The sequence below is a fragment of the Lactiplantibacillus sp. ME-2 genome (assembly GCF_022549155.1).
Taxonomy (GTDB): domain Bacteria; phylum Bacillota; class Bacilli; order Lactobacillales; family Lactobacillaceae; genus Lactiplantibacillus; species Lactiplantibacillus plantarum.
The window spans coordinates 1-57,671 of record NZ_JAKZEQ010000020.1 but is presented as its reverse complement, the minus strand read 5'-3'; the positions used below and the strand labels follow the sequence as shown (position 1 = coordinate 57,671).

Sequence of the window (57,671 nt, the reverse complement as noted above, 5' to 3'; positions counted from 1 at the left end):
CGCTACTACGCCGCGGCTGAAGTCCTAGAAAATTCCGATCTCGACTACACAATCATTCGCCCTGCGTGGTTGACTAATAAGGACGAAATCGACTACGAAATAACCCAGCGACACGATCCGTTTAAGGGAACTGAGGTTTCTCGTAAGAGCATTGCGGCACTCGTCGTTAAATTAACCCAAGATCCCACAAGTAACATTCGCACGTCTTTAGGTGTTAACAAACCTAATACCGATGGTGACAAACCTGCTTGGTATTAATTAATTACCAGGCCGTCAAAAAAACAATTTAAAGATCAACCAGAATCACCACAATAGGCAATGCGTGGTGGTTCTTTTATTATCCATCAAATTATGAGAAAAATGATAATATCTAGACAGTTAACTAACGATGACTGATAATCAAGCTATCAATTCACTGGTACAACCAGCAATCCGTTCTCATGTTTTTTTCATCAAAAGCAATACCTGTAACCATTGATAAATCGCGGGTCTTTGCAATTGACGGTCAAAAATACAAGTGTTAAATTATAGACTCAATTTGAAAATAACCGGCGATATTCTTCAGTTTTCAAGGAGGCTTTCACTTGAATTTGAAATGGTACGTTAAGCAATTTAATGGTCTAACCACCACCCAACTGCACGATATTTATCAACTTCGTGCCAAGACCTTTATTAAAGAACAAGATCGGTCTTACCAAGACCCTGATGATACTGACTTGGACGCGCGTCACGTCTTCGCCTACGATCAGGGGCAACTCGTCGCTTATGCACGAATTTACGAACATGCTGGGGTCGTTTCGTTCGGCCGGATAACGACTGACAGTTGCTATCGTGGGACGGGCCTTGGCAAGCAACTCATGAATCACGTCATGGCAATTCTTAAAGTGCATTACAGCGCCGCCACCATTGAAATCGATGCCCAAACGCACGCCCAGAAGTTTTACGAGAAGTTCGGATTGATTGCGGAAGGTCAGCCTTATATTGACCTGGGTGCCGAAGTTATTAAAATGCACGCCCCCGCCCGGAAACTGGTGTTGGCGTAGCACAACTTACCAACCATCGTCCCCAAGATAACTTTAATCTACTCAAATTATGATTAAAGCTGCGCATCAGAATGTTAAAATTCTGACACGCAGCTTTTATTTTTGGTCATTTCACAAATGGTCAAGTCCTGCTGAGCCCTTATTCAAGGGCCCTAACTAAACAAAAATGATAACTATCATTACAACTAATCACTAGCCGGATCACTCCGATACTGCTGCAAGATATAAATCGCGACAATCACCAATAACGAGCCGAGGATTTCGACCCATGTCACTTGTAAGCCCAAGAAAATAATACTTAGTACAAAAGTCACTACTGGTTGGACGGCATCGACAATACTGACCACCGCAGACGGCGCGTACTGTAGACTATGTAGCAACGATAAGAAAGCAAAAATCGTCCCGATTAAAACGATGGCGCCAATTGAAGTCACTAGCGTTGGTGTAATTTTTGGTGCACCGATCCAAATTGGGTGATATAAATTAAATAGGATTCCCGCAATCAATGTCCCCCAACCAAGAATCACGACCGGTGAATTTTCGGCTACAATCTTTCGCGGCAAGACTACGTACAAGGCCGCTGTTACCCCCGAAAGGATTCCCCAGACGAGTGCATCCATCGGAATCGCCAACTCATGAATGTTACCCTTAGTGATTGCTAAAAACACCCCCAACAAGGAGACCGCAAACGCAATTAAATCAGTTCGTAAAGGCAGTTCCCGTTTAAACAGCAACGTTCCTAGTACAATAAACAAAGGACTTAAGTATTGTAAAATAGTGGCGGCAGCGGCTGTTCCGCGCTCAATACTGATGTAAAAAGTATACATATTCGCCATCAATCCCACTGTCGCGTATGCCACTAATTGTCCAACCGACGCCCAAGATCTAAAGACTTTGAAGATTTTGGTACCCTGTTGCACAAATCCAATCGCTAACAGAATGATTCCAGCAGATAACGTCCTTACAGATAAGAACCAATCAGCCGGGATGGCTTGGTTTTGTGATACGAACTGCATCACTGTACCTGAGACTCCCCACAGGGTCGAGGCCAACATCGCCCACATGATGCCCTTCATATAACGGTTAGTTGTCATATTTTTCAATTTCGCTCTACCTCAATTTAATTAATGGCAATATTATACCGAGACTTAATTAAAACTCACTGAAAATCGAGCATTGTTTTTTAGGAAGATTCAGTAATCTTTATCATAATCAAGTTCTATCATCTATAAGCAACGATAAATCCGAACTTTTATTACTAATTGTGCGCAATTACACGGAAACCGACCTCAACTAAATAGCACTGGGGCAGGTAACTACAGTAATTGCCCGCCCCAGTGCTATTTAAGTTCGTACCGATCCTAACAATTTGCGCCCATACTGATGCCGTTTCCAGCACACCGTACTTCAAGTGCCGTTTGGTTAGCTATTGTTTCACTGTTGACAATCCCTAGTCCGAACTGACCAAGGCAGAAGTACTTAAAAGAGCGTCCCAACGTAGTAGTGAATGAACATCGTCACGATCCCAACGAGCACGTTGCGAATCACCGCCGTCTTCACATTGCCCTTACCTAATACGGCCGATAAATATCCTGTTAAGGCCACGGCAACGGACACCGCGATAATTGTTGCCGGCCACTGCCAATGAGCCGGTGCAAACGTCATCGCGAGCAACGGGAAGACGCCTCCTGCTGACGCTGAGAATAGCGATGCAAACGCTGCATCCCAAGGATTCATATAGTGTCCTAGTTGCATATCATATTTGATGCTGACAACGGTTGCCAATGGTTTTTTAGTTAATAAATCGCGTGCAATCGCCATCGCCGTCTCTTCCGTCACGCCAAGAGTCATATAGTGGCGTTGAACAGCATGCAATTCACCCTCAAAATCCGTCTTCAGCAATTGCCGCTCCTTTTCAACCACGGCTTTTTCAGTGTCCTTCTGCGTGCTGACCGAAGCATATTCTCCTGACGCCATCGAAAAAGCACAGGCTAATAAATCAGATAATCCAGCAATAAAAATCGTGAACTGATTAGTCGTGGCGGCCGCCACACTAAACAGCACCCCCACAACGGTTAAAATACCATCATTAGAACCTAAGACACCTGCTCGTAATGAGTTTAACTTCTCATCCATCGTTTGTTTGGTCTTCTCAGACTTTGTCCTTGTCAGTTGCATAAGCTCGCTCCCCTTGACCCTTTAATTAAGCAAATAAGTGACCAATAAAGTACGTTACGATCATCGTCAATAACCCGGCAACGACGTTACGAACCATTCCGCGCCGACGATTAGCATTACCCAGCATCGCCGCAACGTATCCCGTAATCATTAATGCAATTCCGACAGCCAACACCGTTGCTAACACCTTCACCCGTGGTGGGAAAAAGGTGATCGAAACTAATGGCAAAATTGAGCCAGTGGGAAAGGCAATCATCGACGCAATACCAGCCGCATACGGACTGATGAACTGGTTCGGATTGAAACCATAGCGCTCACGCACCGTCGTAGTCAGCGCATCTTCCGCCATCATTTCCCGGGTTGCTTGTTGCGCCAACGGTTTACTGATTCCTTGATCGACATATTTTTGTACGACTAGCGACGCTTCTGCTTCATAATCATCGGCAAGTGCTGCCTTCTGCTTAGTAATCGCCATTTTTTGTGAATCTTTTTGCGTATTCACGGAGACGTATTCACCCATGGCCATTGAAATCGTCCCAGCCAACATCCCGGCTAGTCCAGATATTAAAATCGAAAAACTATTGGTGGTTGCCCCCGCAACGCCAACAACAATGCCGGCAACTGATAGAATTCCATCATTCGCTCCCATGACACTTGCTCGCAAAATATTAACCCGCTGTGCCAAAGACATCCTTTTTTTCATGTTTGCCGCCTCCGTAGATACTTTATAATCATTATTACCTAGTAAATATTATATCTTTCAGAAAGAAAATGCAAGGCTTATTTGTAATCATTATCGAGTATAAGTTATGTATCCCTAAACTATAATATAGTATACCACCATTTAATTATTAAAGTTAATTTGAATAATTATTATAGGTCATTGAAAGTGCTATTCTGCCTAGAATCAAAAAAAGCAGCACCGTTAGCATAAAATGCTAACGGTGCTGCTTTCATATTTTGACCCTAATATATTCCAACTTAGTTTGCTAACCGGAACTGTTGGGTTGTCTTTAATTCAAATTCAGTCGGTTGCGCGGCCGTCATTAAAGCTGGTGTCAATTCGACCCGCGTAATCGTCTGATCCGCGTATGGTTGCATGTAAAATGCTGGTTCATTCATGCTCATATAGGCGCGGTACTGGGTATAATCTGGCGTCCCGTTATCTTGCATCTTAACGCCCTTAGGAATCTCCACTGAGTTCAGCATGTGTGATAATGCGTTGACAGCTTCTGCATCAGTCGTTACTGCATCCGTATGTTCACGCATGAAGACCGTCCGAACGAAGCGTGCAACTGACGTATAGTCACCAGGCATTCCCAACGCCCCAGTTCCAGGACCGAAAGGATTCACCGTCATGTCACCGTATTGACGACTAGGATGAGGGCCGGGTTGTAAGTTGACGTAATTACTCAAATTCTTGAGATGCCATTCAAAATCTGGTGTGTTCGTCATGACGCCCACCGGATTCTTCATGTAGTGAACACCGTCATTTTCCAATTCTAAGACGTAAGTAGAACCACTCTTGTCACTAATGATCCAGTGTAGTGGTACCACAATATTCAATAGTGGTGCGGCGGCTTCCATCACGTTCAAGTCAGCAATCCGTTCGCCTAATTCGGCGGTGCTCTTCACGTTTCCTAAAATCCACATTAAAACTTCGTGGGGTGCCAAGTTAACCTTGCCAGCCTTAGTCTGCTGAGTAAAGTGAGCTTGCCCCGAGAAATAGAGTGCAGCAGCACTGACCCCGTGCTCATTGACACCATCGACAAAGATATAGCCATTTAAGTCACGGCCCGTTCCAACAAAGCTATACGGGCTATCAAAACCGTCCGCATTGGTAACACTGTCAAAATGGTGATTCCGTGGGATTGCCACTGGTCGACCACCAAGTTCAAAAGCAAAGTCCATGGTGCGTGCTAAAAACTGATCACCCGCCGTGGTTTGAATCGTTAAACTAGTACACATGGGTTTCACATCCTTGATTTAAATACTATTATTCTAGCATCTAAACCCATTATAAACACACATTTGCACAAATTAATTTACGCCAATCAGTTTATCTTAGTCTTTTAATCGTAACGTCATCGCATTAATTGCCACGATTACCGTGCTTAATGACATCACTACCGCACCAAACATCGGGTTCAAAATAAAGCCGAGTGGTGCGAGAATACCAGCAGCCAAGGGGATTGTGATGACATTGTATCCAGCACCCCACCATAAATTTTGCGCCATCTTCCGGGTCGTTCGCCGGGCCAGAGCCAAGAAATCGACCACATCATTTGGATTACTCTTAACGAGAACGATATCAGCAGAATCAATAGCAACGTCAGTCCCAGACCCAATGGCAACGCCAATATCTGCCCGGGCCAGACTAGGGGCATCGTTAACACCATCGCCAATCATCATAACGTGGCTACCATCAGCCTGATACTGTTGAACGAGCTTAGCCTTATCTTCGGGCAATAAACCCGCATGCACTTCTGTAATTCCGAGCTGCTTAGCAACGACTTGGGCGCTCTGCGGATTATCACCGGTTAGCATTACTGGGGTAATGTTTTGGGCCTTCAAACTATCGATCAAGTTCTTGGCTTCCGGCTTGATCTGGTCACCCTGAGCGACAAAACCTAAGACTGTCTGCTCTTGAATCAAAAAACTGACTGAGTTACCGGCACTTGCCAGTCGATTGAACGTTTGCTGGTCATAGGCTAAATTTTGTTTATCCAAGTAAGCTGCCGAAACGATTTGATACGTCTGCCCATCAATCGTGCCGCTTAACCCGACACCAGTAATCTGATGAACATCCTGACTAACCTTAGGGGTTAACTGATGTTCCTTAGCGGCAGCAAGAATTCCGACAGCTAAGGGATGACTAGAGCCATTTTCCAAACCGGCCATCATCGCCAAGACTGCGTCCGCAGTTAGCCGGTCGGCGCTACTTTGATAATCAGCGACCTTAAAGTTACCAGCTGTCAATGTCCCGGTCTTATCCATCAACGCGTAGTTCAACTTTTTGACTTGTTCCATCGCATCCCGATTACGAATCAGTAACCCGTGGCTGGCCGCAATCGCCGTACTCCGTGCCACTACCAATGGAATTGCCAATCCTAAAGCGTGAGGACAAGCAATCACGAGCACTGTCACCGCAATTGATAGTGCTAACGCCAGATTGCCCACGAGTAACCAGACGATAAAGGCAACGATTGCAACGGTCAAGGCAGCGTAGAACAAGAGTCCGGCCACTTTATCCGCCATATTTTCTTGCGACGATTTGGCCGCCTGTGCGTCACTGACTAACTTCATGACTTGGGCTAAGTATCCGGATTCACCAGTCCCGGTGACTTTCATCTCAAACGTCCCATCACCATTGACTGAACCACCCACAACTTGATCCTTAGCGCGTTTTTCAACTAACTTAGCTTCACCAGTAACCATCGCTTCATTCACACTAGTCGCACCATTTAACACTGTGCCGTCAGCTGGAATTTGTTCACCAGCCCGGACCTGAACTTGATCACCATTAGCTAGATCAGCAATTGCCACGTCATGGACCTGCCCATCAACTAACTTATGTGCCGTACTTGGTAACAGTTTTGCTAGTTTATCTACCGCCGATCCCGCATTCATGACCGTATTCATCTCGATCCAGTGGCCTAACAACATGATGACGATCAAAGTCGCTAGTTCCCAGAAGAAATCGGTCACCATTGGTTTTGCATTTAACAAGTCATTGGCAACCACAGCATAGATACTGTAAACGTACGCCACACTGATACCCATTGTAATCAACGTCATCATGGCAGGCTTATGATTCTTGACCTCCGCCTTGGCACCACTGAAAAACGGTTGCCCACCGTATAGAAACAGGATCGTGCCCAAAATTGCGACGATATAATCGGACCATGGCCGAAAAACGATTTGAAATGGTAAATTGACCCCCATCATCGGACTCATAATGATAATCGGAATCATCAGAACTAATGCTACCCAAAACTTCAACTTGAGATTGCCCATGTGCATCATCTCACCGTTACCCATATCCATATCGCCCATGTCATTTGAATCATGGTGCGCCATGTGTTGCATATCCATGTCTTTCATAATAGCGACCTCCCCTAGTCGGATTGTCTACATCTGTAATTTATGGCTAAAGTTTACAATTGTAGACGATAAAAGTCAAGAAAAACACTTTCTTGACTTTTTGTCGCCATTCATCTGTTTTCTGAGTATCCTATCTTGAAAGTAAGTCCCTTCCATTAGGCGCACTATAACTGATGGTTCCGATTAAGGCCTGCACGAATGCCCCATGATCAGTTAGCCAAGTATCTTTAAAATCATTCTCCTCAAAAAATGTCATGTTCAGATTAAGAAAATCCAAACATGACACTCAGTGTTACTTCAATATTCGTTTATAATCACATTAACACCGCGTCCCCGGCACACAATCGCAGTCCACCATTTCTGGCGCATCCTTGGCTTTTTCAGCCAATACTGCCTGTAAAGCGGCGATATCCGTTTGACTCAATTCCGTTTGGTTAACAAGGTCCACCAGCGTTTGACCAACGCGCATCTGACATAAATGACCGAAGAGGGTGTCCACGGCTTCATCCATCGATGGCTGTTCCTCAACCATTGGATAATAATTGAACGCTCGACCATTCTTTTCAGCACGTAATGCACCTTTTTTGACGAGCCGTCCAAGCAGTGTCTTGACCGTTGCTGTCTTCCATCCCATCTTATCCGCCATGATTTCAGCGACCTGACTACTCGTGACATTGCCCAACGTCCAAGCAACCCGCATGACTTCCCATTCGGCATCACTGATTTCAATTTTAGTTTGTGCTTCCAATGGTTTGACCACCCTTCGAATTAAATTAACTGTAGTTTACAACCGTAAACGTAAAAAAGCAACTATCACCCTCGCACGGTTCATCATCTAGCATAGCGCAATTTTCTTTCTAATATCAACATTGACTGCCATTAACCACTACCCAAATCATCACTAGTTAGGTTAATAACTTGATTGGCGCAAAAAAGCGGCCCTAATTACTGAGCCGCAACAAAATGATCTAATAATGATGATAACGCCGCGACGCTATCTGGATAATTGCTCGGATGTTGTAATAGGTAGCTCTTAATTTTGCCGTGATACAACACCGTCGTGGCGGATTGTCCGCTCGTCTGCAATAAACTCCGCCGAAATTCATTGAGCAACAGTTGTAACCCGCTTTGCGCTGCGTCTTGGCGCTCCAACATCAGTGCTGCACGACTGATAGCATCGAGCACCTGCGTTTGCGTGATTTGTGATTGTGTTGACATGTTTTTCCCTCTATTTACTATAATATGCTTAAGTATACACCGTTAGTGGCACAAACAGGTATTATTTATCTGTTAAAAAACTATGTTATGCTACTAAATATTAATTATTTTAGTGACGGGGTTCAGCATTTGAAACCAAACTCAAAACTATTACAACGACTACGATCATGGATGCGTGGGCGGTACGGTCAAAACGATACGTTAAACCGCTTTTTAAACAATCTCGCTTTACTATTGATCGTCATCAGTTTTTTCATTCGCACCGGGTGGCTACTTTTAATTGCCGTGATACTCATCGGTATTAGTTACTGGCGTTTGTTCTCTAAAAAGATTTATCAGCAAGTTGCGATCAATCGCGGCTTTCAGCGCTTTTGGCCACCGATTGTTCGCCCATTCAGCCGTTTAAAATACCAGGTCAAGCAGCATTGGCAATACCGCTTTTTCCGCTGTTCACAGTGTCACCAACGGATTCGGATTCCGCGTCATCATGGTCGCGTTCGGATAACTTGCCCCCAATGTGGACACCAATTCGAAGCTAAAGTGTAACCATCGTGCTTGGATGAAAACATAACGATTGTTGAACATAACTGATCCGCCTGCGGACCTGATTTTGCTTAGCAACCACCTATAATAGGCCACCTTAGTTTGACACTGAGGTGGCCTATTTACATACAAAAACACTATTTTAACAACCATTACGTGCTACCTTTCTCGCTCAATGAAACTGCCGACAATTGCAGTCACAGACGTACTAGTTGAGTGATGGTTTTCAAACTACCGTAAATCAATCCTCTTTTTTCAGAAAAAACACTTACGAAAAAAATAATTTTCTGGTATGCTAACCCATTGTATTCAGGAAAGTGAGTGTGAACAATATAATGGATTCAGTACAAAGTAGCCCGCAAGCTAAACAACGGGCCCGCGTTCCCGTTGCCCATCCCATGCTAGCCATGATGGGGATGTTAATTGGTGGTTTTGTTGGGATGTTTAGTGAAACATCACTGAACATTGCCCTCCCCCAATTGATGGCTCAGCTACACGTGTCAACGGCAACTGTGCAATGGTTAGTAACCGGTTACATGCTTATGATTGGGATCGTCCTTCCACTTTCAAGCTTAATTACCAAATGGTTTACGACCCGCCAAGTGATCTTGTTTGCCTTGATTGACTTCGCCGTTGGTGCGATTATTTCGGCTTCAGCACCTGGCTTTGGCGTATTATTATTCGGTCGAATGATTCAAGGTATCGCAACTGGCCTGATCTTACCACTCATGTTTACCGTGGCTATGCAGATTTTTCCACCCTACAAATTAGGGGCAGCTATGGGGATGGTCGGTTTAGTCATCATGTTCGCACCGGCCGTGGGTCCAACGATTGCTGGAGCCATCTTAGGACTAGCTTCATGGCGGTGGATTTTTTGGCTCTTTATCCCATTCTTGATTATTGCCTTTATCTTTGCCGTCACTTCACTTAAAAACATTGCGAAAGTAACCCGGCCGAAAGTGGACTTCTTATCCATTTTACTTTCAATGGTTGGCTTTGGTAGCCTTGTTGTTGGCGTTAGTCTTGCTAGTGATCAAGGTTGGGGGTCGCCCGCTGTACTAGGTGCCTTAATTTTGGGACTGGTTATTCTGGCTTGGTATGCCCATCGACAACTCACCATGGAATCGCCAATTCTGAACCTTAAGACATTTGCTATCCCTGGTTTTCGGGTTGGCGCTTGCCTCGTTATGATTAACTTTGGGATTATCTTATCAGCCATGTATTTACTCCCAATGTACATTCAAAAGGGGCTGTTGATTCCCGTTGCCTTGACTGGGGTCATCATGTTACCCGGTGGCTTGATGAACGCAATTGTATCGGCCGTCTCGGGTCGCTTATATGACTCGATTGGCGCCCGCACTCCAGCAATGCTGGGGTTCTTGATTTCAATGGTTGGTGCCCTCATGTTGGCACTGACAACCACGCAGAGTGCAACGTGGTACGTTATTTTGGCCCACGTTATCTTAATGATTGGGGCGCCATTAGCGATGTCCCCTTCACAGACGCATGGTTTAAATTCCTTAACGGGACCAATTGCCGCCGATGGTAGTACAATCATGAACACACTACAGCAAGTCGTTGGTGCCATTTCAACCGCAATTGCAACGAGCTTATTAGGCATTGGCCAAGCTTCTTACTACGCCAATGGGGGTCATCAAGCTGCTAGCGCGTTCGTCAACGGTGCCCATTACGGGTTCTACTTTACGTTTATTTTAGCGCTCGCCGGTTTGTTGCTTGCAACCCGTTTGTCTAAAAAAACGACTAACTAACTGTCATTAATCAAAACTAGCGCTGTTAATCATAAGCAGCCTAGTTTTTTTATTTTACGATCGATTATCATTGAAGTAGTCTTGGGTGGCTTCTCATCAGCAAGCACCCAAGACTACTCAGTCACCATGCAATGCTTAGCGTTCTTACCATACTAAGAATCCTGATAAATAATTGCACTTTATCGCATTTTAATGCACAATTAAAATGATAATATGAGGAGTCGAAAGTAATTTATGGAATTGACAATTGGTTTAATTATTGGCACCAGCATCATTCTTGCCATACTGTGTGGCATACTCAGTATTTACTACTGTCACCACACCAAAAAGCTGAACGGTACGATCTGGGCACTCATTGGTATTGCGCTATTGTGCCTGGCTGGCTTTTTTGTTTGGGTCGTCTGGTTTGGGTTATAAACTAAACTGCGGCTCACCGTTACTAGTAACCAATCCGAGGAGGAATTGCTCATGAACCCAGAAGACATGTTTCAACGTTATCTCAACAAATATCAGATTACGTATCAACATCCTGAACATGGTCTAGTTATGCTGACCTCCCCTGTCTGGCCCCAACATCCCGAGCTCCAGCAGGCCATTCAAAGCGCTTTTCAAGGCCTAAACGGCGTCACTAGTATTACAATCAATAGTCCCGAACAATTAGTCATGCGCTATCACTCTGATCAGTTACGGCGGCTAAGTCCGCTGACTTTACTTAGCTTAGAACGCCAGTTAAGCAAGCAATATCATCAAGCTGGCTATTAAACTTAATGGAACGCAAAAATGCAGGCTACCCGGTTAAAAGTGGATAGTCTGCATTTTTGCACTTTATTATTGATTTAGAATGTTACAGCTGCCATTATTTTACCTTCATCGCCGCTAAAATCGACAATGTGGCGTTTTAAGTTAGCAGTCCAAGCTTGACACCCAGCCTTGGCAAACTGCTTGACAGCGTCTGTTAGAGCCAGCTGGCCAGCAATATATTGCTTTGCGATTTGTTCAACTGCCGCGGCATCTTCTTCACGAGCGACCCGGACTGCTAAGCCATTCGTCCGCCGTTCCACGAGATAACCGTTCTCACCAAAGTAAGTTGTGGCACCAGTAGCAACATCATATTGAAAATGTTGAACGCCCAAATCGGCTTCTTTTTTGGCAATCGTGGCAAAGTCTGCGTGGTCACCTAAATTATTTAATACGTCATCGATCTCAGTTAATTTAAACATCATGACACCCCTCGTTCTAATTTCGTTTACTTATCTATTGTAATCCAATTAGACACGTTTGGCAGGTAACGGGTAGAAAATTCGCATTAAAGCCACGTAAATGACCCCGATAAGCGCCATGTCAATGAAGGTTGCACCAGTCACCGTCGCAATCCAAGCAATGTGCTTCAATAACAAGAAGATGGCCACACCTAGTACCCAACATAATAGCGCAATCCAATTCACCCCATGATGATACCAATACTGCCCCTTAGAGCTCGCCAGTTCGTTGATATCATAGTGCTGACGATGCCGCCAATAGTAATCGACTAACATCACGCTGATCATCGGTCCAAGCACCATCCCAATATAATCTAGGAACGCCGTGAATGCAGCTAAAAAACTCCCCATGATTAATGGAATCAGTGTGACTAACGTGGCAATGATTGTCACGGCCCACAGTGCTGGTCGTAACCGAATCCGTGGGAAGATATTCGACAGCGCCGAACCAGCCGCCAATAAGTTTACCGCGTTCGCCGTCATACTCGTTAAGACAATCACCAGTAGTGCTAATACCCCCAAGCCTAGTCGACTCGCAATGGTACTCGGGTCAGAGTTATTAGGATCATAAGTTCCAGAAGTAATCGCGATACTGATCGTCGCGGCAAGCCCGATAAAGGCGAACCAGAACAAGCCGGTAAAGGCCCCTAAAAATGGCATGCCAGTCGCGCCACTCTTTTTGCGCGTAAACCGCGTAAAATCAGCACCCGCTGTCACCCAAGACAAATTGAACGCCGCTAGCGTATCCATCCCAGCCCCCGCCGTCATATGTAAATGTGTCGGCGCCTGCCACGTTAACAAATCATGCACTGAGACCGTCTGGAACACGACGACCGTCTCCCATAAAACAAATAAGATGACAAGAATAATACCTAAACGTTCAATCATCTGAACCGACCGTTGACCGACCGAAACACTCAATAAATGCAACACACTCATGACAATAATTCCGAGGATCAGTCCTTTAGCCCCACCGGGTTTACCATAGACTGGCCAGCCAACTAGATCGTGTAATAAATAGCTGACAGAAGTTGCTGCAATGAACGTGTTTACCGCTGTCCAGCCAATATACTGGGTCAAGTTCACAAAGGACGGAACGTAACTGCCCCGCACACCAAAGGAACCACGAATCAAGCTCATCGTCGCCGCCCCGGTCTTATACCCCATGAAGCCGACTAACGATAAACATAAATACGATAGCGTGGACGATGCTACAATCACTTTAAGCGCCGTCAATAAACCACACGCAGCCAATACACCACCAACGTACCACGTGCCATTATTGGCATTGGCGCCAATCCAAGTTGCAAACATGTCCCAATTAGACATGTGTCGGTGCTTAGGCGCCACCACTTCTATTTGATACTTTGACTCTTGCTGCACATCGTTCACCCTTTCTACAATGTTTTCCATTGTAGTTTTTTTAGTGACGCTTGGTCAAGTCTATTTAGTTTGAACAGTGATTTTCAAGAATGCTTTTATATCAAAGATAACAGGCTACTTTTACCATTTAAAATAGCTCGTGGTGCACTTTTTGGTGCATTTTATCTTCAAAACACATAAACTTACCGATTAATCATGCTGGCGGGCAATACATATAATAAGTGCGGATGATGTTTTATAAATTTAAGTATTGGTAAATTTATTGTTAACTAGATCAAACAATTGGCCTACAACTGGCACAATAGAATTGAAAGACAAATTTGTTAGGAGTGATAGCCTTTGACCACTAAAAGTATTCATATTAAATTTCCGTCTTACGAAGACGCTGGCGTTTTACTGTTTAAGTACACACTTAGCACTGGCGAAGTAATAATCGGCAAAGCACAATTTGAATTCGATTTTCTTACCCCGCTTCATCCACAGATTATTATACTAAATTCACCATTTACCCAACTCAACGGCACAACCATTGAACTTGGTAAAATAGGCGGACAGTATACCTTACCGAATGGTGACCTTTTAATTGCTGGGTAGCTATTGCGTTTCTTTAGCTTCTATCAAGTGTTTTTTGATACTATTGCGATAGGGTCATCTATTACTTGGCATAAGACTGACTCGTTAATCATTTTATAACACTAGCTGTCCCAGATTGATTCTGGGATGGCTTTTTTATTAACAACCGTAAAGGCTGTTACGCTTGTTTCTAACATTTTAGGATCGGTACAACAGGCGTACTCTCTGTACGGTTGTTAATAAAATAACAATGCTATGGCTATGATAACAGGGTTCAATGGCATTGCTATAGCATTTTCATGTTGAGCTTGTTTCCAAATCTATTCGTATTGTTTTGTAACGTTCACGTTATTATTGGAGCATGGCCAGACTGAAAGTTATCACTAGCATTGCTATATCAGTGTTTACGATTAATCAAAAACACGCTAAAACTCCAGTTTTCTCTAACTTATTTGTGTTGATTGATTAACTGCAACCATTCACGCATAGCTTGCTTGCGGATGACATAATATTGCGACTTACTTAGTCCCGATAGTTCATAGGCCACCCGTTGGCTACCATCCGCCACAATGAACTCATTACGCAATAGATTGGCTTGACGTTCATCACGGATGCTATCAATTGTCCTAGTGACCTGCTGACAATACTGCTCCATTTGTTGCAGTCTCTTAGGTTTACCGGTGCCCAGCCAGTTATCAAATGGTTGGCTAACAATACTGTGGTAAAAACGATACTGCTTTAAATATTGGCGCGCGTCTTGATACCATTGCTCCATGCTTTCGCCCCCTAAGAGACTAAAAAGCGCCAGCGTTTATAGCTGACGTTTTCTAGCCCTACTCCTTAAACCCATCATACCACTTGCTAATCATCAAAAAAAGGGACGCTAGCCACCCCGCAAACATCCCTTTTAACGTATGCTGCCATTCCTGACTACACTACGACTAATTCCCACAAAGTTAATTATAGCACGTCTGACTGTCCGAACAGCTGTCTGCATTATATGCACACAAGTAACCCAACCAGTAACCCAACGCCATCTAAGCCAGCTGACATACTCATCCGTTTTTACATTCCTACATTTTCCAACATTTTCATTTATTTAAAACAGCTCTAAGGCCAGTCATAACAAGCATTCAAGCTATTAACTAACTAGCGATGTTCAATTTCCAGTATTTTCCAGTAAAAAATCCGACATAATCCGACATTTTACGAGTTCTCATTAGCCGTCAAGCGTTGATATAACAGCACTCCGGCCAAATATACCATCTAACCGTGTCGGGTTACTTTTCACTTACTATATGGTGTCCGTTTTGTACGAATAATATCAACATTTACCAACATAGGGTTGCACCATATCGTTGAAATATCGGTGTTACGGGGTGCACCCTATGAGTTTGCAAAACAATGTCATGTTTTGTCAAGTTGTAGACGTGCTTAATCAATTGTAGCGATCACTTTTTTTCAACTCTGTACAGGGCAAGCCAAAATTTTCAACCTACAATCAATCCAACGAGCAGTCCACACATTAGCAGAAATAAGCAGTTTACATAGCAAAGCAATAACAAATTTTAACAGGTAGTTTCGCATAAGGTTTTATAAGGTTTTCCAGTCTTCACAATACTATCCATTTAGTAAACTTTTGTAACCCCTATGCGGCTTTTAGACTAGCAATTGTTAATATTAACCCGTTTTTAATTTCTAACATTTTCTAACATTTTGATTCCATTATTTTCCAATATTTTATATTGCCATCAAAGCCTTTTAACCATTGATATAACAATCCATTTTCATATAAATAACTAACGGGACAACTTCGCTCAACTAAAAAAAGCATCGTACTTTTTAGCACGATACTCACTTACACTTATTAACTAAACCGTTCAATCTCTTGTAGTGCATGACGGGCGAGTGCGCGCTGTTCTTCGCTACTGTCCGGGTCATTGAGAGCTTTAAGTGATAATGACTTCATTACATAGCTGTCAATCACCCAGCCCTGATCGGTGTGACTGAAATGGCTATCGTCATACTCCTTATAACACGGGTACATTGCTTTAAACTTGGTCAGCGTAGCCGGTTCATAATCTAGCTCGCTATCACCATCAATGAAGCCCCAATCAATAGCTGTCTGTGTTGGTTCGCCATTCTCATCAATTATCCCGTCATTAACCATCTTGCTGTATATCTCTGACTTAACAGCGTTAGGCGCATTCTTAACGGCTGGTTCAGCCTTAGCAATGTAATTATAGGCTTCTTCAACTAACTTAGGGTAAAGCACTCGCATACTAGTTCGCCTCCTTATCGTGGCTTACTTGTGTCTCCAAGCGCTTAATGTCTGGTCTTAGGGCTTTCTCCCAGCCGTTCAAGTCAGCTTGCTCTATGGCTCTAATACGGGCGTTCATCGTAGTAACTTGGTTCTTAAACGAAGTGACCCCGATATTCAACTCGGCTTCATCCGTTGCAATAAACATCCCCGTATTATGACCGCTCCGGTTAGCAACAATTGGCACGCCATGCTGATTAATTAAGATGCTGATGGATTCTCTGACATCGCGTTCTTTAAGCCCAGTTACCTTGCAGATATTCGGTGTTGTCATTGGGTAACCCGCACCACGAGGCAACATGTTCAACACTTTAAATTCAGTCATTGATAACGTCATTTTAATGGCACCTACCTTTTCCTGTTTCATCTTAAATGCAATTCTTTAAAGTTTAATATCGTTTTAACGTGGTTCATTTTTATCCGTTTACTTGCTTTATTCCATTTTTTACCTTTTTGCAAACTCAAATACCCGTGTAACGTGTGTACCTGTGTAAAACGCTGATATAACAACGTTTATTTCAAACCATAGCCGTGTGTAACGTGTCTCAACGTGTGTAGTTTCTACACGGGTTAACACACGTATCACACACGTTCATTGAATCTTAAATCCTAATATATCAATGATTACACACGTTACACAGGTTACACGGGTTATTTACTAAAGTACCAATTAAGTACGTTGATACCCCCGACTACGCTTGCTGTTAATAACTAAATTCTGGCTGTATTCCCAGCCCTCTGTATTATCCATAATCAACTTAATCTTCTTAGCTTCGGCGTTAGTCCGGCCACTAAAATACTTGTTAGTCGCATGGTCAAAAACAACAGCCATGATCTCACGGGTAGTCGTGCGCTGAATTGGCTCTTTAGTCGGTGCTAGTTTTGCATGTAGCCAGCTTTCTGAATCCGAATCAATCGGATTACCATTCTCAATAGCAGTGAAATATGATTGTTTAACACTAATCGTTAATTCTTCCCAATTAGTCGGTACCATCATTGTCAGATAATCATTCACAGCCTCACGCATAGGATCAATAACTTGGGCCTCTTGTTGATAGGCTTTAGCCTCATTAAGCGTCTGCTGGTCAAAATAAAGCTGTTCGCCAGCATCAACCCAAGTCTTAGCTTCAGCAAGGATTTGAAGCATATCAGCTTGTTGCGCCTTTAGTGGGTTCTTGGTAACGGGCTGTACCCCACATTTAATTGGATAAAAGCGCCGTTCACCAGTAGCGTCTTTTAAATAGTCTCGATGGTTGGTTGACCCGATAAAAACATTCCGGCGCGGATGCTGTTCTGGCCGGCGTGCATAAGTATTGCGGTAATAGTCCGATTGCGCACTCGTAAAGTTCTTAATGCTCTCAATATCAGTCTTATTCATGGCCGACAGTTCAGCAAGTTCAATAATCCAACTACCCATTAGCTTTTGATAGTCGTCTTTGTCTTTCATGCTCTTCATGTCATCGCTAAAGTAATCGGGTGCCAACTGACGCACCAAGGTACTCTTGCAAAGCCCTTGAGCGCCCTCTAAGATTGGGATAATATCAAACTTCACTCCGGGAAGATAAACCCGTGCAATCGCCCCAGCTAACCACTTGCGAGTTACCATCCGTGTATAGTGATTATCCTCGGCACCAAGGTAATCAATGAAAAAAGTTTCCGCTCTTGGCTGGCCGTCCCACTTAACTGTTTCAATCCGTTCTTTCATCGGATCAAAGCCATGTTCCTGTGACGCTTTAACAATGCTATCCAGCAAGTTATCCTTTGACAGCAAAATATTATATTGCGCGTCAAAATAGAACCGTAGCAAGGAATCATCCGTATCTCGCCAATCGCCCTTTTTTAGCCCCGTTTTATCATTGGAACGTAGCTTTACCACTCGATCCGAAAACTCGTTATAAGCCAACACCCCTTTTAGGTTCGGGTCATTTTCAATAAATAGCAAAATATTGTAGAGTGAACTCCGCCTAATAGCCCCTTGGGTCGTTAATCGGAGTTGTTCTTGCCAATCCGCCCCCTTTAAAGCTGTGACGTTATTAATTCGTTTGTCATGCTCTTGGATGGCTTGCTTTAAGTTCTTGTCCTCTGACACTTCGACACCTCCTACGTCCGTTTAATAATAGATTTAAAAATGGTATTAACCTCTTTATCCGGTAAGGGCGGCTGCAATCGCTCGTTAGCATATTGCAGTAGCTCATAGGCCGTCATCCCATTACAGCCAGTCCGTAATAACTTGCCTAATAACGAAGTCAAGTAGCTGTTGCGACTACCCTCACCAGTACCAGCTACTAAGTCATCAAGCATCCGTCCCGCCCATGTCTTTTGAATCTGTGAGGCGTGCTGTGGTGTCTTGTTCATCCGTTGACTGGGTAGCAGATCATCAAGTAACCACTGTGGCGCCGTTGCAATCTGATTAGCTGGCTCAATCGTCCGATATGCTCGTTCATTGATTGAACTCGGTGCTACTAATACGAAGTCAGCCAGCACATCAATGCCCGGATATAGACCTGTTCGGCGCTTCAACTCTAGCTTAGCTGGTAACTTGAAGAAGTAATGTAGGCCATCATTTGGGGTCTGCTCAATACAAGTGTCGCTTGGTAAGGTTCTACCATGTTCATTAAGTCGTTTTAAAGTCTGCACGCCATCAATATCACCATGCCGGTCAATATCCACCACTAATAACTTAACTTGATCTAAACGGATGCCGAGGTTCGCCCTTGGAACATGCTCAAACCAGCCTTTAATCGTTTCTGCATCCGTGGTAGCGTCCTTATAGCCCTGTGTGCCTTTTAACGGCACTTTGCTGTTACTTGCTAAGGGGTAAACTGCAACACCATCACGGGCAAGTTGTAGCGCCCTCATTAGCCTTTCATTTACTTTCATTCACTCACCACCCTATTTTGCTATCCCGACTAACGGGACTGCGTAGACGGATGCCAGTTGTTTCAATGCACCTTGGTTGTTCACTTTAATGTTATGGATTTGCTGGCTAATTTTAGCTCGCTGACCATCACGTATTACTGTTTGATTGACTAGCTCTTGTAAGTAGTCCAGTTGCAATAAAGTACCTTGTAAAGTCGTCCTAGCATGGTTTAGTCGGGTTTGCACATTATTCATGATCAGTCGCCCCCTGTGAGTTATCATCAATATAATCCGAGTTACCACCAGCCAAAATGGTATTAATACCATCATTAATCCCGTTTACAGTGCTATTAATGTCATCAATAACCCCACTTATAGCGGCTGTTTTGCTATCAATAAGCGCTGATAATTCGTCCATCTCTGTTAATACACACATCGTGTTATAGATGGTATTGCCTTGCTCATCGATGAAGTCTCGCAACTCGTCGTCATTTAATTCAAAATAATTAACGTTATCGTCACCAGTGATTGCCTGTTTCAAGGTTGGGGTAACTAATTCGCTGATAGCTGAAATACTAGCATTTGCCACATTAACCCGTTCTATCGTGATAGCGGCCTGCTTGCACGCCTTACTAATATCATTTAACTTTGATAATTCATAAATTGATTTGCCCATTGTGTTTACTCCTCATTTTGTAGTAAAATGAGTGTACAAAAAGCCCATAAATATAGTCTTTTCAGGCTGTCCGTGTGATACTTTGGCGAGTAACACGGACTTTTTTTGTGCACTCATTCATGTTCTAACTCCTTAATCGATCTAACCGAAATACTTACCCGGATTAGCAATCAATTTAAATGACACGTTGCCAACCGCTGAAATAATCATAAATTTAACCAAACTCATAAATAGTGTTCCAATCATAGTTATCACTCCAATCAAATTTATTATGTGTTCAACAACCACAACTGCCCGCCAACTGGATTTTATTACTTCATTTTTCCATTGTGATTGATATAGAAATCTATGTCGTGCTTGTTGAATAGCACTGATCCATTAATGACGTGACCTGCTAAGCCGTTCTTCGTCCAGCCTGTAAACGTACCCTCTGATACATCCGCATACGCTGCCGCTTTCTTCTTGCGTAACCACTGCTGACTAGCACCCACATCACGCTTAGCCTGACTGATTGAATCCGTAGTTAGCTGGTATACGAAGTCGCGTAGTGCCTGCGCCTGTTCATCACTTAATAACACCTTAATCGGTTCTGTAATTATCCTCACCGCCTCTCAGCGCTTATCCTAATAGGTTATTGCATTACGGATGCTTTAACCGGCAATTGCAACTCAATACGGTAAATCACGCCTTGAATCTGCAATGCTTGCTTGATTTGCTGATAATCCAACTTCATTTCAAGCAGCATTCTGATCTGCTGCTTAACCCGCTTGACTGCATCCGCCTCACTAGAACTTAAGTAGTGAGTAATAGCCTCTGTCTTAGGAATATTGCGAGCTTTGCGCAACTCATTCACATTAACTCCTAGTGCTTGCTTATACACTAACTTGTTAATATTCACGTACAAGTGCCCATGTTCACCTAGCGCCGGGCTTTCACTAATAGCAGTGTGCAAGCTCTTTGAGAACTCTTTACCCAGCTCAAACTTGGCTTGTTTCAAAACCAATTCACGTTTCATAACTGTAAACTGTCTAACAAGTTCCTCCTTGAAATCAGCTACCCGCGGTGTGTTCTTTAAGAACGTGATCAGCAAGGTAGCCTGTTGCTCGTTGAGTAAATAGACCTTAGCCTTTTGACCACTTAGCATAGGCTTCATTTTAAATGACACCTTGCCATTACCTGCACGCGCCAACCTCTCATACTGCTGATTGATTGTTACATTAACAGCATGGTGGGTAATTCCCGCATACTCCGCAATCACATCGCCAGTCGTATATGCTTCTGCGTCCAACCGCTGTGATGTCAGTGTGACTAAATCATTCATGGCTCGCCCTCCTCTACTTGACCGTCTAACCACTTGTTGACCTGAAAATACGTACGATTATTAACTATAATTGGAGGCTTGGAAACTAATACTTTTCTCAATGTTGGTTCGGATACCCCGATTTCATTGGCCAAACTCATTCTGTTTAACCGATTAAGTGCAGATACCATTATTAATTTTCTCTGCTGTTTGTTGGTAATTATAGATTGCATTCAAACATCTCCTTTACATTTTATGTAAATAACAATATATCAATTTGCAAAAAATGTAAAGATGTTATACCAAACATTTAATTATTTTTTGCATTTTATGTAAATCTATTGTTTAATAAATGAAAACAATAGATTTGGAGATGCAGACATGAGTAAAGATAACGACTTTGTTGCTTCGCTTTTTACAGGGCAATCCGACAAAATTAAACAAGCACGAAAAAACGCAAACTTGACTCAAGCTGAACTTGCAGACTTGTATAATCAGTTTCTCGCAGAACACAACACAAAAGTAAAACCAGTCTCTTACGCTACTATTTCTAGGTGGGAAACTGGAGAAACATCTCCGAAATTAGAAACATTGACGGTTCTATCAGCTGTTCTAAATGTTGATGAGGCCTATCTTGTCGGGGCACAAAAGGAGCCCAAAAGCTCTAGAACCACTTCAATTGAATTAATCGAGGGTTCCACAAATCTGAAAGATCTAAAATTCGCACTCACTGACGTAGTGGCTGATCTATATGACACAATTTCCCTACAATCAGACGAAATAGAATTTCTGCAACATCAGATAGATAGTATCAATCATCCCGAAAAGGACGAAGACTTTGATTGATGATTTTTTTTACATACTTGCCCGCCAGCTGGTATGAAAGGAATTCAAAGCTATTTACAAAAAGTTATCCACAGGCTAACAAATAAACCTGGTCGATTTCGACCAGGTTTAGAAAAGGAGTTTTATTATGACAAGAGAACACACTACAATCGACGTTCAAGGGACGTCAATTGATTTATTTAACGATGGCACTAGCAATAACGATTTTATAAGTTTAACTGGTATTGCTAAATATAAGTCCCCTGACGCTCCAGCGGACCTTATTAAAAACTGGCTTAGAAATAGAAATACACTTGAATTCTTAGGAATTTGGGAACAAATGAATAACTCCAGTTTTAACAACAAGGTCTTTGAACAAATACTTTCAGAAACCGGCGCTAATTCATTTATAATGTCTCCCAAAAAATGGATTACTCTTACACAAGCAATTGGTATAACCTCACAGCCTGGTCGTCTTGGTGGTACCTATGCTCATTCGGATATTGCCTTTGAGTTTGCTTCCTGGATTTCTCCCGAATTTCGACTCTATTTAATCAAAGACTACCAATAATTAAAACAAAGCTCCGAGAGTCATTTTAACCTTGATTGGACTCTAAACCGAGCTCTTTCAAAAGCTAATTACCGAATTCACACAGACGCTATCAAGGAAGCTTTAATCCCTCAAAAATTAACTACACAAGAAGCTAAGTTTGCATACGCTAATGAGGCCGATCGACTTAATGTTGCATTATTTGGTGTGACCGCAGGAGAATGGCGCCAACGTAATCCACACATTAAAGGAAATATTCGTGATAACGCCACTATGGAGCAACTGTTAGTACTTACTAATTTAGAGAACTTAAATGCACAAATGATTATAGACAGAGTATCTAACGAGAAACGAACTCAAAAACTTAACACTGTTGCCCGTAAACAACTTAAAACTTTTCTTCAAAATAAAACTGCTACAGAGAATATTAAACGTATCGAAAATAAAGACTAAGCTTTCCTACATACTTGCCCGCCAGCTGGTATGAAAGGAATAATCAATATGGCTACATTCAAGCAGTATAAAAAGAAATCTGGTGCATTTTGGGAGGCTTTCACATCCGTAGGTAAAGATACCAACGGTAAAGCCAAACGGATGCACAAGCGTGGTTTTAAGACAAAAAAAGAAGCCCAATTATGGACTTCGAATGTTCAGACAGATTTTACTAAGAATGGTTTCATAGCAAGCAATAATATCACCTTTGCCGAACTCTATGATAAATGGTTCAACGAAGATTACAAGGAACAAGTCAAAGAATCAACGTACATGGTAACAGACGACATCTTTAGATTGCATATTCTTCCCGAATTAGGCTTTCAACGGGTAAAACGTATCACAGTAGCCCAATGTCAATCAATCGTGCACAAGTGGCTTAATCAGGGTTTCAAAACGTATCGCCGTTTTAGGACGTATGCTATTAGTGTTTTTGATTTTGGCGTACGAATGGAATTAACCACTCGCAACCCAATGGCTAAAACTAGCATTCCTAAACAGAAAACAAAGCCACAAGCGCCGCACATAGATTTTTATGAGAAGTCCGAGCTAGTGCAATTTCTAAATTGTGCGTCAAAACATGAAAACCCCCAAGCATTTATGTTCTTCCGCCTACTAGCCTTTACAGGTTTACGGCGAGGTGAAGCCTTAGCATTGCAATGGAGCGACATTAACTTTGAGACTAACGAACTAACGGTTAATAAAACCCAAGCTGTAGGTAAACGTTGGCGTACGATCATACAGACACCAAAAACAAACAGCAGTTATCGCACTATTGTACTTGACCCAGATACCGCACAATGGTTGCACAAGTGGAAGATGACCCAAGCCAGACAATGCTTTGAACTTGGATTCAACGCCAATGATCCTAGTCAACTGGTATTTACTAACCAGCAAAACAAGCTAATGTCACCTAGTACAGTTAATTATTTTAATTGCAGTATCTGTAAAAAATATGGTTTGCGCCACATAAAGATTCATGCGTTCAGACATACGTTCTGCACGCTAGCTTTTGAAGCTCATGCGGGAATTAACGAAGTGTCTAAGACGTTAGGCCACGCTGACCTTAAAATCACTGAACAAATTTATTTACACGTCACCAAAAAACAAAAGAACGAGACTGCTTCGAAGCTGGCTCGTTATATGAGTGAATTATGAGAGTCTGATTTTGTGGTGCATTTTTGGTGCAATTGTGGTGCATTTTATTTGTGCCCTATTGTGTCTTATTACACTCAAAAATTAATAAAACGCTGCTATACGGGCTATTTTGAGTCTCATTGTGGTTCATTGTCAGTCGCCATTCAATCCTATTTAACTAAGTTAGTTAATTGCACAAAACTTAAATTCGCATTAAAATAATCTTAATAAGTTAATTAAGGAAGTGACAGATTGTGAAGGGCGCATTGACAGGCTGGCGCCGGAATCTCGCTGTTCTCTGGCTAGGAACATTTATCGCCGGAATGGGATTTTCTGAAGTCATGCCATTCTTATCATTATACGTTGGTCAAATGGGGGATTTCTCCAAAAACGAACTCACGATGTATAGTGGTATTACATACGCAGTGACTTTTTTTGTCGTCGCTGTTGTCTCACCATTATGGGGTAAACTCGCTGACCGGCGTGGTCGCAAAATCATGCTGCTGCGTTCTTCGCTTGGGATGGCCTTTGTTATCGGTGCGATGGGATTTGTCCATAACATTTGGATACTCATTCTACTTCGGTTCTTACAAGGCCTGTGTGCCGGCTACATTCCCAATGCTAGCGCCCTAATCGCCACCGAAACTCCCAAGGAAAGTAGTGGGACCGCAATCGGTATCCTAACAACTGGCTACGTGTCTGGTAACTTGATCGGCCCGATTCTCGGTGGCGTACTCGCCCAAGTTTTCTCTATTCGTTTGACTTTCATTATCACCGGAATTTTGCTACTGATCGTCTTCGTATTGAGTCTGACACTCGTCCACGAAAGCTTTAAACCCAGCGACGCGCCGATTGCTAAACGTGACGGCAGTCTACTCAGCCAATTTAAAAATCCAACGTTGATTATCACACTGCTCGTCTCCACGATGATTATTCAAATGGGGAATAATTCCATCACGCCCATTATTAGTCTATATGTCAAAGAACTGATGCATAACGTCGGCCCAATCACCGTCGTTGCTGGAATCATTGCCGCTCTACCCGGAATTTCGACGCTATTATCGGCGCCGCGACTCGGACGGCTCGGTGATCACCGGGGGGCTGACCGTATCCTTGTCTTTGGTTTCGTCTTTGCCATCCTGATGTACTTTCCACAAGGCTTCGTCTCCAGTGTGTGGACATTAGGGCTATTGCGCTTCATGATTGGGATCTCTGACGGGGCCCTCTTTCCAACGGTGCAAACATTATTATCCAAAAATACACCCCGCGAGTTAACAGGCACTATTTTCAGTTGGAATCAATCTTTCCAAGCGGCTGGCAGCATGCTCGGCTCCTTACTTGGTGGCGCCGTCTCCGGCTGGTTCGATTACAACGGTGTCTTTATCTTCACCGCCTTGTCATTACTGCTTAACTTCATCGGCGTACTGATCTTTATACCAAGTATGCGGCACCCATTTGCAAAACACTCGGTTGATTAACCGCGCTATTTATCAAGTTCAAAAGCTATCAGCTTAGTCCCGGAGATCGGACCAGGACGCGGACCGGCTGACAAACACTAATCCGACTAGCATATTTTAACCATAATAAAGGTCACCAATCAGCAATCGCTGCTTGGTGACCTTTATTAGTTATTCTATTCCGTTAGCTCTTACTTCAAATATTTTGCCATGAACTGGCTTACTTTTTGTTGATATAGTTGCGGATAACGCGTGTATGATTCCGCGTGACCAGCTCCTGGAGCCACCCATAATTGCTTTGACTTGACCGTCGTAGCGTGGTAGTTCTGATATACCATCTTCGTGGGGACAAAAGTATCCTTAGCACCATGAATAAAGAAGATTGGCAACTTATTCTTCTTGAGCTGGTTTACTGAACTAGCCGTCATAAAGTTGAAGTGAGCCTTCGCTTGAGCTACCCAGCTTGCCGTATACAGCAGTGGAAACTTCGGTAAGTGATATAGTTGATTCAACTCATGCCCCAATTCATCACCAACACTGGTATAGCCACAATCTTCAATAATCGCTGTAACTTGTGATGGGAGTTTCTCGCCACTCATCATCATGACAGTCGCACCACCCATTGAAACGCCAAAGAGTCCAATCTGACTATTTTGGCCTACGCGGCGAATCACCTGTCGCGTCCACTTTAGATAGTCCAACCGGTCAGGCCAACCAAAACCATAGTAATCCCCCTGACTCTGACCATTGCCACGATCATCCGGCGCCAACACATTATATCCTTGGCGATGCCACAATCGAATATAGCTCGCCATCTGCTCCTTGTTACCCATGTAACCATGCGCCACAATAATCGTTTTGGTGGTTCGGTGCGCAGCTGGTACATAGTCCGCAACTAACTTCAAATGATCCGTTGCGGACGTCTCATGCCAGGTCTGCTTGTTGACCCGTTTCAGCCACGCTTGGTTCTGCTTCAACTTACTTTTACTCTTACTAGAACTATGGTTCAAAACTTTCGGGGTAGGTTCAAATGCAAAGTGATATAAATAAAAACTACCGCCCGCAACCCCGATGACGATTACGGTCAAGAATGCAATGAGCGCAATCGTCCATTTTTTGCGTGTTGTCATATTCTCTTTCTCTCTTTCATACCTAATCATATCTACTAAACCTAATTCGCTTTAATTCGAATACGCTACAAGCAGCTATAGCGATATTATCAAACGCTATTCTCAATTATGTGTCTATCTCAACTCAATCTTCCAATTCGTTAAGCGCTCGGATCGTTAATAAATGCGCCGCCACCGTTTGAGCTGCTAATTGAATTGCCCGTGCTAGCGGGTCAACCGTCGACAAGACGACCGGTTGTCCAGCAAGCGTAGACTCGAATGCCTGCCGAAATTGCTGGTATCGCGGCTCAATCTGACGCGAATCACGAATTTGCAAAATCGCTTTACTAATTACTGGTAATGAAAAATCAGTCTTCAAAATTGAAACGACTAGTACCGCCACAATCTGATTCCGGGTATACCGATGTCCAACCGGCCGACTGAAAAAATGTTGTTTCACGTAACTATTAATCATCGTCTTCGTTACGGCAGGTAACCCCAGCGGCTGAATTGTTTCATTAACAAGTTGCAACAACTGTTCCATATAAATGGGCACCGCGGGCAACTCTTCCCACGAAAGTAAATAGTTACTAGTTGATCCAAATTCCTCCATCATCCAATCCTCCTCACTACCCTATTTAATTTAGCCCAATTTAGATTTTAATTCAACAATATCTAATCATCACCTTGTTATAAATAGAATTATAATCTATATATCCACTCTGCTAATTATTATTCGCCTCAAAAATTATTAAAAGGTGCTTATTTTTGGATTGCTGTTCGTCAGCAATGATCGTCCTATTCCGACCTCCGGGGCTGGGTGACAATTGCTGGAACGTAAGCCGACGTCGATTTGAGCCCGTGCACAACCCGCCCGGTCTCAAATACGAGTCTTATTCTAAGCCGGAAGCAGACTACTTCCGACTAAGAATAATTTGGCTACTGAGTATTGTCACCCAGCCCCTCCAGTCTCAAGCTTGCGAGGGGCCACGGGTTGAAGCCGAGCATTGCCTGCCAACGGATTAATGCGGTTTTGGCATTAGTCCATTGGCGTAGCAAGCACAGGCTTTAGTGGCACCGAACACCTTTCGGTAAGCCGCTCGAATGGCTGATGAACGGCCACTTAACTTAGCACAATTTATCGTTGACTATTTTGATATTAAACAAAGACAAAGGGTTAGGGTGCACTAGGCACTCTGTCAGGAGTTTGAATCTTACTATGCCGATTCAGGATTAATGAGCTACCTCAATATCATTTTCAGTTTGACAGTTGATTAACAAAATTACTGTTTACAAAAAGCAACGGCAAATTCATCAAAAGTTAAGTACAGCTTCGTCTGCCATTCGAATACTCTCCCGACTGGAAGGCGTTTCTGACAATGCCCAGTGGTGAAATTTCACTTAGCAAGTGTCCTGTGCTTGGTTATTGAAAGGCCAGTATTTGAGACGTGATTTTTCGGCTCAAGTCTGTGCCCACCACGTTCCGGCAATTGGCAGAAATGCCTGGAAGTCGGTGTAGGACCAACCAACTAAACAAGTTTACGCTGATTCGAACTTTTTCCAGCGGGCCTAAGCTGGCTATTTTTGAACTTTCAAAATAAGGATCTTTTAATAATGATTCACGCCAAATCAAGGCTTGAAAGCCACCCCATATTTCCGCTAAAATAGGCTTATCCAAATTTTGTTATCCAGAAAGGAAATCATTATGAATAACGTTTACCTAGCTGCACCGTTTTTTGACGAGGCTCAGAAGGAACGCATCCAACAAGTGAAGTCGGCGCTGTTGGCTAACCCGACGATCAACCCCGATGGTATCTTCATCCCAGAAGAACATCAATTTGAAGAAGAACCTTTTGGTAGCCGTGCTTGGCAACAATACGTCTACGCATCCGATATGCGTCAAGTTCATCGGGCCGATGTCGTTGTTGCCATTCTTGACTTCGACATGACTAGTGCAACCAATGAGCCAGATTCTGGCACAATGTTTGAAATCGGTGCGGCCGTGGCTGAAAAGACACCCGTCATCGTCGTTCAGTTTGATGCGAATAAAGAACTCAACTTAATGATTGCCCAAGGATTAACGGCCTATTTCGATGCTAGTAAAGATGGTCTGAAAGAATTATCTGCCTACAATTGTGATGACTTACGTTCTAAGCCCGCTCACCGGCCAGTATTTTAGGCACACAACTTAATGACACGAAAAAATGCTGCTTGCAAACGAATAACGTTTGTAAGCAGCATTTTAACTAACTTGAATTGATCATCCTTATTCAGCAGTATTCACGACTAATCGTGACTGTCGCCGCGCCTGCCAGCGCTTATTCAATTCCAGCACGAATGTTGGAATCAGCGTAGCTACTAGCACCGTTAACCATCCTAACGCTGGTAGTGTCACTAAGCTAAAGAAACTACGGAACGGTGGTATCACTGCAATTGCCAAGACCACCAGAATTCCTAACAGCAATCCTCGGTTCAGCATTGGATTACGCGTCATGCTTGACCAGCTGAGTGGTCGGCGATCCTTAATTGCATAGATGTCGATCATTGATCCTAATGCCAATACTAGAAAGACCATCGTCATCCCGACTGGGGCTTGACCATTTGTTAAGCCAAAGCGGCCAAACGCGTAAATTCCGAGGGTTAGTACGGTAAAAGTAGCTGCCCGGATAAACAACCGTTGACCAAGGCCCCGAGCTAAAATACTTTCGTCATTGGCTACTGGTGGTTGTTGCATGGCTTGGGGTTCACCTGGCTCTTGGCTAATAAAGAATCCTGGAATCCCATCAGCAAGTACGTTAATAATCAGCAATTGTTCTGCTAACAGTGGCGCCCCCCAACCGAAGAGGACTGCACCAACCATCAAGAAGATTTGTGCAAAGTTGACACCTACCAAGAATTCAACGGCTTTAATGATATTCTGATAAACTGTCCGACCTTCCTTAACTGCTGCCATGATCGTCGCAAAATTATCATCCGTTAACACCATGTCAGCGGCTTCTTTAGATACTTCGGTACCCGTAATTCCCATTGCAATGCCAACATCCGCCGCTTTCAATGCCGGCGCATCGTTGACACCATCACCGGTCATCGCAACCGTCTTACCAAGACTTTGCCAAGCCTGAACGATTCTAATTTTGTCACTCGGCGACACTCGGGCGTACACTGCAATCTGATCGATTTGAGCCGTCAATTCTTCATCGCTCAATTGGCGTAACTCATCACCGCTAATTGCTTGCAGCTCAGGGGTTAAAATGCCAATTTCCTCAGCGATAGCCTTCGCAGTAACCAAATGATCTCCCGTGATCATAACTGGAAAAATACCCGCCTGTTTGGCTGCTCGAATGGCCGGAATCACTTCTGGTCGTGGTGGATCAATCAAACCAATCAATCCTGCCAATTGGAGGTCAGCTGTCAGGTCGTCCCAGTCAGTAGTTTGGACATCCGCGGGAATGATGCGATAGCCAACAGCTAAAACGCGAAGCGCCGCCTGCCCAAATTCATCATGGGCCACTTGTCCAGCAGCTAGGCTAGCTTGGTCAGGCTTCAGTGGTAACCGATCCCAAGCCCCTTTGACGATAACTAACCGTCGACCATGCGCTAATTCATGCACCGTCGTCATCATCTTCTTAGTTGAGTCAAACGGGTCTTCCGCAATTCGTGGGGTCTGCGCCTCCAAGCTGGGCCGATCTAAATCATACTGAGCCAGCCAACGAATAACGGCTAATTCCGTTGCGTCCCCAATAGCTTGTTCTTCACCGTCAACGTGGTTGATCTCGGCATTCGTCGCTAATCCTAAGTAACGCATCAATGTTTGTCCCGCTGATGGCAAGGGCTGTTCGGTCGTCATAATGCCCGTGGTCGGCGTCCAATACTTTGTAATTGTCATTCGATTTTGCGTCAAGGTTCCGGTCTTGTCAGACGCGATTACATCGACACTCCCAATCGTTTCAACGGCACTAACTCGGCGCATGATGGCATTTCTGTCTGCCATCCGTCGAACACCGTGTGAAAGACTAATGGTCACGATGATCGGCAGAGTCTCTGGCACGGCCGCGACCGCTAATGAAACCCCAATCATCAAGCTATCGGCCAAACCTTGGTTTTGCACCCAAACACTCAGCGCAAAAATCGTAATACCACCTAAGACGGCAAATGTCGTTAACCAGCTTGATAGCCGATTAAGCCGCCCCTGTAATGGCGTGGCCCGTTGCTTCGTCTTGTTCAACAAACCTGCAATTTGACCTAACTCTGTGGCCATTCCGGTCGTTAAGACCTGAATCAATGCAGTACCGGCTGTGACGGCCGTTCCCGCATACACTTGACAGTTATCATCCAACTCACCGGTGTCCTGATAAATACTTTTTTCAACAGCTTCACTTTCACCTGTCAAGACTGCCTCATCAACGGCTAAGTTCGTGGCCTCTAACACGACCGCATCGGCTGGAACCTGGTCACCCGCTTTTAGTAGCACTAAATCACCGGGAACGATTTCTGGTGCCGCAATCGTTTGTACCTTCCCATCCCGTCGAACATTAGCTGTGGGTAAACTCATTGACTTCAGTGCCGCCAACGACTTTTCTGCGGAAGCTTCTTGGTACAAACCAATACAGACATTAATAACTAAAATGGCGCCAATCACAATGGTCTTTGTCCAGCCCCCATTCTGGGCAAGAGCCAAGTACGTGGCTAAACCAACTGCAAATAATAATACTAGCGATGAAACGTCGCTCATATGTTGCCAAATTTTACGCCATAACGGTACGGGGCGCGCAGCCACTAATTCATTTTTGCCGAATTTAGTTAGCTGGGTCGTCACCGCTGTGGTCGTTAAACCGGACTCGGGGGTAGGTTTGAATGGTGCATTCTGATAATTCTGCATCGTTTATTCCTCCGTAATTCGATTATCGTTGTCATTCGTCACTATTAATGATAGCGGAAACATTTTGTCGTTTTACGTACAAATTGTGAAAAAGTCGTGAAGATTAGAACGTACAATTAAAGCAGCCATTAAACATTAACCACAGGTCATCATCAAAAAACTGTTCAATTTATGACTAAAATCAAGTTACCAGCCATGAATATTGTTATAATAGAACACAAATATTCCTTGGAGGCACGTTATGAAAATCAAATTAATCTCAACTAGTGATGTGCACGGTTACCTCGCGCCAACTGACTACAGTCGTCGTGATAACATCGCACCATTTAGTCTTAGTCGTGCCGCTACTGTTATTCATCAACTGTCACGTGAAGATACGGCTGATGTCTGGCCAATCGTGATTGATAATGGCGACTACGTACAGGGATCACCGTTGACCTATTTCATTGCTCGCCACCACCAAGAAGCTGCACCGTTATACTCGCGCCTTGCAAATTGCAACCACGTTCAAGCCGGTATTTTTGGTAACCATGAATTCAACTACGGGCTCGACTACCTCGACCTGTGTGAATCAAGCCGCCAATATCCGATGCTGGCCGCCAATATTCATGATGACCTGCACCGCACCTTATTCTCCAAACCATACACAATTCTGGAACGCGCCGGAGTTAAAGTGGCAATTTTGGGACTAACGACACAATTCGTTGCCCACTGGGAACAACCACATCACATTGCCGGCCTGCACTTTGAGGACGTGGTTGCAACTGCTAAACATTGGGTGCCCAAATTGCGCCAACTGGCTGACGTCGTTGCCATCGCCTACCACGGTGGTCTTGAACGCGATCCCCAAACTGATCGTCCAACCGAACGCATGAATGGTGAAAACCGAGGATCCGCACTATTAGCTGAAGTACCCGGCATTGATGCCATGATTACTGGCCACCAGCATCGACAATTAGCCGTTACGGTTCACGGTGTTCCCGTGACACAACCTGGTATGAAAGGTACTAATGTTGCTATGATTACCCTTGAGCTCGACCGCAATCATCAAGTGACGACCAGTCATCCGGAAATCTATCCGGTCGCAGATGCCACCCCCAATACCCAGGTAATGCAACTAGTTGGACCAATCAATGACCAGATGGAAGACTGGTTAGACACACCACTTGGCCAAATTAACGGCAATATGCTCGTACACGATCATCTTCAAGCACGGCTGCATAATCATCCTTACATCGATTTTATTAATCGCGTTGAAATGGCCGCAACCGGTACCGATATTGCCGCAACAGCATTATTTAATGACGACGTACCAGGCCTCAAACAACACGTGACGATGCGGGAAGTCATGAACAGTTACGTCTACCCAAACAAACTTGCCGTTGAAGCCATTACTGGTGCTGATTTACGCGCCGCTCTTGAACGTTGTGCGAGTTACTTTTTCCTCCAAGACGGACACGTTCGGGTCAATCCCGAGTTCATGCACCCTAAGTTGCGCCACTATGTCTATGATATTTACAGTGGCATCGACTATACTTTCGACCTTACCAAACCCTTTGGTCAACGTGTCGTCCAACTCGATTATCATGGGGCCCCAGTCACCGCTGACCAAAAATTAACGGTCACTCTGAATCATTACCGCGCTGGTGGCGGTGGGAATTACCCAATGTATCAAACGGCTAAGATTATCCGGCGCTTACCTACTGATATGACCGTATTAATTGCCGACTACTTTGCGCAACATCCCGTCGTCAACGCAACGCAACCGACTAATTTTCAAGTTCACTATTAAGACTAACGCGACAAACCCGCTCAAATATGCCCTATTTGAGCGGGTTTGTCTATACTGACGTTCACAACGTTTGGTTTAGCATCGTCGTTAAACCGTGCCAATTAACCTTTGTCAATCGGGAATCATAACAGCACTGACCGCAAGTCGTGCCCTCCTTTGTGAGCACCTCACAAACCCAGCATGGTAATCAAAAGGTGCCCGTCATACGAGCTGCAATCCCCACATTAAGAATCCCATGGTCAGCGGCGCAATGACCGTACTTAACATTTGCGTCGCCACATACTCATCTGGTGCCAAGTGGTTTTGGACGGCCAACATGGTCGCGATGGTTGCAGTGGGGATTGCGAGTGTCAAGACAACTAATTGTTGGTTACCTAATGACACACCTAGACTAGCCATAATCCCCCAAATGAGCACCGGTAAGCCTAAATTTTTCAGTAGCACGTTTAAGACAACCATGCGCGTCAGTCGCCACGGTCTGGTCGTTAACAGAAGCCCCAGCGCAAATAACGCCACGCCCCCAGCTGCTTGTCCCAACTCCGTAAAATTCGTTAGCCAAGCACTGGGCAACCGCAATCCGGCCAAATTCAAGAGAAAAGCACTGATTGGCGCCCACACGACTGGTTGCCGACTCGCACGACACAGTTTCTGCCAACCGGCTCGCCAACGTTGCTCAGGTGTCGAACCGCCCGCTAGCGTTAACAGCAACACGCTCACTGGCACTTGTACCAAATTCATGTACAGGCCGCCTAACGCGACCAATAAAACACTGATTTTACCAAAAACCACCAGTAAGACGGAAACACCCATGAATGGAATTGAAGGACTGGCGATCACTAGCGCTCGTAACGTCCCCGTTTCTAGTTGCTGATGGAAACAGCATTGGCTCACAATGACGATGACCATGCCACCTAGCATGCCTAGCGCCAACCACAGCGCGACCGAGGAGTTTTGAATAATGGTAGCGCGCTTTAATGACAAGATTCCTCCGAAAAGACTTAACGGCAAGGCGTAATGCATGACCAACTGAATCAAAATATCACTGGTCGTTGGCGCAAATTGGTGCCGTAGCCCCGCAAACACGCCTAATCCCACCGTCACAACAATTGGTAAAATTGCTAATATCAGTAACATTCACAGGCCCCCAGACTTAATAATTAAAACTGAGTGTACCATAGTCCAATCGCTGTGATAGTCAGGTTGCTAGTCAACAATCGGACATCTTATGACGTTTCATTAGTCTAATTAGGGGCCTACCTCATATTATTAAGCGGCCGCGCCACACTTTTTACGATAACAACGAATTTTCTAATTTAACTAGCTGACTCCGACAATTAGGTGATTAGCCAAATAAAAAGGATGCTGCCAGTGGCTGCATCCTTAATAACGATGAAACTTAGAAATTAACTTGATCAGGATCATTAGCTAACCCGGCAACACCGTGGAAACCATCAATGACCTTCATATCATCATCGCTGAGTTCGAAATCAAATAATTCCGTATTTTGTTTAATCCGATCCGCATGAACTGATTTTGGTAATGGTAAGAAACCGTGTTGTAATGACCAACGTAGCACAACTTGGGCAACGCTCTTATCATACTTATCAGCCAACGTCTTTAATTCTGGGATACTGAAGATCTTACCAGTACCTAATGGACTATAAGCTTCTGATAAAATGTCATGTTTGCGGTTGTAGGCCACAACTTCATCTTCCATATCACTAGGATTGAGGAAGATTTGGTTAACGGCTGGCACAACCTTGGCTGTCTTAAGCAGCGCGTCTAAATGCTTAGGCCGGAAGTTAGAAACCCCGATAGCCCGTGCTTTACGTGCCGTGTAAGCTTCTTCCATTGCCCGCCAAGTATCGGCGTTCAATTGTTCCCAATTGTCGCGCATTGCGGCTGGGTTTGGCCAGTGGATCAAGTAGAGGTCAACATAGTCCAAACCTAACTTAGCCAACGAGGTATCCAGCGCCTTCTTGGCAGCGTCATAGCCATGGTCGGCATTCCATAATTTGGTCGTGACGAATAGGTCTTCACGTGCCACACCACTATCGGCAATAGCTTTACCGACACTTTCCTCGTTACCATAGGCCGCCGCCGTGTCAATGTGCCGGTAACCCGCCTTTAATGCGGCTAATACGGAATCGTAAGCAACCTGACCATCAGGTGTTTGCCACGTTCCAAAACCAACAATCGGAATCTTAGTGCCGTTATTTAACGTGTACGTATCGGTGAGTTTAGTCAATGCAGTCATCAAAAATGCCTCCAAGAATTTATTTGTTAAGATAATTCTACCCATAACCGACCACTTCCGGCAAACATTCTGTTCCAAACTAATGACGATACGCAAAATTCGTGAGAAAATATAAACATTCTGATGTGGGAGGGGTTTTGATGAGCGATACGGCAGTTATGTTAAAAACCACGTTATTGGCCGGCGCCATTTTGCTAGAAAATGGGGCTGAAATCAAACGAGTTGAAGACACGATGCAACGAATTGCAACCAACGCGGGCTACCCTGACGCGCAGGTCTTCGTACTGTTAACAGGGATTACCGTCTCCTTGCCGGAAAATGCCACTAGCGAAGTGCGAGCAATCCATAATCGGGGTATGGACCTCGAAAAAGTGGATCAGGTCAACAGCCTGTCACGGCAGTTTGCTAATCACGATATTGATTTAACTGAATTTGCCGCAGCCCTCGAACGGGTCAATCAAGCCGTACCGACCTTCCCATTCAGCTGGTTATGTCTAGCGGCCGTTGTCGTTAGTGTGCCGTTGATGGTCGCCTTTACTGGGCGGACAACTCCTGCCGACTTGATCACTTGTGGGCTAGCCGGGTTGGCTGGTTTTGCTGCCTTTTATTGGATCAATCGGCTGGGGTCAATTCGGTTTCTCAGCGAATTTATGGGCGCTTTTATTATTGGTCTAATTACCCTACTCGGCTTTTATCTCACTAACGGTCATTATCATCCCGACGCCATCATTATTGGCGCTGTGATGCCATTAGTGCCGGGTGTCGCCATTACTAATGCCGTCCGTGACACAATGACGGGTAACTTGCTGAGTGGTCCTGCCCGCGCTGTAGAGGCCGTTTTATCCGCGTGTGCGATTGGTGTTGGTATCGCACTGACTTCATTTTTCTACTAAAGGAGGCGTGACATGCTACATTGGCTCTTAACAACCGGTTTATTTCAAATTATCTTAGCTTACTTAGCTACGGCTGGTTTTGGGGTACTTCTCAATATTCCGCGTCGCGCCGTTAACCTCAGTGGTTGGGTCGGTGCTGCTGGCTGGTTTACGTATGAGGTCCTCTATCACATCCTGCCATTAGGAATCGACGCCAAACTTGCGATTGGTAATCTCGTCGCAGCTATCGTGATTGGCGTCGCTAGCGGTATGGCCGCACGCTACAAACGAATGCCGATGATCATCTTTAATATCCCTAGTCTGGTCCCACTGGTTCCTGGTGGCCAGTCTTATCGAGTCGTTCGTAACTTGGTCACTGGTCAACCAGACTTGGCCTACCAGTACTTTGTACAAGTTGTCATTATTGCTGGCGTGATTGCAATTGGCTTTCTCGTCGCTGAATTTATCAATCACATTACTTTACACTTTGTTTAATCAGAAAAATCAGCTAGTGCATCTTTGTCGGTTAGCAAAATGACACCACGTTATCTTGATTTTCAGCTGTTAGACTTCTTAAATGATTAGCAAAAAATAGATAACGCCTTTTACTAAGTACTTACAATAAAAGTAAGTTAATAGGTCTAATATAGTTCAAATTGTGGGCTTATAAGCCTGCAACATTTACAATAATAATTGTATTTAACCCGAGATTTTCTAACTTGGAGGGAGAAAAGCTCAATTTATTATTTAGATACTGACAAAATAAGCTTAGAGAAAAAGAAAAATACCCTTGGTAAGATTGGCATAAAATTATGACCTTCATTAATATTTTTCAAAACTGTAAATTCAATTAAAATACTGCCTAATTACGATTCTACAGCTGCAATTTCAATGTGATTGCGAAGCCTTAAAAAGTAGTATACGAGGAGAATATTACAATGAATACTAAGTCTAATCATCTCATCGAATGGCTGCTCACCTTATTATTAATAATCTCAATTCTGATAAATGTTGGTTGGTTTATTTTTCGATATGGCGGTCATTACTACTACATGAAAATATCGAGTAGTACCGGAACTTCCCCCATTACACTACCGGTCAATATCCCAGCTACTGGGTATCAATACCAAGGACTAGCAACTAATTCTAAGGGCGAAAAAAAGTATCTTCATTTTAATACAGTTGCTGCTGATCCAGCCCCATTCAAACGCGGACAAATTGTCAGAATCACATTCAATCAAAGGTACGGCGTAACCAACTATAAATTAGTTCATCGGTAACACGATTACTTCAAAAAAGCCGTCATAACGATTGGTTTATCACTTATCCAATCGTTATGACGGTCCATCCATTACTAGAATGATATAATCTAAAAAGTCAGCAACTAATTTATAGTCGCTGACTTTATTTATTCATGATATTTGCGGCAACAAGCTTAGCCAAAAGTTACGCTTCTAGTATTTAATGAATCAACGTAAAGTAGCCAATCACAAGTACCCCCAGGACAATTCGGTACCAACCGAACGCCTTGAAGTCGTTTTTCTTGATGTAATCCAACAAGAAACGAATCGACAAGTAAGCGACTACGAAGGACACGATCACCCCAACGGCTAAGACTGCTCCTTGCAAACCAGCTAAAGAACCACCGTGAGCAAAGAATTTCACAAGCTTCAATAATGACGCCCCAAACATTGTTGGAATTGCCATGAAGAATGAAAACTCAGTTGCGACGTAGCGTGAAGTTCCAATCAAGATAGCCCCTAAAATGGTTGCACCGGAACGTGAAGTCCCTGGAATCAACGAGAGCAACTGGAAGCACCCAATGAACAATGCCGTCGTATAAGGTAACGTTTGTAGATTAGCGAAGCGGGGTGTTAAGCGCTTATTATGATTTTCAATCACAATGAATAGGACCCCATAAATAATCAACGTGGCAGAAACGACCGCCCAATTCATTAAATGTTCGTCCATCCAATCATTTAACGGTAACCCCACGATCACTGATGGAATGACCGCTAATAACACCTTACTCCAGAGAACCCAAGTATTTCGCTTTTCCGTGGTATCCTTGCGTGGTGACAACGGATTTAGTTTATGGAAATACAGGACAACGACCGCCATGATCGCCCCTAATTGAATCACAACGTTGAACATATCCGTAAACTGCGTGGACTGTTGCATCTTGATAAATTCGTCAACTAGGACTAAATGCCCCGTTGAACTAATTGGTAAGAATTCAGTAATCCCTTCAACAATCCCCAAGATTACCGCTTTAAAAATATCTAACACAATGGATTCCTTTCTTGTTGGCAATGATTATCGCTTGATAATCCCAATACATAAAGATTTACGACCATCCCCGATGGCCGGTATATCAACATTATAGCAAGCAGCTACTCAAGATAGTAGCGTCCATGTGTATTTTTTTGGTAAAGATTAATTTGTCAGCGCTGCCAACGCCGTACTAAATACATTTTGCGTTTGGTCATCAAAACAAACAATCGTGATTGTCTGAACCGTGTGGGCCGTTGTCTGCGCGGTTGCTTGTAACGTTTTTAACGCTAACGGTGCCGCAATTGATAGCGGAAAGTGATAGACGCCGGTACTGATAGACGGAAAAGCAACCGTTTGACAATGATTCTCAGCGGCCAAATTCAGACTGTTGCGATAACTGTTCGCTAACAATTGTAATTCATTATGCTGGCCACCTTGCCAAACGGGACCCGGCGTGTGAATCACATACTTCGCCGGTAGTCGAAAGCCCGGCGTAATTTTGGCTTCACCAGTTGCACAACCGTGTAATGGGCGACAGGCAGCCAGCAATGCTGGCCCAGCTGCCCGATGAATGGCACCATCGACGCCGCCACCACCAAGCAAACTCGTATTGGCCGCATTAACAATTGCATCAACGGTCATTTTGGTAATATCACCGTGAATGACTTTAATCTCAACCATCTTAAACTGCCCCCATAATCAGATTAACACTCGTTTGGGCCTGTTGTTTTAGCTGTGCCCCACTAGGATCCTGTTTTGCCAATAACTGAATGCCGCTGCGAACCTGCATTAAACTTGCTGCAGCCTCAGCGACCGTGGTCGGTAAGGTTTTAGCCCGAGGTGAAAGTAAACCGACGAGTCGGGTCTGTAAATCAGCATAGATCGTTTGCAGTTGGGCCATCAAGGACGCATCCTGCGACCCAATTTCGGCCATCAGGTTCACCATCAAACATCCTGCTGGCCACCGTTCACTCTGAAACGGCAGTCGCAAACAAGCCGCAATTAAAGCGGCCAATGGTGTTTGCCGCGCCCGCTCACGTTGAATCAATTGATCAAGTTGTTCATCTAACGTTATTTGATAGCGTTCAAGTGAACGGCGTAACGCAACCCGCTTACTGTGATACTGGCGATAAAACTGCGTTCGTGACAACTGGCTAACGGTGAGCAAGTCGTCAACTGTCGTTTGATAATAACCACGCTGCCAAAATTGAATCATCATTGCTGTTTCAACCACTGATGCGTCCTTAACAACCATGCTAAACCCTCCTGAACCTAACGCTACTACATTAATCAGCAATTAAATACTGAATTCCGCGAATAATCGACCATAAGTAGCTAGCCACTGCGACTAATCCAAATACCGCTAAAAGAACCACGGCCAACCAGCCACTATTAACGATACTGTCCATATAAATACCGCTAACGCCTAAAATAACGAGCAGTGTAATTCCTAAAATTGTCGGCAACAAATGTAACCAAAAAGCCCGTCCTGCAACCCGATGTGCTTCTGGATTAGTACTCGTCAGCAACCAAACAATTAATGGAAATAAAACTGGTAAGAATAAAATGCTTAAATAGCTCAACGCGTTAATCACCCGATTTTGTGTCATTGTTATAACCTCCCCCGATATTTATTTCGAGTATAGCGAAAGTCTGGTACTTCGGCAAATAATAAACAAATTGTTAAAATACTTAGGACTCTCCCAAGGTTACGCGCCGAATGTTAACTTACGACCACGGTCTGCTATAATAATGACATAACCTAACCTTGCAATCGCTAGTTGCCACTGTACAACCCGGGAGCGAACGGTTCATGTTAGGATTTAGGTGCATTAGTTAAGATGCGGAGGAAAAGAAAATGACGAAACGAATGAGTTTCAAATTTAAATGGGTTGCCCTCGTTGCCACCCTGATCGTTGGGCTTGGCAGCTGGCAAGTCCTTGCGCACGCTGACAGTAGCAGCGATGAACCAATTGTCACATTAGGCAGTAGCCTGACTAGCAGTCAAAAGACTGGGACGATCAACACGTTAACGGCTAGCTTGAACGGTGCCGATTATCAGACGCTAACTGTTAACGGCGATACTCTAGTTAAATACCTCAACCCAGCCGGTGAAAGTTTCACAAGTAGCTCAGGTGTGTGGTCCAGTGCGATGATTCAAAAAACAAGTTCTGGTTCTGGAATTAATGTCAAAATTTTAAATTATAATGGTAGTAATAACATCACCACTATTACGGCTAACCAGTATAAAAACGCCGCCCTAACGGCTGGGATTACCGATGCTAATATTTACGTCACATCAGCTACTCCAATCGACGGTTCGGGCGCACTAGCCGGTGTTTACGCGGCGTACGCAAAATCTGGTAACAGATTAAACACGAAGCAAGTAACCGCCGCCCAAGATGAGTTAAGTACTCTCAGTGGCATCACCCAAGCAAATAAGAGCAAGGATGGTTATACTGATTCCCAGTTGAACAACGCTGTGGCTGGTGCCAAAAAGGAAATGGCCCAAAAAGGAAGTAACATCACTAAAAACGAAATCACGACCATTGTCAATCAACAAATTACCAATAACAATTTAACAAATGTCATTACTAATAATCAAAAGACTGAAATTATTAATTTGTTAGTCAAGATCCGTGATTCAGGTGCATTAGATTCTTCAAGCTTTAAGACTCAAGCCAACTCGTTGATGAAGAACATTCAATCAAATGCCAAGGGTGTCTTCAGCAAACTCAATACTAAAGAAAATCAAAACTTGCTCCAAAAAATGTGGAGCGCGATTGTTAACTTCTTCAGCTCTATTTTCAAATCAATCTTTGGCTAATTATTAATCTCGGATACTCAAAATCGGACGACAAAACTGCAATCAGTTTTGTCGTCCGATTCTTTTTAAGCCTTGAAGCATACCATTAAATAACGATCACTGGCTTGGCAAACTATTCAATTGCCAAGTGATAGTTCCAGAATAATTTTTAGCCATCACACGACCACCCTTGACGTGCAACGCAACGTTATTAACATTCCAAATTTGTTGATTAGTCCCGACGCCTTGTTGACTAGTCGTCCCAGCTATTGACGTTTGTTGGGTAGCACCTGGGTTAACTTAATCACGGCTGGTAAAGTTGCCTGATTTTGGTCAGTTGCCGTAACCCATTTACTAGTACTAGCATTCAAATATTGCGCCGTTCCTGATGTTAACGTCACGTAACTACCCGTCATGGTCGTCCCATCAGTAGCTGTCAACGCTGATAATTGGGCCGTCAATTGCCAACCACTTGGGGTGTCCCGTGTATCAGTCACTTGTGTATACACACTATCCTGCCCATTTTTCTGACCACCAACTGTTGCATACTTCTGTCCATCAGTAGCAGTAGCCAATTGGTCTTCAGCGGCTGATGGTGACAACAATGGGTACGCTGTATCCATTGTTGGAATGCTGTGCTGTCCAAAGTTCAAATGTGTAGGTACAGCGTCCAACGATAATGGGCCCAAATTGTTCGTCCCGCCAGTCCCAGGCTTGCTAGGATCATCAGGATCAATTGGATTGACGATTAAATCCTTAGCTACTGTAAATATCGGTGCTGGTTGGAAAGTCGCATCATGATACTGCTGCCCATTTGGATAACTATTAGGATCAGGATTACGATTTCCTAGACTATCAGCCATATAAATAATAATCTTGTCACCAATTTTTAACGATAATCCGGTTAAGTTCAGTGACCAAGTCCCATTGGCATTGACAACCGTTTTGACATTAGTTTGAATCTGCCCATTCAATGCTAATGTGACCTGCGCACCTGGTTCTCCATTTTGACCACTCACCGTTCCTGTTGAAACTCTAATGGGGTCCGGTGATACCATTGTGGCCGGATTAGGCGGCGTCACATCAACCACCGTCCCGGTAGCCGTGACCGTCGTTCCACTGGTATTGCTAGTCGATGCTGTGACCGTCGTTCCAGCTTTTAAAAAGGTCCCGACATTAGCTGTTGCGTAGCCATTACTATCAGTTTGGGCAGTGATTGTCTTACCATTAACGCTATAACTCACGGTTAATTGCCCTGCACTAGCATACTGTGGAATATAATTAACCGTTCCGTCATCTTGAACACCATTAGTATCAGGAACCATCGCCACAATGACTCGCGTCCGCAGCTTCTGATCCGCATCTGTTAGCTTGGTTGTCCCATCATACGGATTATTAAATGCTAATTGTGGCTTCTGGTTAGTGGCACTAATCCGACGCATTTTAGAAGATAAATAATTACTTTGCAAATTACTATCCGTGGCCGTCACTGCTGAACCCTGTTGTAATAACTGAGATACGTTACTATACGAATAATCCGCACCGCCCGTAACCGATGATGCTAATTTCCACAAGCTAATATTACTATCTTGGATTTCAAAAGTGCCCACATTATCTTGGTTAATCGAACTAGCCGCTGCAGTCGTTCCAGTTGAGCTATTACGTAAATCCAAGTTGTTCGGATTAATAAATCGAACAGTAGCCAAACGCGCGTAATTTCCCGAAATAAGCGGTGCTCCCGTAGCAGCAATTACATAAATATTGGCACCACTACTACTTTGAATCGTCGAAGTTGCATTATCAGAAAAAGAGATTGGCGATTGACTTCTAGCTAGTGACGTTAGATTAACGGTGCTACCAGTATCCGCGTAAAAATTACGATGATATTGTGACCCATAAAAGTACTTGTTAGAGTATGCATTTCCTGGCACGCTAGCATTAAACGTGGCATTTTTACCCACATTAATACTTTCATACGCATCAAAAATAACCGGATAGGTAGTATAGGCGGTTGACGTAGAACTAGCAGGTCGTCGAATACAATTTAGCGTCGCGCCTTCTTCAACATTAACTTGCCGATTACCAGTTCCTTGATAGTCATAAACAAACCAGATAAATGAATTATCATCACCATTGGCTATTTTCGATCCAGTGAATGTCTGTCCAGCAGCTACATCAAAGCCACCACATAAGATGTTTTCTCGAACCGTTGTTACTCGGCAATTGCCGGTAATATTGACTTGGTTCCCTTGCGCACTAACAAATCGCCGACTTGTATTGGTATAACTAGTCCCACTTGGGACCGTAATATTACTAACATTAAATGTCCAATTCAAAGCCCCTCCGGCACCATCGCCACCGGTGGATGAGCCAATCAACCCCGCATCATTTCCAAAAGATCCGATTAATGATGCAAAATTCATAAAGGTCGCTGTATATTTCGTACTACTGGTAGCACCGTTGTACCTAGTGTGAAACCCAGCAGATCCAGTATTAACGCTATGTCCATTCCCATTCACAATAATATTACCGGATAGCCGTGAGTCCAAAGACCCTGCAGCGGCAGTCGGATTACTAATATCAGCCGTAATATTAATTTCATCAACACTCACATTCTTCCAAGCATCGACTAATTGAGACCATGTACTAACATCAACCACATTCCAACTCAGCTGAGCTAACCGAGTGATTGGTATTAATGGACTAGATTTGGCACTCGCCGTTGCTTGCTTAGTTGGTGCTGATGAGAACACTTGACTAGCAGTGGATGACGACGAGATGCTGGCCGAACTATCAGTTGTCTCACCCGCAGATTCCGTGACCGCTGACGATTGATTAGCAGCAGTTTCTTGTGAAGGCTCGCTACTGCTAGCACTCGTTTGGTTTACCGCCTGACTTGAAAGCGTCGTTGCAGCTGAACGTGAACTGTCCAAACTTGCTGCTGATGATGTCGCTTGTCGACTTGACGATGCCGTCGAACTATTTGTATCGGTTGCCGCTGAAGAACTAGCTGAACTCGTACTGGCCTGATCAGCCTGCGTTTGTGGTTGCTTAATCTCGACATTCAACGCCGGCCCTTTTTGATCATCGGCTACAGCAACTAACGCCAGTTTTTCTGCTTTAACAGCTGTTAATCTAATTGGTACCTTCGTTTGCGGATATTCATCTGACCACTGAACCGTTATCCTGCGCTTATCAGGATTGTACGCAACTGTCAGATGCTTAGCCGTAATTGTAAAGGCACCATTATCCCCCGTTGTGTACTGACTATCATCGAAAACCCGTTTTATTTGCTTAAACTCCTCTGGCCCATCTAAATTAACCTCGTTCGGTAAATCAATCGTATTTATTTTAGAGGCCGTATCACCAACCTGTAGTTCAACATCAAAATGTTGATTCGTTAAAATATTATCGCTAGCCGTTGATTTTGCAAAAGTTAACTGTGGTAACGTAGCTGCTTGAGCGGTCATATCGGCGCCTAAGCTTACCGTTGCACCAGCGGCTATGACTTGTAACAATACCATCAATATGACAACAATTGCTCTTAGCTTTTTGATAGTATCACCCCTTAGCGCTTATTTTGACGCCGTTTAATTACCCAGAATATGATTAAAGCAATGAGCAATAATACTAACAACACGATACCAATCAACCAACCCCAAGTAGTTGGAGACGTGACGTTAACAGCATCCGTAGCGCCAACTACAAAATCTTGCTTTAGCGACCAGACATGCGGCTTAGCGAACTTTTCATCCGTAGTTCGATACTTGACGTATAGAGTGTAAGTCCCAGGTAAAATGATCCCCCGATTAGTACGCCACTTTAACGGTAAGTCAAAGTTAGAATTAGGAGCCATCGAACTACTTTTTAGATCAGCCACCGCGAGCTTTTTGGTCTGCCCAGCTTTGCTAACGTAGGCAGTGACAGTCCCTTTGCCTAGAATTGAAGCGTAGTAATTTTGAATATTACCGATAACTGTCTTGATGCCACTCCGCTTTTTTAATTGAACATCAGCCAAGCGTAATTTTGGCAATGGATCACGATTTGACGTTAGTTTGATCCCCACATTGTAGGCATATTCGCTAGTTAACGTCGCCCCCTTGGTTTTAAGATGTTGATCTGCAATTTTAACTTGCCAACTTCCTAAAATAATCCCTTTGTTCAATTTCGTTGGCGTTTTTAACTGTGCCCGCACGATCCGTGATTTATTAGCTGGGATCGTCGTTTCCTCATCCGGTACGGTAATAATATCAGCTAGTTTTACTTTTAAACTAGTATCATCATTCAGATTAGCAGCACCATAATCAATAACACCTTTCGCATTAGTATACGATTGTAGGAATTGATTTTTGACTTTAATTTCATGATTTGAGCGATTATTAACACGCATCGCTAACGAATATGTTCTCTTCGGTTGAATTTTAAAATCCCAATAATAAGCGTCCTTTGATAATTGTTGCTTTTCATTAAGCATTGGCTGAACATCAAAAGTTACCGCATTATTGGCCGTGTCAGCAGCATGGCCAATCACAGTCATACCAGCCAACAAAGTCATTATTAGGGTTAACATCCCTAATAATAGCTTCTTATTCCAGCCGTTCATAAAAGGGCCTCCCTTCAAAAAAACGAGTTAACTATTCAACATAGCCACTCGTTTTCGTTCATTAAGCCGTTGGTGTCGAGTTCAATGTCCAAACAATATTCCCTGAATAATTCTTAGCGGCTGCGTGACCACCTTTAACATGTAATTGCACATTATTAATATTCCAGTATTGTTGGTTGACCCCCGTACCTTGACCGTCACCAACTTTAGACCCTGCCGTGGCTGTTGCAACATCGGTTGTCGATGAAGCGCCGGCATTGAGCACAATTGGTGTTGCAACGGTTGCCTGGTTCGCATCCGCCGCAGTGACCCAAGATTGTTGATTAGCTTCCCCTGTCAGATATTGTGGTGTCCCACCACTTAAAACAACTGACGCGTTCGTTAACACTTGGCCGTCAGAAGCCGTAATATCAGAAAGCTGTGCCTTTAATTGCCAGCCAGCACCAGTCCCCCCGTGAGTCAGAAACTTGCGTGTAAATGATATCATTACCATTTTTCTTACCACTAGTCGTCACATTTTGGGTCTTATCATCATTAGCTGTCGCAAGGCTCTCCTGACTAGCATCTTTTGAAAGTAAAGTGTAGGCCGTATCAACATTAGGTTGCGTATGCGTCCCAAAATTAAGATACGTTGGTACCGCATCTAACGAAAGTGGCCCGCTGTTCCCAGTACCACCGCCGCCAGGATTATCCGGATTGTCTGGATCAACAGGATTAGTCGAACCACCGTTAGACGTAAACGAAACATCTGCTTGAGACTTTCCAGTTGAAGGCAAGGTGTCCGCGGAAGCTCCCAAATTATTGAATGATAAACAAGCAATACTGGCTACTGAAACCAGCATAGCTGCTTTGAGCGTACGTGACTTTGTCATAAGTCAATTCCCCCTAAAATTTAATTAGCATATTAATCTTCTTCATCAATAGCGCGTAATACCTTTTTGTACAAACATATTAATATTTAAATCAATATTATAAATTCACCTTTATTAATAAACTTTTAGCAAACTAATTGACGAAGAATATTTATATGTCTGTACTGGATAACTTAAATCAGTCATTATCCTTGAACCAATTAAAGCATACCAATTAAAGTTAATCAAGTACACTATTATGTACGTTTACTATTTGTATAAAATTCACTATTTTTGTAACTTATGGGGGAGGAACTGTCCATTGAATTTTCCAGAGCTCAAACTTTCTCAAACAGAACGCGATTTCAATTTTGATTTTGCTATATTGGAACATGATTTAAGTTATTTTTTCGAAAAGCGTTGTCTTGACTACGCCTTGGAACATATCAATAGATTTAATCACAAAATCAAGGATAACTTATACAACGTCCGCCCACTCATTCTAAAAGAAGCCTTAATTTCACTAACCTGTGATCTAGCAAGTGTCAGCTTTTATCATTATTTGAACATGATCACATTCGTTAACTTAAGAAAGGACATTTTGCATTACCTCACAACAACAACACTAACGAATGATGATTTTATGCCACTTTTAGAGTCAATCGTTAACAATTATTTTAGCAATCTTGATACACTTGATATTCCAATTGATGGTACCCGCCTCTCTAAGCAAGTCGCGCTAGTTGTCTATTATATTGATAATCATTGTGATGAGCCATTAAGAGCAAATACCATCTTAGAAGAACTGACGTTAGATCCTGAATACACTAAGCGTAAATTTCGTAAAGAACTAGGGTTTACCATCAACTTCTACATTCGCCACGCTAAATTACAGCGAGCAAAGCAATTATTAATTAATACCCATCTTCCTATAGGTGAAATTGCAGAAAGAATCAACTTCTACAATAGCGCCGAATTTGCACGCCAGTTTCAAAAAGAATTCGATATTACTCCGAGTAAATATCGCGAGTTGAATCAAATTTTTTATAAAGAAGAATAAATAGGATATTTACTTTGTACAATAAAATATTTTTTTGTGTTTTAAAATTCGCATATAAGTTTAATCACTCTTAAACTTGATATTAATTCTGCAATATCAAGCAAGCTCCTAACCAAACCTTGAACGCGCTATTAGGTTAAAAGGCAACCAAAGTTCATATGAGTAAGACGAGTATTTGTCCGCTCGTCTTATTTATACAAATCACCCAATCAATGTGACTACTATACAAACAGTAAGCGCTCACTTTTTCCAAAAATAATTACTAATAAGTCTTATTTTAAGTACAAGCACGGATTATATCTGATAGCGCAAACAACCAGCTTGACACCTATTACCATCGAGACTTCATAGCACCTATCGTCTTGATCATTTCCGAATCACGATCAGTGGTCATTAATGATTATAAAAACAACCCTGTTAGCACCAAAAGACGCCAACAGGGTTGTTTTTGTAATTATCTTTAATTGTAACTGACACTCAATTAAGCTTCAGCCCGCTTCAAATCAGTATCAGCATACGTTGTCTTTTTAGTTTGCTTGCTAGCATCTTCATTAACAAACTTGTCCATAAACTCTTCAACCAAGTTCAAAGTCTGATATTGTTTAGCTAAACTGAAGCTTTGACGCCATTCCCGGTTGCGTTGAATCAATTCAGTAAAGACTTCATGTTCAATCCGAGCGCCTTCTGGTGTTAACTTTAAAACTTTGTTACGACGGTCATGGTCTTCAGCTTCTTGATATAAGTAATCTTTCCGTAATAAGCGACCAATTAAGCGTGAGATTGCTGAACGCGTCACACCGTGACTTTCGGCAATATCCATCAGACGGATCTTACCTTTTGCTTCAGCAATATCATATAAAATGTAAAATTCATCCAAAGTAATCCCATGTTCCGTTGCAGGTTCAGCAAACATATCTGATAAGTTTTTAAAGCCATGTAAATACATATGGCTAAAGCGATTAAAAAATTCCATATCTTCATTCATTATTCAAGTCTCCCTTTCACTAGTCGAATTATCATTAAATTCCCAATCATAATTCGCCCCATACTTTTTTCATAAATTAGTAAGCGTCGTTTATCATTTCCCCGCTTTAAAGTGTACTAGTATATTTTACGAAATACAAGTAATTTAGATTACTTTAATATTAAATTTTTATTTCAGTACTCAAGTCAAGGGTCGCGTGTTTATGCAGATACGTGATGAATTGCTGATAATAATAGTCAGTATTATACTTGGCTGTGCTCAAATAAATTTGATCAATTTTCTCAGTATTCTCACCTAATAACAAGTAAAACGCTTGGTCGATATTTTCTGCAATCATGCCAACACTAGCTCTTAGAATTTTACGCTTGAAAAAAACAGCCATACCACCAGATAACGCGAAGTTCAACGCGTATCTAATCATAGCAGCTTCACCTTCTACGCCGATAGCTTCTAGCCAGTCTAGTGTCACTAGCACCATCTCAGTCGTCAGTTCCGGACTCTCGAAGATGTCCTGAATAAAGTGTTCCATGGTCGGATTTTCATCTAACATCCGCAAAACAAAGCTCATTTGAATCATTGTTCGCTGATACGAAGACAGCATGGTCAGCTGTTCATTACTATAGATAAAAGCACTAAGCGTCAACTCATTTAACATCGTACTTAATAAAACGATTTTCTTCGGGAAATAGTGTTGTAGCAACGACTTACTGATATCACAGGCAATGGCAATGTCCTTCATCTGAACGTTCGCATACCCCTGCTCGGCAAACAAGCGAAACGCTGTATTAACAATCTCCATTCGCCGTTGCGTGTTCCTTCTTCGTGGCAAGAAAGGTGCCTCCCTATCACTGATTTTCAATCATTCTCTTTTAATAAACTATACTAATATAGCTTTGAACGCAAGTGATAATTTAATTGGAAAGTTAATTAATAACAGCCTCAACTATCAAAATGATCATTACTTATCAATAAAATCCGCGAGTACTTCCAACTACAAGTTAGTTAACAACCACTGCGGCTTAACGTCTTAATCGTCTAAACGCACTAGCAGCTATTCATCAGCCAAAAAAGAAAACGCTTTCTTATGTGAAAGTTTGTGCTAAAATTAACTTATCAACTTGCAGGGAGGCTACAATATGAGCACTAAAAATTCTTATCAATTAGCCGATATCGGTCGTCATAATCCGATCTTTTCACAGATCCGTTCTACCGTTGAAACGGCCTTTTACGGTAACAATATGCACCACGTTGATGATGTCGCCGCCGCCTACCACCGCGCCACCAAGGACCCCGGAACCGTTATTACGGACCTCCCAATCTATCGCGCAACGGATTTAGGCTTACCAGCTGATGCAAAAATGTTAATTGCCAATACAGGTAAGGTTGTTGGCCGAACCGCACAAGCGCGCCGGATTCTAGGCAACCCGGGCGTTAGTGAAGCCGATATGGCCGGACGCCTACGCCAAGCACTATTTGCTAGTGCTCACAAGGACTTCATCACGACGGACGTTCTAGTCGGTTTAGACGAAGATTTCATCGTGCGGGCCCACCTCGCGATTCCGGACGGCTTTGCCAATAATCTACTTTCTTACATGCTTAACTTCCAGCCCATCACCACTGCTTATCAAGAAATGTTCGATCGGTCCGTTGCCTATCCAGAAGGCGATATTTACATTTACGCTGACCCTACTTACCATGATCCAGATTATCCAGACGGCCTGGCTATTTTTGATCCGCAACATAATACGGCTGCCATTCTAGGAATGCCATACTTTGGTGAGTTGAAGAAATCGACTTTGACCTTAGCTTGGTCGATCGCCCATCGTCACGGCTTCGTTGCTTGTCACGGTGGCTTGAAGGCCTTCCACTTCAAGAACAAGCAAGACCAAGTCTTCGCCATGTTCGGGTTATCAGGTTCCGGTAAGTCAACACTAACCCACGCTAAACACGGCTATAAATACGATATCACCGTTCTCCACGACGACGCCTTTGTCATCAATCGCAAGGATGGTAGTTCCGTGGCCCTCGAGCCTTCTTACTTTGACAAAACCAATGACTATCCGATGACGTCCGATGAGACCAAGTATTTTATGACGATCCAAAACGTCGGCGTCACCTTAGACGATCAGGGTCGCAAGGTCCTTGTCACTGAAGACCTACGCAACGGTAACGGCCGGACGATCAAGTCACGGTACGCTTCGACTAACCGGGTTGATAAGGAAGCCGCTCCCATCAATGCAATCTTCTGGATTATGAAAGATGATAGCTTACCACCCGTGATTAAAGTAGATGATCCCGTATTAGCAGCGACATTCGGCGCCACTTTAGCGACCAAACGGAGCTCGGCCGAAAATATTATTGGTAATGTCGACCGTAACGCCCTAGTGATCGAACCATTTGCAAACCCATTTAGGGTCTATCCACTATCAGAAGATTACCATGATTTCAAGGCACTCTTCGAAGAACGCCATTTAGATTGTTACCTATTGAATACTGGCTTCTTTGGCGATAAGAAGATTCCTAAGGAAATTACCTTGGGTGCGCTGGAAGCCATTGTCAATGATACGACCAAGTGGGAGTCATTCGCAGGCTTGGAGCACATGCAAAACCTAAAGTTAGCTGATTTCCCAGTTGATTATGCCAATGCAGACTACCGTAACTTGGTCGCCACTCGTTTAGGAATTCGGGCTAACTTCATTGATCAATATCAACACAACAATCATGACCAGCTTCCCCATGAGATTACTGATATTCTAGTCCACCTACAAGATCAATTAAAACAACCAATTACAAAATAGGATGGTATTCGTTCCCCGCTTCAGACCAATTAAGGTTATAATAAAAGTAGCAGGTATATGGCACTGAACTTTTACGAATTCTAAAAATCGGGGTGAGGAGCATGGAACTACCATTAAGTCAATTATCAGAAAAGCTCATCAGTTTTGAACGCGAGCACCATCTTACAGATAACGACCTTGCGTTTGGCAGTCAATTATCAGTTGAACGGATTCACAACATTAAATCTGGTGAAGCAACGCCAACTCAGGAAGAACTGCAACTGTTGAAGAAATTCATGAATAGCAAAGCCAAAGCTTAACTGCTAGTTCAGCGATAAAGCCTAATTGGGGCAAAGATCCTCACTAAAAACTGGTCGTCCATTCGACCAGTTTTTTTGTTACCTACCATCCGGATTGCGTTTTAATTTACCCTGTTATCACCTCGTGCTATACTCGGCACAACTTATAAAGATAAGGGTGACCAACATGGCAATGTTATACGGTAAACACAATCATGAAGCTGAAGAATACTTGGAACCAGTCTTTGGTGCGCCTTCTGAACAACATGATCTTCCTAAGTATCGGTTACCAAAGCATTCATTATCCCCTCGAGAAGCCGATCGCTTAGTTCGTGATGAACTATTAGATGAAGGCAATTCACGACTGAACCTGGCAACTTTTTGTCAGACCTATATGGAACCCGAAGCCGTTGAATTGATGAAGGATACGCTGGCTAAGAATGCCATCGATAAATCTGAGTACCCCCGCACGGCCGAGATTGAAAATCGGTGTGTGAACATTATTGCCAATCTGTGGCACGCGCCTGATGACGAACACTTTACGGGTACCTCTACGATTGGCTCCTCTGAAGCTTGTATGTTAGGCGGTTTAGCAATGAAATTTGCCTGGCGTAAACGCGCTCAAGCGGCAGGCTTAGATTTGAATGCCCATCGACCTAACCTTGTTATTTCGGCTGGCTATCAAGCTTGCTGGGAAAAGTTTTGTGTCTACTGGGACGTTGACATGCACATGGTCCCAATGGATGAGCAACACATGGCCCTTGACGTTGACCACGTCTTAAACTACGTGGACGAATACACAATTGGTATCGTCGGTATCATGGGCATCACTTATACCGGTCAATATGACGACCTAGCCGCACTCGATAAGGTCGTTACTCACTACAATCGTCAGCATTCCAAATTACCAGTCTACATTCACGTTGACGCAGCGTCAGGTGGCTTCTATACCCCATTTATTGAGCCGCAACTCATCTGGGACTTCCGGTTGGCTAACGTCGTTTCGATCAACGCCTCCGGGCACAAGTACGGTTTAGTTTATCCCGGGGTCGGCTGGGTCGTTTGGCGTGATCGTCAGTTTTTACCGCCAGAATTAGTCTTCAAAGTTAGTTATTTAGGTGGAGAGTTGCCGACAATGGCGATCAACTTCTCACATAGCGCAGCCCAGCTCATTGGACAATACTATAATTTCATTCGCTTCGGTATGGACGGTTACCGCGAGATTCAAACAAAGACTCACGATGTTGCCCGCTACCTGGCAGCCGCTCTGGATAAAGTTGGTGAGTTTAAGATGATCAATAACGGACACCAACTCCCTCTGATTTGTTACCAACTAGCCCCGCGCGAAGATCGCGAATGGACCCTTTATGATTTATCGGATCGCCTATTAATGAACGGTTGGCAAGTACCAACGTATCCTTTACCTGCTAACCTGGAACAACAAGTCATCCAACGAATCGTCGTTCGGGCTGACTTTGGCATGAATATGGCCCACGATTTCATGGATGACCTGACCAAGGCTGTCCATGACTTAAACCAAGCCCACATTGTCTATCATCATGACGCGGCACCTAAGAAATACGGATTCACACACTGAATCATCACGTTATTTTGAATAAAGTAGCCAAACTCCAGAAAACAATTAATATCGCTCACGCATACAAAAATAGCATCATCCTAATTCTGACGAACTAAGATGATGCTATTTGTCCATTTAAGGAACGTTAATTACATGTGGATAGCAAAGCTTGGTGTATAGTAAGCAGTGCTCTTAATTGAAACAGATTCGCCGTAAGTTGGTGATGCGATGTATTGGCCACCGCCTAAGTAAATCCCAACGTGGTAAGGTGCTGAATCAGAACCCCAGAAGACCAAGTCGCCAGCTTGTGCTTGGCTGAATGATACGTGAGTACCAATCGTTGCTTGGGCATAAGTAGTCCGACCAATTGAACGACCAACCTTAGCAAAGGCAGCTTGCGTGAATGCAGAGCAATCCATTTGTTCGTAAGGTGTGCCAATGAAAGTCTTGCCAGCAGCAATTACTGAACTGTATGATGCAGTTGAACTAGTTGTTGCTGAAGCACGGTAGGCTGTTGCAGTAGCAGTCGTTGTTGATGAACTGTTCGTTGTTGTGTTACTTGCAGTTGAGCTAGCTTGTGAACTCGTTAAAGTAGCAGCTGATTGCGTGCTAGTAGACGATGCTACTGAAGTTGAGCTTTGTGATGCTTGTGAAGCTGAACTTTGGCTAGCAGAGCTTTGTGAAGTTGCTGAACTAGTTACAGCACTTGAACTAGCTTGTGAAACTACTGAACTCGTTGAAGCACTTGAAGTTACACTGCTTGCACTAGCAGTTGAAGTACTACTCGATTGCGCAGCTACTGAGCTACTTGATACTGCTTGGCTCGTACTACTTGCACTAGTAGTTGATGAGCTGGTTGCAGCAGCACTAGTAGTTGAACTAGCAGCTTGTGAACTCGTTGAAGTTGCAGCACTAGTCGACTTGGCACTGCTTGCACTAGCAGCGGTCTTCTTAGCCGTAACCTTTTCACCGGTCTTAACACCAGGAATATTGATGGTCTTACCAGCAATAATCATATTAGGATTGCTTAAACCATTAGCTTCAGCAATCTTGTCAACAGAAACATTGTACTTTTGTGCGTATGCCCAAACAGTGTCCCCTGCTTTGATTGTCATTGAATCGGCATTGGCAACTGCTTGACTAGTAACTAACATACCAGCTAAAGCAGCAGTTCCTAACATCACTTGTTTAATATTTACTTTCACTTTAATAATGATCACTCCAAAAAGAATGTCACGTATGTACTTCAAGCCAACGTCTATACTACTCAATTTGTGTTACATACCAATACCAGCAAAATAACAATATGTTACGAAAGTTACAAAACCGTAACAATAATTAGCCATCGTAACATTTTCGCGCTGAAACCCTATCATACCGGCATCGTTTTATTACTAAAATTTGAAACTATTTAGCAACTTTGACGAAAAAAAGTTATTTTTATTTTAAAAAGCCGAATTTCCAGTGACAATTCCTGGAAATTCGGTTAAATTTCAATTTAATTACGACCAAACGTTCGGCTAATTTGGACTATTTAGATATTCGTTGGCGATGATGCGTTCGCGGTAATCCTAATAGCCATCGAATATCATTACCCGTAAAGTTCAACTTCAAGAATTCGCCACTTTGTCCCTGTTGATACATGGTCGGTAATACCTGGTCTTGCAACTTGATCACTTGCTGTGCGATCTCTTCGTCAAATAAATATTGCCGTGTCGCGGCAGCAATTTCACCGACCGTAAAAATCTGAGCAGCATTAGCAAATATCTGCTCTTTGCCCAGCGCCAACTGGGCTTGTTTAAACTGGGCGTAGGACTGATCCAAGACTTGGCCTGCTTGAGTTTCCAATGCGGTTACTGTGGTCATGATGCGCACCTCCTAAATTTATTCCTATTGTAACCGCCACCGCTGACTTTGACCACGCTAAACCATGCTTTTTAAATAAAATTTGCTATACTAAAATGACAAAGGGGAAATTAACTTGACGAATACAGACAATCGTTATTATCAACCAACCGACATCAAAGATGCACTTCAAACAATCCAAAAATTATTTAATACTTATACCGATGCCCCATTAACACCCGAATTAATGGCCTACCATCAAAAATTAGTTAATCAGTTAGCTACTAATTTATTACCACTAGCACAACAACAACATGACAAATTACGGATCACCCAAATTAATTCAATGATGGCCGTTATGCAAGATTGGCTAAAATTAAGGCTGAATGGTCAAGTCTTCGGCGGCAAAATGCAACACTTCAAGTTTGTCAGCAACCAAAAAGCACAGTACAAACGACGAGTGCATAAAATTCGTGGCAATCAAAATCATCGTGCTAGTCGCCATTGATGACCAAACTAGACTTGCACGACTAGCATTTTGCGGTATACTAAAAGTGTATTGGGCCCTTAGCTCAGTTGGGAGAGCGCCTGCTTCGCATGCAGGAGGTCGTCGGTTCAAATCCGGTAGGGTCCATTTTAATAGACGTCAAAAATAAGGTGTGTTGCAATCGAAGTCGATTGCAACACACCTTGTTTTCGCTTCTAAGTTACATTTGCACTTTTTTAAGTAACATTGCGTTATTTCAAAACAAATACTATTTATTCGTTTGTTACCTAATAAACTAATCGTGCAGTTTTCCTCTTATATGAATTGTAACTGACGAATTGCCCCCGTAACATATCAAATAATAACTACCGCTCGTTTTATTTAGTTTTCCAGAAAACTTATGTGAACCTTTACTAGTTCTTACAGTACCAAACTTTTTATCTGGACCGACTACACTATGATATAAGCTAGCGTATGTTTTTCCTGCACCTGTTTTACTGGTAATCTTTAAATACCCATACTTTCCATTTCGCAAATAGTGCCAAACACCATTAGTTTTACCATTGGATCGTCCATTCGCTGATCCGTAAGTTTTATATGAAACATTGACACTTTGAGATGCTGCATATGCATTTAATGTGATTGTTCCACTTACAAATAAGATCATAGTCATTAGTAAAATAGCTTTTTTCATATCTTCTCCTTTAATTAAAAAACTCTAAACATATCTGATTCTATGTTAAATATTGGTTTTATCACTTTATAAATACAAAATCCCAATAAGTAACCTAGCAAATTCAAAATGAGATCATTTATATCAAACGTTCTACTTCCAAGATAGAAAAAGGCCATTATTAATTGTGTCATCTCAATTCCAATAGTTGTAAGTATTCCTACACAAATATTAAATTTAAACGCACTCAATTTGTGCGGCCAAAGATAGGCAATCAAAATCGACAGTGGTAGTATTAGCGCAATATTGCCCCAAATTTGTATTGGTGTGTACTTACTAATTTCCAAAACATTAAAATTAGCCAGATACTGTTTTCCGAAACCATAACGATATGCTTTTGATCCAAATTTAAAAATCATCATCGGAAAAATCGTCACTTTTATCAGAGCATAAATATAGATAAAAAACATTATCAATCCACTTATTCTAAAAAAAGTCACGCGTTTTTTAGAAATTTGCCTAACAAGGATTGCCAAAAATAGCGGGATTAAAACAATTAATACAACCCCAGAATCAACAATATAGTCTGGGCCAAAGCCATGACCATTAATCATCATAATTACATTACCTCCCATAAATTTATTTCCGGCTATAAAATTTTGCCGTTATACTAGATTATCTGGCTAATAATCAAATCTTCAAAGAATATATTGGTTGCTGTTAGAAACTGGCGGGCGCTTTTATCTAATCATCACTAAAGAACCTAGCAGGTTACATAGGTAGTGAGGTGTACCCCAAAAGTTAAAGTAAATATTTGCTTGTCTTTCCTAGGCGGCA

59 protein-coding genes, 1 tRNA gene and 1 pseudogene (1 of these 61 running past the window's edge) are annotated in these 57,671 nt (G+C 43.2%); 23 read left to right on the top strand and 38 right to left on the bottom strand.

The genetic code is table 11. The features are described 5' to 3' along the window. A protein-coding gene (locus MMY95_RS08860) for an SDR family oxidoreductase (RefSeq protein ID WP_241277608.1) crosses the window boundary here: on the top strand, positions 1–258 show its end. It extends 387 nt beyond the left edge of the window; 258 of the gene's 645 nt are visible here — the last part of the coding sequence; its start codon lies beyond the left edge, outside the window; it ends in the stop codon at positions 256–258. Positions 259–584: 326 nt separating this feature from the next. Beyond that, complete coding sequence (locus tag MMY95_RS08855; RefSeq protein WP_003642966.1) at positions 585–1,043, top strand: GNAT family N-acetyltransferase; 459 nt, start codon at positions 585–587, stop codon at positions 1,041–1,043. Positions 1,044–1,228: 185 nt separating this feature from the next. On the opposite strand, the gene MMY95_RS08850 is transcribed toward MMY95_RS08855, so the two are convergent. The 7 genes from MMY95_RS08850 to MMY95_RS08820 form a co-directional block, all read right to left on the bottom strand. Then, positions 1,229–2,137 carry a DMT family transporter gene (locus MMY95_RS08850; RefSeq protein ID WP_011102124.1) on the bottom strand — a complete coding sequence of 303 codons (909 nt, stop codon included), beginning with the start codon at positions 2,135–2,137 and terminating at the stop codon, positions 1,229–1,231. 385 nt (positions 2,138–2,522) lie between these two features. Further along, complete coding sequence (locus MMY95_RS08845; RefSeq protein WP_003642968.1) at positions 2,523–3,221, bottom strand: VIT family protein; 699 nt, start codon at positions 3,219–3,221, stop codon at positions 2,523–2,525. Between the two features lie 25 nt (positions 3,222–3,246). Continuing rightward, positions 3,247–3,924, bottom strand: a complete 678-nt coding sequence (locus tag MMY95_RS08840; RefSeq protein WP_003645552.1) for a VIT family protein — start codon at positions 3,922–3,924, stop codon at positions 3,247–3,249. 278 nt (positions 3,925–4,202) lie between these two features. Continuing rightward, positions 4,203–5,189, bottom strand: coding sequence for a choloylglycine hydrolase family protein (locus MMY95_RS08835; RefSeq protein ID WP_003643511.1), 987 nt, complete (start codon positions 5,187–5,189; stop codon positions 4,203–4,205). A 96-nt stretch (positions 5,190–5,285) separates the two neighbouring features. Continuing rightward, the gene (locus tag MMY95_RS08830) at positions 5,286–7,325 is read right to left on the bottom strand and encodes a heavy metal translocating P-type ATPase (protein ID WP_047674245.1); all 2,040 of its coding nucleotides are present in this window, start codon (positions 7,323–7,325) and stop codon (positions 5,286–5,288) included. 319 nt (positions 7,326–7,644) lie between these two features. Beyond that, the gene (locus MMY95_RS08825; protein WP_003643512.1) at positions 7,645–8,073 is read right to left on the bottom strand and encodes a CopY/TcrY family copper transport repressor; all 429 of its coding nucleotides are present in this window, start codon (positions 8,071–8,073) and stop codon (positions 7,645–7,647) included. A gap of 197 nt (positions 8,074–8,270) precedes the next feature. Beyond that, positions 8,271–8,543, bottom strand: coding sequence for a hypothetical protein (locus MMY95_RS08820; protein ID WP_015826073.1), 273 nt, complete (start codon positions 8,541–8,543; stop codon positions 8,271–8,273). Between the two features lie 129 nt (positions 8,544–8,672). On the opposite strand from MMY95_RS08820, the gene MMY95_RS08815 reads away from it, so the two are divergent. The 4 genes from MMY95_RS08815 (at position 8,673) to MMY95_RS08800 (ending at position 11,617) form a co-directional block, all read left to right on the top strand. Then, entirely contained in the window at positions 8,673–9,089 is a 417-nt protein-coding gene (locus MMY95_RS08815; protein ID WP_347192196.1) for a Zn-Finger Containing protein, read from the top strand. Positions 9,090–9,421: 332 nt separating this feature from the next. Then, positions 9,422–10,855: a DHA2 family efflux MFS transporter permease subunit gene (locus MMY95_RS08810; protein WP_003643514.1), complete on the top strand. Its 1,434-nt coding sequence runs from the start codon at positions 9,422–9,424 to the stop codon at positions 10,853–10,855. A 234-nt stretch (positions 10,856–11,089) separates the two neighbouring features. Continuing rightward, entirely contained in the window at positions 11,090–11,272 is a 183-nt protein-coding gene (locus tag MMY95_RS08805; protein WP_053267154.1) for a hypothetical protein, read from the top strand. Between the two features lie 51 nt (positions 11,273–11,323). Further along, positions 11,324–11,617 (top strand): hypothetical protein, encoded by a 294-nt coding sequence (locus tag MMY95_RS08800; protein WP_003642977.1) that lies wholly within the window; start codon positions 11,324–11,326, stop codon positions 11,615–11,617. A gap of 74 nt (positions 11,618–11,691) precedes the next feature. Here MMY95_RS08800 and MMY95_RS08795 read toward each other — a convergent pair whose 3' ends face one another. Both MMY95_RS08795 and MMY95_RS08790 read right to left on the bottom strand, forming a co-directional pair. Next, positions 11,692–12,075 (bottom strand): DUF1398 family protein, encoded by a 384-nt coding sequence (locus tag MMY95_RS08795; protein ID WP_003645548.1) that lies wholly within the window; start codon positions 12,073–12,075, stop codon positions 11,692–11,694. 48 nt (positions 12,076–12,123) lie between these two features. Beyond that, entirely contained in the window at positions 12,124–13,497 is a 1,374-nt protein-coding gene (locus MMY95_RS08790) for a cytosine permease (protein ID WP_016527374.1), read from the bottom strand. Positions 13,498–13,836: 339 nt separating this feature from the next. Between MMY95_RS08790 and MMY95_RS08785 the strand changes: the two genes are divergently transcribed. Continuing rightward, entirely contained in the window at positions 13,837–14,091 is a 255-nt protein-coding gene (locus MMY95_RS08785; RefSeq protein ID WP_241277606.1) for a hypothetical protein, read from the top strand. A gap of 427 nt (positions 14,092–14,518) precedes the next feature. Here MMY95_RS08785 and MMY95_RS08780 read toward each other — a convergent pair whose 3' ends face one another. The 9 genes from MMY95_RS08780 to MMY95_RS08740 all read right to left on the bottom strand — a co-directional run bounded on the left by MMY95_RS08780 (position 14,519) and on the right by MMY95_RS08740 (position 21,246). Then, the gene (locus tag MMY95_RS08780; protein WP_046040765.1) at positions 14,519–14,845 is read right to left on the bottom strand and encodes a hypothetical protein; all 327 of its coding nucleotides are present in this window, start codon (positions 14,843–14,845) and stop codon (positions 14,519–14,521) included. A 1,092-nt stretch (positions 14,846–15,937) separates the two neighbouring features. After that, on the bottom strand, positions 15,938–16,351 hold the full coding sequence (locus MMY95_RS08775) for a hypothetical protein (RefSeq protein WP_241277605.1): 414 nt from the start codon (positions 16,349–16,351) through the stop codon (positions 15,938–15,940). Position 16,352: 1 nt separating this feature from the next. After that, complete coding sequence (locus tag MMY95_RS08770) at positions 16,353–16,715, bottom strand: DNA replication protein (protein ID WP_241277604.1); 363 nt, start codon at positions 16,713–16,715, stop codon at positions 16,353–16,355. 345 nt (positions 16,716–17,060) lie between these two features. After that, positions 17,061–18,479 carry a virulence-associated E family protein gene (locus MMY95_RS08765; RefSeq protein WP_241277603.1) on the bottom strand — a complete coding sequence of 473 codons (1,419 nt, stop codon included), beginning with the start codon at positions 18,477–18,479 and terminating at the stop codon, positions 17,061–17,063. Between the two features lie 11 nt (positions 18,480–18,490). Beyond that, positions 18,491–19,270: a bifunctional DNA primase/polymerase gene (locus tag MMY95_RS08760; protein WP_241277602.1), complete on the bottom strand. Its 780-nt coding sequence runs from the start codon at positions 19,268–19,270 to the stop codon at positions 18,491–18,493. Between the two features lie 12 nt (positions 19,271–19,282). Further along, entirely contained in the window at positions 19,283–19,504 is a 222-nt protein-coding gene (locus tag MMY95_RS08755) for a hypothetical protein (protein ID WP_076638169.1), read from the bottom strand. Continuing rightward, positions 19,497–19,925, bottom strand: a complete 429-nt coding sequence (locus MMY95_RS08750) for a hypothetical protein (protein ID WP_241277601.1) — start codon at positions 19,923–19,925, stop codon at positions 19,497–19,499. Before MMY95_RS08750 ends, MMY95_RS08755 begins: the two co-directional genes overlap by 8 nt. A 311-nt stretch (positions 19,926–20,236) precedes the next feature. Next, complete coding sequence (locus tag MMY95_RS08745; RefSeq protein WP_241277600.1) at positions 20,237–20,503, bottom strand: hypothetical protein; 267 nt, start codon at positions 20,501–20,503, stop codon at positions 20,237–20,239. 53 nt (positions 20,504–20,556) lie between these two features. Beyond that, the gene (locus MMY95_RS08740) at positions 20,557–21,246 is read right to left on the bottom strand and encodes a Rha family transcriptional regulator (protein ID WP_241277599.1); all 690 of its coding nucleotides are present in this window, start codon (positions 21,244–21,246) and stop codon (positions 20,557–20,559) included. Between the two features lie 360 nt (positions 21,247–21,606). Between MMY95_RS08740 and MMY95_RS08735 the strand changes: the two genes are divergently transcribed. The 4 genes and pseudogenes from MMY95_RS08735 (at position 21,607) to MMY95_RS08720 (ending at position 25,707) form a co-directional block, all read left to right on the top strand. Continuing rightward, complete coding sequence (locus tag MMY95_RS08735) at positions 21,607–22,071, top strand: helix-turn-helix transcriptional regulator (protein ID WP_241277598.1); 465 nt, start codon at positions 21,607–21,609, stop codon at positions 22,069–22,071. Positions 22,072–22,198: 127 nt separating this feature from the next. After that, positions 22,199–23,053 (top strand): annotated as a pseudogene (locus MMY95_RS08730) (KilA-N domain-containing protein). Positions 23,054–23,101: 48 nt separating this feature from the next. Further along, on the top strand, positions 23,102–24,250 hold the full coding sequence (locus MMY95_RS08725; RefSeq protein ID WP_241277597.1) for a site-specific integrase: 1,149 nt from the start codon (positions 23,102–23,104) through the stop codon (positions 24,248–24,250). A gap of 233 nt (positions 24,251–24,483) precedes the next feature. Then, positions 24,484–25,707: an MFS transporter gene (locus MMY95_RS08720; RefSeq protein ID WP_013356006.1), complete on the top strand. Its 1,224-nt coding sequence runs from the start codon at positions 24,484–24,486 to the stop codon at positions 25,705–25,707. A 170-nt stretch (positions 25,708–25,877) separates the two neighbouring features. Here MMY95_RS08720 and MMY95_RS08715 read toward each other — a convergent pair whose 3' ends face one another. Both MMY95_RS08715 and MMY95_RS08710 read right to left on the bottom strand, forming a co-directional pair. Further along, positions 25,878–26,816, bottom strand: a complete 939-nt coding sequence (locus MMY95_RS08715) for an alpha/beta hydrolase (protein ID WP_104796002.1) — start codon at positions 26,814–26,816, stop codon at positions 25,878–25,880. A gap of 124 nt (positions 26,817–26,940) precedes the next feature. Beyond that, the gene (locus tag MMY95_RS08710; RefSeq protein ID WP_104796003.1) at positions 26,941–27,411 is read right to left on the bottom strand and encodes a DUF1836 domain-containing protein; all 471 of its coding nucleotides are present in this window, start codon (positions 27,409–27,411) and stop codon (positions 26,941–26,943) included. Positions 27,412–28,500: 1,089 nt separating this feature from the next. Between MMY95_RS08710 and MMY95_RS08705 the strand changes: the two genes are divergently transcribed. After that, the gene (locus MMY95_RS08705) at positions 28,501–28,974 is read left to right on the top strand and encodes a nucleoside 2-deoxyribosyltransferase (protein WP_003645545.1); all 474 of its coding nucleotides are present in this window, start codon (positions 28,501–28,503) and stop codon (positions 28,972–28,974) included. A gap of 87 nt (positions 28,975–29,061) precedes the next feature. Here MMY95_RS08705 and MMY95_RS08700 read toward each other — a convergent pair whose 3' ends face one another. Beyond that, entirely contained in the window at positions 29,062–31,674 is a 2,613-nt protein-coding gene (locus MMY95_RS08700; RefSeq protein ID WP_003645544.1) for a cation-translocating P-type ATPase, read from the bottom strand. A gap of 241 nt (positions 31,675–31,915) precedes the next feature. Between MMY95_RS08700 and MMY95_RS08695 the strand changes: the two genes are divergently transcribed. Further along, complete coding sequence (locus MMY95_RS08695) at positions 31,916–33,466, top strand: bifunctional UDP-sugar hydrolase/5'-nucleotidase (RefSeq protein WP_241277596.1); 1,551 nt, start codon at positions 31,916–31,918, stop codon at positions 33,464–33,466. Positions 33,467–33,667: 201 nt separating this feature from the next. Here the strand turns inward: MMY95_RS08695 and MMY95_RS08690 are convergent, their stop codons facing one another. Both MMY95_RS08690 and MMY95_RS08685 read right to left on the bottom strand, forming a co-directional pair. Then, positions 33,668–34,600, bottom strand: a complete 933-nt coding sequence (locus tag MMY95_RS08690) for an AEC family transporter (protein ID WP_003645542.1) — start codon at positions 34,598–34,600, stop codon at positions 33,668–33,670. Positions 34,601–34,862: 262 nt separating this feature from the next. Next, positions 34,863–35,723 carry an aldo/keto reductase gene (locus MMY95_RS08685; RefSeq protein ID WP_003643521.1) on the bottom strand — a complete coding sequence of 287 codons (861 nt, stop codon included), beginning with the start codon at positions 35,721–35,723 and terminating at the stop codon, positions 34,863–34,865. A gap of 140 nt (positions 35,724–35,863) precedes the next feature. On the opposite strand from MMY95_RS08685, the gene MMY95_RS08680 reads away from it, so the two are divergent. The 3 genes from MMY95_RS08680 (at position 35,864) to MMY95_RS08670 (ending at position 37,875) form a co-directional block, all read left to right on the top strand. Further along, positions 35,864–36,616 (top strand): threonine/serine exporter family protein, encoded by a 753-nt coding sequence (locus tag MMY95_RS08680; protein ID WP_003643522.1) that lies wholly within the window; start codon positions 35,864–35,866, stop codon positions 36,614–36,616. A gap of 12 nt (positions 36,617–36,628) precedes the next feature. Next, a complete protein-coding gene (locus MMY95_RS08675; RefSeq protein ID WP_003645541.1) occupies positions 36,629–37,090 on the top strand; it encodes a threonine/serine exporter family protein in 462 nt (153 codons plus the stop codon). A 443-nt stretch (positions 37,091–37,533) separates the two neighbouring features. Continuing rightward, positions 37,534–37,875: a YxeA family protein gene (locus MMY95_RS08670; protein ID WP_015641068.1), complete on the top strand. Its 342-nt coding sequence runs from the start codon at positions 37,534–37,536 to the stop codon at positions 37,873–37,875. Between the two features lie 181 nt (positions 37,876–38,056). Here MMY95_RS08670 and MMY95_RS08665 read toward each other — a convergent pair whose 3' ends face one another. The 4 genes from MMY95_RS08665 to MMY95_RS08650 form a co-directional block, all read right to left on the bottom strand. After that, positions 38,057–38,884 (bottom strand): undecaprenyl-diphosphate phosphatase, encoded by an 828-nt coding sequence (locus MMY95_RS08665; RefSeq protein WP_003645539.1) that lies wholly within the window; start codon positions 38,882–38,884, stop codon positions 38,057–38,059. Between the two features lie 147 nt (positions 38,885–39,031). Further along, on the bottom strand, positions 39,032–39,550 hold the full coding sequence (locus MMY95_RS08660) for an O-acetyl-ADP-ribose deacetylase (protein WP_003645538.1): 519 nt from the start codon (positions 39,548–39,550) through the stop codon (positions 39,032–39,034). A gap of 1 nt (position 39,551) precedes the next feature. Next, on the bottom strand, positions 39,552–40,124 hold the full coding sequence (locus MMY95_RS08655; protein ID WP_241277595.1) for a TetR family transcriptional regulator: 573 nt from the start codon (positions 40,122–40,124) through the stop codon (positions 39,552–39,554). A gap of 31 nt (positions 40,125–40,155) precedes the next feature. Then, positions 40,156–40,479, bottom strand: coding sequence for a membrane protein (locus MMY95_RS08650; RefSeq protein WP_003642997.1), 324 nt, complete (start codon positions 40,477–40,479; stop codon positions 40,156–40,158). A gap of 248 nt (positions 40,480–40,727) precedes the next feature. Here MMY95_RS08650 and MMY95_RS08645 point away from each other — a divergent pair, with 248 nt between their 5' ends. Then, a complete protein-coding gene (locus tag MMY95_RS08645) occupies positions 40,728–41,696 on the top strand; it encodes a DUF1002 domain-containing protein (protein ID WP_053267160.1) in 969 nt (322 codons plus the stop codon). A gap of 96 nt (positions 41,697–41,792) precedes the next feature. Here MMY95_RS08645 and MMY95_RS15945 read toward each other — a convergent pair whose 3' ends face one another. From MMY95_RS15945 to MMY95_RS15930, 5 genes are all read right to left on the bottom strand, one after another. Next, complete coding sequence (locus MMY95_RS15945) at positions 41,793–41,945, bottom strand: WxL domain-containing protein (RefSeq protein ID WP_260390829.1); 153 nt, start codon at positions 41,943–41,945, stop codon at positions 41,793–41,795. Further along, a complete protein-coding gene (locus MMY95_RS15940) occupies positions 41,942–45,199 on the bottom strand; it encodes a WxL domain-containing protein (protein ID WP_260390827.1) in 3,258 nt (1,085 codons plus the stop codon). The genes MMY95_RS15945 and MMY95_RS15940 overlap by 4 nt, the downstream gene beginning before the upstream one ends. 44 nt (positions 45,200–45,243) lie before the next feature. Beyond that, positions 45,244–46,278, bottom strand: a complete 1,035-nt coding sequence (locus tag MMY95_RS08635; protein WP_015379506.1) for a DUF916 and DUF3324 domain-containing protein — start codon at positions 46,276–46,278, stop codon at positions 45,244–45,246. A gap of 61 nt (positions 46,279–46,339) precedes the next feature. After that, on the bottom strand, positions 46,340–46,765 hold the full coding sequence (locus tag MMY95_RS15935) for a WxL domain-containing protein (RefSeq protein WP_277601996.1): 426 nt from the start codon (positions 46,763–46,765) through the stop codon (positions 46,340–46,342). Beyond that, the gene (locus tag MMY95_RS15930) at positions 46,689–47,150 is read right to left on the bottom strand and encodes a WxL domain-containing protein (RefSeq protein ID WP_277601995.1); all 462 of its coding nucleotides are present in this window, start codon (positions 47,148–47,150) and stop codon (positions 46,689–46,691) included. Before MMY95_RS15930 ends, MMY95_RS15935 begins: the two co-directional genes overlap by 77 nt. Before the next feature lie 301 nt (positions 47,151–47,451). Between MMY95_RS15930 and MMY95_RS08625 the strand changes: the two genes are divergently transcribed. After that, positions 47,452–48,189: an AraC family transcriptional regulator gene (locus tag MMY95_RS08625; RefSeq protein WP_003643527.1), complete on the top strand. Its 738-nt coding sequence runs from the start codon at positions 47,452–47,454 to the stop codon at positions 48,187–48,189. A 481-nt stretch (positions 48,190–48,670) separates the two neighbouring features. On the opposite strand, the gene MMY95_RS08620 is transcribed toward MMY95_RS08625, so the two are convergent. Together MMY95_RS08620 and MMY95_RS08615 are read right to left on the bottom strand one after the other, a co-directional pair. After that, positions 48,671–49,174 carry a MarR family transcriptional regulator gene (locus MMY95_RS08620; RefSeq protein ID WP_003643528.1) on the bottom strand — a complete coding sequence of 168 codons (504 nt, stop codon included), beginning with the start codon at positions 49,172–49,174 and terminating at the stop codon, positions 48,671–48,673. A gap of 160 nt (positions 49,175–49,334) precedes the next feature. Further along, the gene (locus MMY95_RS08615) at positions 49,335–49,973 is read right to left on the bottom strand and encodes a TetR/AcrR family transcriptional regulator (RefSeq protein ID WP_003645533.1); all 639 of its coding nucleotides are present in this window, start codon (positions 49,971–49,973) and stop codon (positions 49,335–49,337) included. Positions 49,974–50,310: 337 nt separating this feature from the next. Between MMY95_RS08615 and MMY95_RS08610 the strand changes: the two genes are divergently transcribed. The 3 genes from MMY95_RS08610 (at position 50,311) to MMY95_RS08600 (ending at position 53,847) form a co-directional block, all read left to right on the top strand. Beyond that, positions 50,311–51,972: a phosphoenolpyruvate carboxykinase (ATP) gene (locus MMY95_RS08610; RefSeq protein WP_015379508.1), complete on the top strand. Its 1,662-nt coding sequence runs from the start codon at positions 50,311–50,313 to the stop codon at positions 51,970–51,972. A 101-nt stretch (positions 51,973–52,073) separates the two neighbouring features. Next, positions 52,074–52,271, top strand: coding sequence for an LBP_cg2779 family protein (locus MMY95_RS08605; protein ID WP_003643006.1), 198 nt, complete (start codon positions 52,074–52,076; stop codon positions 52,269–52,271). 172 nt (positions 52,272–52,443) lie between these two features. Further along, complete coding sequence (locus MMY95_RS08600) at positions 52,444–53,847, top strand: glutamate decarboxylase (protein WP_041161870.1); 1,404 nt, start codon at positions 52,444–52,446, stop codon at positions 53,845–53,847. A 131-nt stretch (positions 53,848–53,978) separates the two neighbouring features. Here MMY95_RS08600 and MMY95_RS08595 read toward each other — a convergent pair whose 3' ends face one another. Together MMY95_RS08595 and MMY95_RS08590 are read right to left on the bottom strand one after the other, a co-directional pair. Further along, entirely contained in the window at positions 53,979–55,034 is a 1,056-nt protein-coding gene (locus MMY95_RS08595; protein WP_241277594.1) for a LysM peptidoglycan-binding domain-containing C40 family peptidase, read from the bottom strand. A 325-nt stretch (positions 55,035–55,359) separates the two neighbouring features. Further along, a complete protein-coding gene (locus MMY95_RS08590; RefSeq protein ID WP_003645529.1) occupies positions 55,360–55,695 on the bottom strand; it encodes a hypothetical protein in 336 nt (111 codons plus the stop codon). A gap of 115 nt (positions 55,696–55,810) precedes the next feature. Between MMY95_RS08590 and MMY95_RS08585 the strand changes: the two genes are divergently transcribed. Together MMY95_RS08585 and MMY95_RS08580 are read left to right on the top strand one after the other, a co-directional pair. Further along, entirely contained in the window at positions 55,811–56,182 is a 372-nt protein-coding gene (locus MMY95_RS08585) for a hypothetical protein (RefSeq protein WP_003643535.1), read from the top strand. Between the two features lie 53 nt (positions 56,183–56,235). Next, positions 56,236–56,308, top strand: a tRNA-Ala gene (locus MMY95_RS08580). Positions 56,309–56,456: 148 nt separating this feature from the next. On the opposite strand, the gene MMY95_RS08575 is transcribed toward MMY95_RS08580, so the two are convergent. Together MMY95_RS08575 and MMY95_RS08570 are read right to left on the bottom strand one after the other, a co-directional pair. Next, on the bottom strand, positions 56,457–56,855 hold the full coding sequence (locus MMY95_RS08575) for a hypothetical protein (RefSeq protein WP_241277593.1): 399 nt from the start codon (positions 56,853–56,855) through the stop codon (positions 56,457–56,459). 14 nt (positions 56,856–56,869) lie between these two features. After that, on the bottom strand, positions 56,870–57,451 hold the full coding sequence (locus MMY95_RS08570) for a VanZ family protein (protein ID WP_013356017.1): 582 nt from the start codon (positions 57,449–57,451) through the stop codon (positions 56,870–56,872). Positions 57,452–57,671 lie beyond the last annotated feature (220 nt).

What these genes read in the sequence shown, in the direction of transcription:
- MMY95_RS15930 (WP_277601995.1), bottom strand. Translation starts at nt 47,150, where the DNA reads ATGACAAAGTCACGTACGCTCAAAGCAGCTATGCTGGTTTCAGTAGCC.
- MMY95_RS08810 (WP_003643514.1), top strand. Translation starts at nt 9,422, where the DNA reads ATGGATTCAGTACAAAGTAGCCCGCAAGCTAAACAACGGGCCCGCGTT.
- MMY95_RS08695 (WP_241277596.1), top strand. Translation starts at nt 31,916, where the DNA reads ATGAAAATCAAATTAATCTCAACTAGTGATGTGCACGGTTACCTCGCG.
- MMY95_RS08820 (WP_015826073.1), bottom strand. Translation starts at nt 8,543, where the DNA reads ATGTCAACACAATCACAAATCACGCAAACGCAGGTGCTCGATGCTATC.
- MMY95_RS15935 (WP_277601996.1), bottom strand. Translation starts at nt 46,765, where the DNA reads ATGATATCATTTACACGCAAGTTTCTGACTCACGGGGGGACTGGTGCT.
- MMY95_RS08645 (WP_053267160.1), top strand. Translation starts at nt 40,728, where the DNA reads ATGACGAAACGAATGAGTTTCAAATTTAAATGGGTTGCCCTCGTTGCC.
- MMY95_RS08845 (WP_003642968.1), bottom strand. Translation starts at nt 3,221, where the DNA reads ATGCAACTGACAAGGACAAAGTCTGAGAAGACCAAACAAACGATGGAT.
- MMY95_RS08610 (WP_015379508.1), top strand. Translation starts at nt 50,311, where the DNA reads ATGAGCACTAAAAATTCTTATCAATTAGCCGATATCGGTCGTCATAAT.
- MMY95_RS08605 (WP_003643006.1), top strand. Translation starts at nt 52,074, where the DNA reads ATGGAACTACCATTAAGTCAATTATCAGAAAAGCTCATCAGTTTTGAA.
- MMY95_RS08840 (WP_003645552.1), bottom strand. Translation starts at nt 3,924, where the DNA reads ATGAAAAAAAGGATGTCTTTGGCACAGCGGGTTAATATTTTGCGAGCA.
- MMY95_RS08700 (WP_003645544.1), bottom strand. Translation starts at nt 31,674, where the DNA reads ATGCAGAATTATCAGAATGCACCATTCAAACCTACCCCCGAGTCCGGT.
- MMY95_RS08800 (WP_003642977.1), top strand. Translation starts at nt 11,324, where the DNA reads ATGAACCCAGAAGACATGTTTCAACGTTATCTCAACAAATATCAGATT.
- MMY95_RS08835 (WP_003643511.1), bottom strand. Translation starts at nt 5,189, where the DNA reads ATGTGTACTAGTTTAACGATTCAAACCACGGCGGGTGATCAGTTTTTA.
- MMY95_RS08620 (WP_003643528.1), bottom strand. Translation starts at nt 49,174, where the DNA reads ATGAATGAAGATATGGAATTTTTTAATCGCTTTAGCCATATGTATTTA.
- MMY95_RS08660 (WP_003645538.1), bottom strand. Translation starts at nt 39,550, where the DNA reads ATGGTTGAGATTAAAGTCATTCACGGTGATATTACCAAAATGACCGTT.
- MMY95_RS08635 (WP_015379506.1), bottom strand. Translation starts at nt 46,278, where the DNA reads ATGAACGGCTGGAATAAGAAGCTATTATTAGGGATGTTAACCCTAATA.
- MMY95_RS08670 (WP_015641068.1), top strand. Translation starts at nt 37,534, where the DNA reads ATGAATACTAAGTCTAATCATCTCATCGAATGGCTGCTCACCTTATTA.
- MMY95_RS08735 (WP_241277598.1), top strand. Translation starts at nt 21,607, where the DNA reads ATGAGTAAAGATAACGACTTTGTTGCTTCGCTTTTTACAGGGCAATCC.
- MMY95_RS08780 (WP_046040765.1), bottom strand. Translation starts at nt 14,845, where the DNA reads ATGGAGCAATGGTATCAAGACGCGCGCCAATATTTAAAGCAGTATCGT.
- MMY95_RS08830 (WP_047674245.1), bottom strand. Translation starts at nt 7,325, where the DNA reads ATGAAAGACATGGATATGCAACACATGGCGCACCATGATTCAAATGAC.
- MMY95_RS08650 (WP_003642997.1), bottom strand. Translation starts at nt 40,479, where the DNA reads ATGACACAAAATCGGGTGATTAACGCGTTGAGCTATTTAAGCATTTTA.
- MMY95_RS08750 (WP_241277601.1), bottom strand. Translation starts at nt 19,925, where the DNA reads ATGGGCAAATCAATTTATGAATTATCAAAGTTAAATGATATTAGTAAG.
- MMY95_RS08755 (WP_076638169.1), bottom strand. Translation starts at nt 19,504, where the DNA reads ATGAATAATGTGCAAACCCGACTAAACCATGCTAGGACGACTTTACAA.
- MMY95_RS08710 (WP_104796003.1), bottom strand. Translation starts at nt 27,411, where the DNA reads ATGATGGAGGAATTTGGATCAACTAGTAACTATTTACTTTCGTGGGAA.
- MMY95_RS08615 (WP_003645533.1), bottom strand. Translation starts at nt 49,973, where the DNA reads ATGGAGATTGTTAATACAGCGTTTCGCTTGTTTGCCGAGCAGGGGTAT.
- MMY95_RS08770 (WP_241277604.1), bottom strand. Translation starts at nt 16,715, where the DNA reads ATGACTGAATTTAAAGTGTTGAACATGTTGCCTCGTGGTGCGGGTTAC.
- MMY95_RS08600 (WP_041161870.1), top strand. Translation starts at nt 52,444, where the DNA reads ATGTTATACGGTAAACACAATCATGAAGCTGAAGAATACTTGGAACCA.
- MMY95_RS08760 (WP_241277602.1), bottom strand. Translation starts at nt 19,270, where the DNA reads ATGAAAGTAAATGAAAGGCTAATGAGGGCGCTACAACTTGCCCGTGAT.
- MMY95_RS08655 (WP_241277595.1), bottom strand. Translation starts at nt 40,124, where the DNA reads ATGGTTGTTAAGGACGCATCAGTGGTTGAAACAGCAATGATGATTCAA.
- MMY95_RS08680 (WP_003643522.1), top strand. Translation starts at nt 35,864, where the DNA reads ATGAGCGATACGGCAGTTATGTTAAAAACCACGTTATTGGCCGGCGCC.
- MMY95_RS08850 (WP_011102124.1), bottom strand. Translation starts at nt 2,137, where the DNA reads ATGACAACTAACCGTTATATGAAGGGCATCATGTGGGCGATGTTGGCC.
- MMY95_RS15940 (WP_260390827.1), bottom strand. Translation starts at nt 45,199, where the DNA reads ATGGTATTGTTACAAGTCATAGCCGCTGGTGCAACGGTAAGCTTAGGC.
- MMY95_RS08685 (WP_003643521.1), bottom strand. Translation starts at nt 35,723, where the DNA reads ATGACTGCATTGACTAAACTCACCGATACGTACACGTTAAATAACGGC.
- MMY95_RS08575 (WP_241277593.1), bottom strand. Translation starts at nt 56,855, where the DNA reads ATGAAAAAAGCTATTTTACTAATGACTATGATCTTATTTGTAAGTGGA.
- MMY95_RS08775 (WP_241277605.1), bottom strand. Translation starts at nt 16,351, where the DNA reads ATGCGAGTGCTTTACCCTAAGTTAGTTGAAGAAGCCTATAATTACATT.
- MMY95_RS08570 (WP_013356017.1), bottom strand. Translation starts at nt 57,451, where the DNA reads ATGATGATTAATGGTCATGGCTTTGGCCCAGACTATATTGTTGATTCT.
- MMY95_RS08805 (WP_053267154.1), top strand. Translation starts at nt 11,090, where the DNA reads ATGGAATTGACAATTGGTTTAATTATTGGCACCAGCATCATTCTTGCC.
- MMY95_RS08715 (WP_104796002.1), bottom strand. Translation starts at nt 26,816, where the DNA reads ATGACAACACGCAAAAAATGGACGATTGCGCTCATTGCATTCTTGACC.
- MMY95_RS08795 (WP_003645548.1), bottom strand. Translation starts at nt 12,075, where the DNA reads ATGTTTAAATTAACTGAGATCGATGACGTATTAAATAATTTAGGTGAC.
- MMY95_RS08690 (WP_003645542.1), bottom strand. Translation starts at nt 34,600, where the DNA reads ATGTTACTGATATTAGCAATTTTACCAATTGTTGTGACGGTGGGATTA.
- MMY95_RS08590 (WP_003645529.1), bottom strand. Translation starts at nt 55,695, where the DNA reads ATGACCACAGTAACCGCATTGGAAACTCAAGCAGGCCAAGTCTTGGAT.
- MMY95_RS08740 (WP_241277599.1), bottom strand. Translation starts at nt 21,246, where the DNA reads ATGAATGATTTAGTCACACTGACATCACAGCGGTTGGACGCAGAAGCA.
- MMY95_RS08675 (WP_003645541.1), top strand. Translation starts at nt 36,629, where the DNA reads ATGCTACATTGGCTCTTAACAACCGGTTTATTTCAAATTATCTTAGCT.
- MMY95_RS08705 (WP_003645545.1), top strand. Translation starts at nt 28,501, where the DNA reads ATGAATAACGTTTACCTAGCTGCACCGTTTTTTGACGAGGCTCAGAAG.
- MMY95_RS08725 (WP_241277597.1), top strand. Translation starts at nt 23,102, where the DNA reads ATGGCTACATTCAAGCAGTATAAAAAGAAATCTGGTGCATTTTGGGAG.